This is a genomic window from Brevibacterium sp. HMSC07C04 (assembly GCF_001815905.1).
GTDB lineage: Bacteria > Actinomycetota > Actinomycetes > Actinomycetales > Brevibacteriaceae > Brevibacterium.
Genome location: NZ_KV823268.1, coordinates 1 through 56,733, shown reverse-complemented (window position 1 = coordinate 56,733; position 56,733 = coordinate 1). Strand labels below are relative to the sequence as shown.

Here is a 56,733-nt window from a genome sequence, read left to right as displayed (position 1 = left end):
AGTGTCGAACATCGGCTGGGGCTTCGGCTACCTGGGCGGTCTGGTCATGCTGCTCATTGCGCTGTTCGCCTTCATCCTTCCCGAAGTGGGGCTCTTCGGCGCCGTCAGCGAAGACGGTTGGCGGTTCCGACTGGTGGCAGGTGCTACCGCCGTGTGGTTTGCGGTGTGGGCTGTTCCGCTGATCTTCCTGGCCCCGCACGATGCATCGCGCGCCGAGGCCCCGATTGCCCGCGCCCGGTCGGGCAATCGGGTCGCACACTGGTTCACCAGCTGGAAGCAGGACTACGCGGACCTGTTCCGCAGGCTGAAAGACCTCTTCCAGAACGACCGCCAGACCTTTGTCTTCTTCATCGCCTCAGCTGTTTTCCGCGACGGGCTCACCACGATCTTCGCGGTGGCCGGGGTGCTCGCCGCATCCGCCTACGGCTTCACGGAAACCGATGTGATCTACCTGGGAATCGCCGCGAATGTCGTGGCCGCCATCGGATGCCTGGTGTCGGGCCCGCTCGACGATGCGGTCGGGCCCAGAGCCGTCATCATCACCGGGCTTTCCTGCCTGTGCATTGGTGCAGTGCCCATCCTGCTGTCTGACAACGCGACCGTGTTCTGGGCGTGCGCCCTTTTCCTGTGTCTGTTCGTCGGACCGGTCAATGCGTCGAGTCGTTCGTTCCTCACCCGCATCACTCCCCCGGAGCGGGCAGGCGAGAACTTCGGCCTGTACGCAACCACGGGCCGAGCCATCAGCTTTCTGGGACCGTGGCTGTTCAGCCTGTCAATCACCATCTTCGGCTTCGAGCGCGCCGGTGCCGCCGGCATCATCGTCGTTCTGCTTCTGGGACTCACGCTCATGCTCGCAGTACCGCGCACCGGCCCCGGCCACAGGCGAGCCGAACAGGCCGCCCAGTCCTGACCAGCTCGGCACCTCGGCAGCCCGCACACCAGCCAGCCCGGCACCTCGTACCGGACGTTTTGCCGACCCAACTGCACCTTTTACCCGGTACTGACAGACACAGATTTTTCTAAAGTGCGGGGCGGGCCATAGTATGGGCTCAAACCAACCAAACGAACGATCAAATCTGATCGGGGAAGAGGACCGATGGACAGCCTTTTCAGCAAAGAAGAGTTGGAATTCGCAGAAGAGATGCGGAACTTCTACCGCACTGAAATTCCCGAAGAAATTCGCTACCGCGTGGCAATCGGCCAGGAAGTCTCCAAAGACGACATGGTCACCACCCAGCGCATCCTCAACAAACACGGCCTGGCCGTGCCCAACTGGTCGCTTGAGTACGGCGGCCGCGACTGGACGCCCGTCCAGCGCCACATCTACCTGGACGAAATGCAGACGGCCTGCGTTCCGCACCCGCTGCCGTTCAACGCATCCATGGTCGGCCCCGTGATCGACACCTTCGGCTCGAAGGAAATCAAGGACCGCTTCCTTCCGGCGACCGCCAACCTCGACATCTGGTGGTCGCAGGGCTTCTCCGAGCCCAACGCCGGATCTGACCTCGCATCGCTGAAGACCTCAGCTGTGCGCGACGGCGACAAGTACATCGTCAACGGACAGAAGACCTGGACCACGCTCGGCCAGTACGGCGACTGGATCTTCTGCCTGGTGCGCACCGACCCCAACGTCAAGAAGCAGGCGGGCATTTCGTTCCTGCTGATCGACATGACCTCGCCGGGTCTGACCGTCCGCCCCATTCAGACGATCGACGGCGGCGTGGAAGTCAACGAAGTGTTCTTCGAAAACGTCGAAGTCCCCGCTGAGAACCTCGTCGGCGAAGAGAACAAGGGCTGGACCTACGCCAAGTTCCTCCTGGGCAACGAGCGCACCGGAATCGCCCGCGTCGGCGAATCCAAGGTCAACCTGGCTCGCGCCAAGGCCTACGCGGCAGCGACCAAGACACAGCGCGGCTCCCTGCTGGACGACCCGCAGTACTCCACCCGGATCGCCAAAATCGAAGCCGAACTCAAGGCACTCGAAATGATGCAGCTGCGCGTTCTGTCCACCCAGGTGGCAGGCTCCGACGCGCCCGACCCGCGGTCGTCGATCCTCAAACTGCGCGGTTCGGAACTCCAGCAGGACATCACCGAACTGCTCATGGACGTCGTCGGCCCCCAGGGCATGGACTTCGTCGACTCGGCACAGGTCAGCGATGGCTTCACCAACCTGTCCCAGGCAGCGGTCTCAGCCACGCCGCGCTACTTCAACACGCGCAAGGTGACGATCTACGGAGGCTCCTCCGAAGTCCAGCGCTCCATCATCTCCAAGGCCATCCTGGGTCTGTGACCTGCTGAAGAACGAGAGGTATAGAAAATGGATCTTGAACTCAATGACATCCAGCAGGAACTCAAATCGACCGTCGGGCGCCTGCTGAAAGACAAGTACAGCGCCGAAGCGCGCGAAGAGATTCTGCGCTCGGAGGCCGGCTGGAGCCAGCAGATGTGGGACCAGTTCGCACAGCTGGGGCTCATGTCCCTGCCGATTGAAGAAGAATACGGTGGCGCTGGCATGGGATTTGCCGAAGTCGCCGTCGTCATGGAGGCATTCGGCCGCGCACTCGTGCTCGAACCGTACCTGCCTACAGTCATCCTGGGCACGGGCCTCATCCAGGCTGCCGGCAGCGAAGAGCAGAAGTCTGAACTGCTGCCCGCGGTTGCCGCAGGCGAACTCAAACTGGCCTTTGCCGCTCAGGAACCGGCTGGCCGCTATGACTTCCTCAACCCGACCACCACGGCGCAGGCCTCCGGTGACGGCTACACCGTTTCGGGTGAAAAGGCACAGGTCATCGGCGGCGATGCAGCCGACACCTTCGTCGTCACAGCAAAGGTCGACGGTGAGCTCGGCCTGTTCCTCGTCAAGGCCGACGCCGACGGTGTGACCGTCGACCCGCGTACCCAAGCCGACGGTCTGCGCAGCGCATCCGTCCTGTTCGACGACGCACCAGCCCAGCGCCTGGAGGCCGGCGACGCGACGGCGGCCGTCGAACGCGTCCTCGACACCGCTCAGGCGGCCCTGGCCGCTGAAGCCGTCGGCGCAATGGAAGCCGCCCTGTTCATGACGGCCGAATACCTCAAAACCCGCGAACAGTTCGGCGTGCCGATCGGCGTCTTCCAGGCTCTGCAGCACCGCGCAGCAGACGCCTACGCAAAGCTCGAAGAAGCCAAGTCGATGGCGCTGTACTCCAAGCTCGCAATTGAGGCTGACACCGAAGGAGACTCGAAGACCCGCCACGCGGACGTGCTGGCCGCCAAAGTCATCATCGACCAGTCGGCAAAGCACATCTTCGAAGAGTCCATTCAGATGCACGGCGGCATCGGCATGACGATGGAATACCCCATCGGCCACTACGCCAAGCGCCTGACCGTCATCCCCCGCACCTTCGCAGCTCCCGACCAGGCCCTGGTCGAACTCGGCGAAGCCGGCGGTCTGCTCGAACCCTACGCAGCTGATCTCTGATACGTACGGCTGAGCCGAGCACCGGCTCACGCAACACAAAGAACGAGGTGCCGCTCACGAAATTGGTGAGCGGCACCTCGTGCTTTTGTCGTCTTCTGTCATCCGCGGGCGGGGGGCGTCTGAAACCAGCTGGGCGTGTGGCTCTCAGCTGACGGTCTGGCCGAATTCCCACCTGCGGATCCAGGCGTGCATGGCGATTGCCGCCGCGGCTGCCGCGTTCATGGAGCGAGTTGAGCCGTACTGCTGAATCGACAGTACGGCTTCGCACGCTTTGTGAGCGCTGTCCGTCAGCCCGATTGACTCCTGGCCGAACAGGAAAACGCAGTCGCGCGGAAGATCGCAGCTTTCCAGCGGCGTGGAATCCGGGAAGTTGTCAATGCCGATCAGCGGCAGGTTTCGCTCAGCACACCACGCGGCCAGATCATCTGCACTGGGGTGGTGCAGAACGTGCTGGTAGCGGTCGGTGACCATGGCGCCTCGGCGGTTCCAGCGCTTTTTGCCGACAATGTGCACAGCAGCGGCATTGAAGGCATTTGCGGTGCGCACAACCGAGCCGATGTTGAGGTCGTGCTGCCAGTTCTCAATGGCCACGTGGAAGCCGTGGCGGCGCTGGTCGAGGTCGGCGATGATCGCCTCCATCGTCCAGTACCGGTAGCCGTCGACCACATTGCGGCGGTCACCATCGCGCAGCAGTTCGGGATCGTAGCGCTCATCCCGGGGCCACTCGCCCTCCCACGGGCCAACCCCGTGGGAGGGCGCGGCAGCCCCCGCCGGTTCTGCAGACTCTGCTGGCATTGCAGAGTCTGCAGCGGGCGGGGTCGGCTCAGTCATCCTCGTTCACGGGCTCGCCGGCCTTCTTCTTGGGCTTCTTGGAGTCGGTCTTGTCACTCTCGCCCGTGGATGCCTTACCGCCAGCCTTTGCCGCATTGCTCTTGGCGACCTTGGCAGGCTTTTCTGCGCCCTCAGCTTCGTCAGCTTCCTCGGCCTCGTCTGTGTCTGCAGGCTTCGCAGCTTCCTCAGCCTTGGCGGCCTTGCCCTTCGGCTGGCGCTTGAGCTTTGCCTTTGCGACTGCGGGACGACCGGCGATGCCCGCGCCCGAAAGCACCGTCGAGGTGTAGCGCGACACTGCAAGCATGACGAGGACAAGCGCGAGCACAGCTGCCGAAGCGGCAGACACGAGGCCATACCACCACGGGGCGGCTGTGAGCAGGTACAGCGCACCCACGCCGGTCGGTTCGGCAAACGGCAGCCACGCGGCCACCTGGGGCGCAGCGTCGGCCATGAACGGCAGCATCGGCAGAAACGCCATGACGACAATGACAACACCTGCGGCGCCCGCTGCGATCCGGCGGCCGCGCTGTGTGGCACCCATTGCGATGATGGCGAAGAGCGCGATCACCGCAATCGAGTAGAACGCGTAGCTGAGCACAAACCAGCCGAGCGCAGGCAGCGCCGCGTAGACCTCACCAGCCAGGCCGATGATGGACATGCCCAGCAGGCCGACGACTGCCGTGATGGCCAGCAGAAGCAGAGCCAACTGCGTCAGACCCCAAATGCGGCCCCACAGTGCTGCACGCGGCGGAATTGCGGAGACGATGATTTCGCTGGTGCGGGTGCGGCGCTCTTCGCGCACTCCCCGGTAGACCAGCGAGCCCAAGCTCAGCCCGGCCAGGAGAGTCAGTGCAGCCATGGTCCAGGCCACGACTTCACCGGTCGCGGGGTCAATGGGCCCGCCGTCGACGTAGGTGATTTCAGGCGTGTTGACGAGTTTGTCGAGAACCGCCTTCGGAATGCGGTTCTTGGCGATCAGCTGGTCGTTGCCCTGACCCGTGGGGTCCTGCAGGAGGAAGGCGTCGACCTTGCCGCTCTTGACGGCATCCTGGCCCTCTTCAATGCTCGTGACGATCGTGACGGTCATGCCCAGCTGCTGTTCGACCTGCGGAAGCTGCTGTTCGACCTGGGCCTTCTGCTCTTCAGGCACCATCATGGCGACGGTTTCGCCGCTGCCGGCTGATACGCCAGTCCGCGAAAAGCCGATGATGAGCGCTGCCAGCACACCGATCACAAGCACGAGCGCAGTCGCAGCGAACAGCGGGCTGCGCAGCGCCTGAGAGGTTTCGCGGTTGGCCACAAGGTAAGTGGCCTGCCCGCCGGTGAGGTCGCGGAACTCTGACACGAGCCCCGTCTTGGTTTCGTCACCCGTGTCCTCGCGCAGCTCATCGGGCACCTCGGCGAGCTTCCCCATGGGCTCGTCACCGAGGCTGTGCGGGTCGAGGGCCTGCCCTCCCCCGCTTAGGTCCGTGTACGAGGTGGTGCTGATGTTGTCGTGATCCTCACTGCGATCCTTGTTTGCCATCAGACGTCCTCCTTGAAGATCTCCCGCAGGCTGGCGGGCTGAGCGGCGGTTGTGGCTGCGCGGCCCTTTCGCAGCTGTTCGGCTGTTCCGTGGGCGATGACACTGCCATGGCCGAGCACCAGGATGTCGTCGGCGTACTGCTCGATGAGATCCCAGTCCTCAGACGTGACGATGATGGGCACACCGGCATCCGCGTGGTCGGACAGCAGACCGAAGACGAGCTTGGCAGATGCCATGTCGAGGCCCTCACCGATTTCGTCGATGACGACGACATCGGGGTCAGCGGCAAGCATCGCGGCGATGTGCACGCGAGCCTGCTCTGTGCCCGACAGCTGGGACAGTGGAACATAGGCGCGGTCGGACAGTTCGAGCCGCGCCAGCAGGGTGACGGCGTTGCGCTCAGCCGCGCCGAGCGTCATACCGTGCAGGCGGGCCATGTAGACGATCTGCTCCATGACTTTCATAGAGGGGAAGCCGCCGCGTTCGGCAGGCAGGTAGCCGAAGTTCTGGCGGTCGCCGCCGACGAGCTCGTTGTCTTCGAGCTTCACGGTGCCGCTTTCGGGTTCGATAACGCCCATGATGGCGCGAGCGAACTCGGTCTTGCCAGCGCCCTTGGGGCCCACAACACCGAGGATTCGACCCGGAACGGCTTTGACGGATACGTCGTCGAGCCACAGTCTGCGCTGCGACTTCACAGTGATGGACGACAGTTCGAGCACAGGGTGTCCTTTCCTTTGCGGACTTTCGCCGCGTGACTTCAGTCCAGACCGAGGTCCGCGGTGGTCAATGCTGTCAGATAGCGCAGGCCTTCTGCTTCGACGCGTTCGCGCGCCCCGGTGTTGCGGTCCATGACCACGACGACGGCGACGACCTCCGCACCGGCTTCGCGCAGGGCTTCCACAGCGGTGAGGACCGATCCGCCGGTTGTCGAGGTGTCTTCAACGGCAACGACGCGACGGCCGCGCACGTCCGGGCCCTCGACACGCTTGCCCATTCCGTGTTCTTTTGCCTGCTTGCGCACCACGAAAGTATCCAGCGGGGTGCCGCGGCGAACCGAGGCGTGCATGGTGGCGGTTCCCACCGGGTCGGCGCCCATTGTCAGCCCGCCGACGGCGTCGACCTCGCTCAGCAGGCCTTCGGCTTCGAGGACGTCAAGGACGATGTCGCCCACGAGTGGTGCGGACCGGTGATCGAGAGTCACCAACCGCAGGTCCAGATAGTAGTCGGCCTGCTTTCCCGAAGACAGGGTGAAGCTGCCGCGTTTGACTGCAAGTGAGTCGATGAGCCTCAGCAGCTCCTCGCGCGTCTGCGCGGGATCGTGCGAACGTGTGTCGGTCATGGCCGCCATTGTATTCGCGAGCCGGCTGAACGCAGAACGCCGCTACTGGTCACCGGCAGCTTCATCGGCATGAAGAACGAACGGGATCATCTCCGCAGGTGCGCCGTTTGCCCGTCTGAAATGGACCTGGTAGTCAACAACAACATCGCGAGCTTTATCCCCGCTTCACCCGGACACCTTGGCACCGGGTCTCCACCTGACGAGCCTCCGCCCGCGCTTTAGCAACAAAAACTCCCGCCAGCAGTGGTTGCTAAGGCGTGGATCTGTGGCTATCGGGAGTTTTCTTGCGGCTAACGGGTGGATCTCGGCTAACGCGTGAATCTGTTGCTACCGGGGTTTTTTGGGCAATCGGCTCACCCACCAAACGATCGAAGGCCCGGCTGTCAGCTGCCGGGCCTTCGGAGCACTCCCCTCGAGTACCTGGACGCATCCCCATACGTCCGTGAGATCTACTCGATCCCCACCGAGTAGACGTGATTCAGCTTACATAGATAAAAATTCTTTTGTCTGCATATTTTCACTATGCGGACAGCATTTTCGCGAAATATCGCCTATTGTCAGTCCGCACTGCTTCTGCACGAGCGAACATGCGCCTTCAGAGCACAGCACCCGTGACCGTGTCAGCGGCAGCCGTTAGGCTGGCCTCGTGCGAATTGTGAATTGGAATGTCAACTCGATCCGAGCCCGCGCCGAGCGCATCGGGGCTTTTCTTGACCGCTCAGACGTCGACGTCCTGGCCATTCAAGAACTCAAGTGCCGCGACAGCCAGTTTCCCGAAGACATCTTCTCCTCCCGCGGCTATGACGTCACCTACCACGGGCTCAATCAGTGGAACGGCGTTGCAATCGCCAGCCGCGTCGGCTTGGACAATGTCGAAAGCGGGTTTCGGGGAATGCCCGAATTCAACGATGCACTCGAAGCGCGCGCACTGTCAGCCGACACCGGCGGGGTGCGCGTCTATTCGCTCTACGTGCCCAACGGCCGAGAACTCGATCACCCTCACTACCACTACAAACTCGAATGGCTGAACCGCCTGCGCGATGTCGCAGCACAGCGGCTCGCCGCAGACCCCGACGACCGCTTTGTCATGGTCGGAGACTTCAATGTCGCACCACTGGACGAAGACGTCTGGGACATGGAGGCCTTTGCCGGCCTGACGCACGTGTCCGAACCCGAACGCGAAGCATTCCGCAATCTCGCCGACGCGGGCCTGAAGGAAACCACGCGCCAGTTCACTCCTGGCCCCGGCGTCTACACCTACTGGGACTACCAGCGTCTGCGCTTCCCCAAACGGGAGGGCATGCGCATTGACTTCCAACTGGCCTCACCCGCTCTGGCCGCAACCGCTGTCGACGCCCACATCGACCGTGAAGAGCGCAAGGGCAAAGGAGCATCTGACCACGCGCCCGTTTGGGTCGACTACCGCATCTGACAGGGAGTTCTCAATGCCAGCTCAGCCGCCGACGAACCCGCCGCCGGGCCCCTACGGGCCCAGGCCGCAGCCGCCGCACTACGGCAACATCCCCCAACAGCCCGCCTCCTTTCCCGCACCCCCACCACCGCCGCTGCCACCGCCCAAGAAGAGCAACACGGGGCTGATCATCGGGCTCGTCGGCGGCGGACTGGTCCTGGTGTTTGCTTTCCTCGGCATGGTGGGCCTTGGCATCTTCGGCTTCGTCGCCCTGAAATCAGAGCCCACCGCCGAACCGTCCCCGGGTGACTCATCCCCCACCAGCCGGCCCGCGCCGTTGCCGTACAGCTCCGACAAGCCCAACAGCCCGCCTCCCCCAAACGCCGATGTGAAGAGCAACCTGGGGCAGCTCAGAGCAGGCGACTGCATTGTCGACCTTTCCAACGGGACGGCCCCGACCACCGTCCCCTGCAGTGATCCGCACGTCCACCAGATCTACTCGGTGGGCCGCACGCCCAGCCAGTCGGGCACCTACCCCGGCCTTGAAACCCTCAAGCGCGACGGGAGCACCTACTGCAAAACCGCGCGCTTTGAACTCGACTCCGACCGCGCCAACGCGGACGGCCTCAAAGTGGTCTACTTCACCCCCAATGCCACCGCCTGGCAAGACCCCGAAAACCGGCGCATCATCTGCGCGGTCCAGCGCCCGGACGGCTCAGATATGACCGAGGACTACAGCCAGACCGCATAATCGGCTGGTGAACCACACAGCACTCAGGGGCGCGGAGTATTCTCCGCGCCCCTGAGTGCTTAAGCGGTGACTGTCAGTCGGCGTGCTCGACCGGAACAATCGACAGCCCGCCGGATTCGGCAGCGTCGACGCGCACGGTGTCGCCATCGCGCACTTCGCCTGCCAGAATCTCCTTGGCCAGGCCATCGCCGATCGTGCGCTGCACCAGACGGCGCAGCGGGCGAGCGCCGAATGCCGGATCGTAGCCTTCCTGCGCCAGGTAGTCAGCAGCTTCGGGCGTGATCTCCAGGGCAATGCGGCGTTCACTCAGACGCTGCTGCATTGCGTTGATCTGCAGATCGACGATCCGCGCCAGGTCTTCCCTGCTGAGGGCATCGAACATGACAACGTCATCCAAACGGTTGAGGAATTCCGGCTTGAACGCGGTGCGCACCACGTCCATGACCGAATCCTCTTTTGTCTTGGCATCGAGCGTCTGGTCGACCATGAACTGGCTTCCCAGGTTCGACGTCAAAATGAGCACCGTGTTGCGGAAGTCAACGGTTCGACCCTGACCGTCGGTCAGCCGACCGTCATCAAGCACCTGCAGCAGAATGTCGAAGACATCCGGGTGTGCCTTCTCCACCTCGTCCAACAGGACCACGGAGTACGGCCTGCGGCGAACAGCCTCGGTCAGCTGACCGCCCGTTTCGTATCCGACGTAGCCCGGAGGGGCGCCGACAAGCCGGGCCACCGAGTGCTTTTCGCCGTATTCGGACATGTCAATGCGGATCATGGCGCGCTCGTCGTCAAACAGGAAGTCGGCTAGGGACTTGGCCAGTTCCGTTTTGCCCACACCGGTCGGCCCCAGGAACAGGAACGAACCCGTGGGACGGTTGGGATCAGAAACCCCGGCGCGCGCACGGCGGATAGCATCCGACACGGTTTCAACGGCCTTCTTCTGGCCGATGAGCCGCTTGCCGATGTGCTCTTCCGCGTGCAGCAGCTTCTCCCGTTCGCCTTCCAGCAGACGACCGGCGGGAATGCCCGTCCACGACGATACGACTTCGGCGATGTCGTCGGCCGTGACCTGTTCGCCCACCATCTGCTTGGCCTGGGATCCGGCAGCCGATTCGGCTTCTTCTGCCGCGGCGATCTCCTTTTCGACCTGCGGGATTTCGCCGTACAGCAGGCGCGATGCCGTTTCGAGGTCCGTGTCGCGCCGCGCAATCTCCGCCTGGCTGCGCAGATCATCCAGCTTCTGCCGCAGTTCGCCCAGGCGGTTCAGACCTGCACGCTGTGATTCCCAGGCCGCGGTCAGACCGGACAGGTTTTCCTGCTTGTCTGCAAGGTCTTCGCGCAAAGCCGCCAGCCGCTCCTTCGAAGCCTCGTCGGTTTCAGCTGACAGCGCCATCTCCTCCATTTTGAGGCGATCGACATCGCGCTGCAGCTGGTCGATTTCGACAGGTGCCGAATCGATTTCCATGCGCAGACGGCTGGCGGCCTCATCTACGAGGTCGATGGCCTTGTCCGGCAGCTGCCTGTCGGTGATGTAGCGGTTCGACAGCGACGCGGCGGCAACCAGGGCGGAGTCTGCGATCGTCACCTTGTGGTGAGCTTCGTAGCGCTCCTTCAGCCCGCGCAGAATGGCAATCGAGTCCTCCACGCTCGGCTCTCCCACGAACACCTGCTGGAACCTGCGCTCCAAGGCGGGGTCCTTTTCGATGTTCTCGCGGTACTCGTCAAGCGTTGTCGCACCCACCAGCCGCAGTTCGCCGCGGGCCAGCATGGGCTTGAGCATATTGCCCGCATCCATTGCGGAATCGCCCGTGGCACCCGCACCGACGAGCGTGTGGATTTCGTCGATGAAGGTGACGATCTGACCTTCGGAGTTCTTGATCTCCTCAAGAACGGCCTTCATGCGCTCTTCGAACTCACCGCGGTACTTTGCGCCTGCCACCATGGCCGACAGGTCGAGGCTGACCAGCTGCTTGCCGCGCAGGCTTTCGGGAACATCGCCTGCGACCATGCGCTGCGCGAGACCTTCGACAACGGCGGTTTTGCCCACACCGGCTTCGCCGATGAGCACCGGGTTGTTCTTTGTGCGACGCGACAGCACCTGAACGACCCTGCGGATTTCGGAGTCGCGGCCGATGACGGGGTCGAGTTTTCCGTCGCGGGCCTGCTGGGTCAAGTCGATGCCGTACTTCTCCAGCGCTTGGAAGGTGTCTTCCGGGTTTTCACTGGTGACCTTGCGACCGCCGCGGACTTCCGGCAGGGCGGCAAGCAGCGCGTCGCGGGTAATGCCTTCGGCACTGAGCAGCTTGCCGGCTTCACCGGAATCGGCCGCGACACCCAAAAGGAGGTGTTCGGTTGAGACGTACTGGTCACCGAGTGCCTGCATTTCCTTTTCGGCGCTGCTGATGACCGACAGCCCGGCCCTTGAGAGCTGCGGTTGGCTGACGGACGATCCGCTGGCAGACGGCAGTCCGGCAACGACAGCCTGAGCACGGCTGCGAATATCCTGGGGACGTCCGCCCAGGTGAGTGATGAGGGCTCCGGCAATGCTGTCTTCGCCCTCAAGCAGAGCGGCGAGAAGGTGCGCAGGCTCAACCTGCGAGTTTCCACGCTGCGCTGCGTCCTTGATCGCGGTGGACAGAGCCTCCTGCGATCGTGAGGTGAATTTGGTGTCCATGGGGACACCTCCCTTCCTGCAAAACTATGTTCATACAGGTAACTTCAACAAGGTTGAGTCTATTCCGCTCAACCTAAGATTTCTGTCCTTGATTCTTTTCGCGCCGCACGGTCTTTGGCAGACTGAACACATGTCTGAAGAACTGGTGACGCTCGAATACGACGGCCCGATTGCGCTCATTACCCTCAACAGTCCCGGAAACCGCAACGCCATGTCCCGGAAGATGATGAACGAACTCATCGACTCCTTCCGCACAGTCGGCAAGAACACGGAAGTTCGGGCCATCGTCCTCGCGTCGACCGGCAAGGTTTTCTCCGCAGGCCATGACCTGCGCGAAGTCCAGGGAAGCGATCACGCAACCCAGCAGAACATCTTCGACACCTGCACCCTGCTCATGCGGATCATCCAGTCCATTCCGCAGCCGGTCATTGCAGAAGTGCAGGGCCTGGCAACCGCGGCGGGCTGTCAGCTGGTGGCCACCTGCGACCTCGCTGTGGCTTCTGAAAGCGCATCCTTTGCCACCCCCGGTGTGACCATCGGCCTGTTCTGTTCAACTCCGATGGTCGCGCTGTCGCGCGCGGTCAAACGCAAAACGGCCATGCGGATGCTCCTGACCGGAGAGCCGATGAAGGCAGAAGAGGCCTTCCAGCGCGGCCTTGTTTCACACACCGCACCCGCCTACGCCCTGCGCGAGCGCACACTCGAAGTGGCCCGCACCGTCGCCCAGTCCTCGTCGACCACGGTGTCGATCGGCAAGCGCGCCTTCTACGAGCAGATTTCCCTGAGCACAACCGAGGCCTACTCCCGCATGGGCCGGGTCATGGCCGACAACGCCGTGCTCACCGACGCACAGGAGGGCATTACGGCTTTTCTTCAAAAGCGCTCCCCCGAGTGGACCCACGGTCATTCCGAAGCCGAGGGCCTCGTCAGCAAGGACATTGACCGCGCCTAGCCGACACCGTCCACACGACACTGCTCGGGCAACACCGGCCGCATACCGGCCAAAGCGGTGCGAGCGCGCTAATCTGAGCCTATGACTGTTCTTGTCACCGGCGCTTCCGGATGCATTGGGCGCGCCGTCATCTCCGCACTGCGGGCAGCCGGCCACACCCCGGTGAGCGCAGGGACGTCTGCCCCTCATGACGATTCGGTCGAACACATCGAATGGGACATCCGCACACCCGCGGACAGCCGTGTGACCGGCCGTGACATCAGCGCCGTCGTCCACGCCGCCGGTGTCAGCGGCGGAGGCCTTTCGCAGCAGGACGCCCACGGCGTCAACGTCACGGGAACCCGCAATGTGCTCGACGCGTTCCCCAAAGCCCGCTTCATCTTCCTGTCCTGTGCCGATGTCTATGATCCCCGCCGCGGGCTCCGGGACATCTACGAAGAGCACGGACCTGCGGACCTTGCGTGCTTTACCACCGAGTACGAACGCTCGAAGGTCGAAGCCGAAAAGGTTGTCACCCGCCTGCGCCCGGACGCGCTCATCCTGCGCCCGGCACCCGTCTACGGTCCGGGCGACCGACGCAATTTCCCTTTTCTTCAGTCACTTGCCACTAAGAAGGGCGTTATCGAACTGCCCGGCGGAGGCCGCCAGAAAACAGCATTGGCCAGTGCTGAGAATGTCGCCGCAGCGGTTATCGCCGGTCTGCGGCACCCGGAAGCCTACGGGCCGATCAACGTGTCAGACCCCGAACCCTATGTTCTGCGCGATGCGATCAACACGTTCATGGCCCGCACCGGCCTTGGGCCCTACAACTTTGACGACCGGGCCGCCGACCTCGCGCTGACAACGGCCTGGCTGCGCGAGAAGACCGGCCGCAGGCCAAAGGACGGGCTCGACCGCTTTGCGGTGCGCCGGATTGCCCAGTCCCGCACTCTCAATCTGGGCCGCCTGCGCAGACTTCTGCACGTCGAACCCGTTCAGGGGCTCGCCCGCAGGGACAGCTGAGACTGCCCGGCACCTGCCCCTCCCCATCCGCGGCCGCCGTTTCTTCGCACCGTTTCTCGGCACCGCCTCCGACCGTCACAGGCGGCATTGACGCAGGTCACACCGCACGTCGTATCATGAAGCGCAAATGCTCATCGGGCGCTGCGGCCAGGGAAGGTCGGGCGCTCTTTTTCCGGAAGGACATCGTGGCTGAACTCAAAAAGTCGCTCGGCCTTTTCCAGCTTTTGGCATTCGGCGTGGCCGGCGTCATCGGAACCAGCTGGATCTACACCAACTCCAAGCTCATGGACTCCTACGGCTCCGGCGGCATGGTCTTCGGCCTGCTGCTCGGTGTTCTCCTGGCTTCCTTTGTCGCCCTGGCCTACTCAGAGCTGACGGCAGCTTTTCCCCGCGCCGGCGGTGAAGTGGTCTTCTCCTACACCACGATGGGCCGCGGTCCGGCGTTCTTCACCGGCTGGATGCTGCTGGGCGCCTATGTGTCGTCCCTGGCGTTCTATGTCACGGCCTTCGGCTTCCTGCTGAGCAATTTCGTGCCCGCCATGAAGACGATGCCGCTGTACACCATCAACGGTGAAACCGTGTACCTGCCGGTGCTGGCCGTCGGCGTCATCCTCACTCTGCTGATGTTTGCGCTCAACTGGTTCGGCATTGAGATCGGCGGGCGCGTGCAGATGTTCATGTTCGCAGCAATTGTGCTGATCGGCGCGGCCCTCATCGTCGTGGGCTTCGCAAGCGGCTCACCGTCGAACTTCTTCCCGGCCTATGCCGAGGGTGCGGCTCCGGTGTCTGACACCCTGCGCTTCATCATCCCCGGTATGACCTTCCTGGCCGGTTTCGGCCTTGTCGCAGTCCTTGCCGAAGACGCGAAGATCTCGCCGAAGCGCGTAGGCCGCGCCGTGGTCCTCACCGTCATCACCGCCGGTCTGTTCTACACCGCGGTGCTCGCCGCAACCGCGTGGGTCATGCCGTGGCAGGACGTCGCGAAGATGGACCTGGGCACCGTGTCGGCGTTCACCGAGGCGGGCTTCCCCGTTCTGGGCTCGGGCGCCTACGCGATTGCGTTCCTCGGCCTGCTCACCAGCTTCCTCGGCCTGTTCGTGGCAAGTTCGCGCATCATCGTCGCCATGGCCCGCGGTCAGCTGCTCCCGCCGAGCCTGGCCGCCATCAACCCCAAGAGGCAGACTCCCGGCCGCGCTCTCATCGTCACGACTGCCGTCACCCTTGCCCTGGGCTGGCTCGGTCCGGGTGCCGTTGTGTGGTTTCTCGACACCGGCGGCGTGTACCTGGGCGTTGTGTGGTTCATGGTGGTGCTCGCCAAGTACCTGCTGCCGCGGCGCTACCCGCAGGCGGTTCGCCGTTCCAAACTGTCGTTCCTGCCCGCAATCGGCGGACTGGGCGCCATCGGCGTCATCGTGTGGGCGCTGGCTCCCGGAACCTCGTCATCGCTGGTGTGGCCGGCGGAGTACATCATTCTGGGCGCTTGGATGCTGCTGGGCGCCGTCATGTACGCATTTGCGGCCAGCCGCCGCACGATCGGCTACGACGAGGGTCTGCACGAAATCCTCGGCGATTCCTACGCCAATCTCCACGTTGACGAAGCCAAAGCTCAAACAGCAGAAAAGGAACAGTGAGAGTGCTTTCGCCCACTGCACGCGAAGCCATTGTCGACACCATTCGCCGTGAAACCGTCCGCGTGCCGGAAACGGCGTTCGGAATCATCTCGGAAGGCCAGCTGCACGAGGTCGACGGCCGGGACCGCATCTTCCGGGTCGCCTCGATCACGAAGTCGTTCACGGCAGCGGCCCTGACCGGTCTGGTCCGGGGGCTCATTCCGGGCAAGCCGGTGAGAATGGACGATGCTGTCCTCGACTGGGTGCCCGAACTGGCCGATGCCGGGTGGGCTGAGGGCGTTGTCATCGACGATCTGCTGCGGATGTCTTCGGGTCTGCCCACGGATGACCCGTGGGCAGACCGCCAGGAGTCGATGTCTGCCGAGGACTTCTCTGACCTTCTGGGCAAACCTGCAATTCGCGACTTCCCGGCCGGCACGGCATACCGCTACTCGAATCTGGGCTACGCGGTTGCGGGCCTCGTGATCGAACGTGCCGCGCAGAAGCCGTTCGCACAGCTGATCGACGATGTTTTCCTCACACCCCTGGGCATGACGTCATCTGGTTTTGATGTCCGAAGGCTCGATGCCGACCGCCTGGTCACGGGATACCGGCGCAACCGGGACGGTGAACTCGAACCGCAGGCCGTTTCGCTGCCCGGAGCGTTCTCTGCCATCGGCGGGCTGGCTTCGACCGTGGATGATCTTTCGGTGTGGGTGCGCGCCCACATCGACGCCGTCAGCCCCGAAGGCGATGATGCGGCGTTCCGGGCTCTTGCCGCCGCCACGGGCGACGGCACGCCACAGCGGGCACGGCTGTGGCGGCGAGTGCTGGCTGACCAGCAGCAGCCGGTGCGAACCATGGAGATCACGCACGGAACATCTGCAACCGGGCCGGAGGGAAGCGAGCAGTTCGCGGTCAGCGGCGGCTACGGTCTGGGCCTGCGGTGCTATTTCGACACCCGCTACGGCAGCTTCGCCGGACACTCCGGGGGCTATCCCGGCTTCGGACTGCACATGCGGTGGCACGCGGCCAGCCGCACAGGGGTCATTCTCTTCACCGCGCTGACCGGCTACCCCACGGAAGCCGTCACCGCCAAAGCACTCGAAGCCGGGCTTGAAGTCCAGCGCGGCGAAGATCCCGACAACCGCGCATGGCCGCGCTCAGAAGCGCCGACTGCGACCCCCACCGGGCCTGCTGCCGGACGAGTTGTCCCCGTTCGGTCCGTCGCTGAGTTCCTGCCCGACGAACGTGCTCTGGAACTGGCCCGCATTGCCGAAAACATGATCCGCACGGGTGACGACAGTGCGGCTGAGAGCGTCTTCTCCATGAACGTCGACCTCGACCAGCCGCGCCGAGAGCGCCTTGCAGCATGGGCCGCAGCCTGCGAACACACGGGAGACATCGAACAGGCGAGCATCGAGCCCCGGTTCACCGGCGCCTCGTCAGCTCAGTGGACCGTCACCGGAGCAGCCGGAAGCCGCACCGTGACCATGACGCTCAACCCCTACCAGCAGATCCAGGGGCTCAGCATCCGCCTGCACTGACCGCACTGACAATCGGCCCAAACCCGGTCCGGGCACGGCCCGCCCCGGTCCGTGCTCACAGAACAGGGGCCGCGAGAAGATCCTGTGATCCTCCCGCGGCCCCTTGTGCCGCTGTGTGCAGCGTGAGTCTTATTTGGTGTTCGGCAGAATGAGGCCGTCCCACTTTTCGTTGATGAAGTCCGCCATGTCCTGTGAGGTCAGGATCTTGTGCAGCTTCTCGATGCGCTCGTCGTCCTTGAGCTCAGGGCGGGTGGCCAGCACGTTGTAGTACTTCGAGCCCTCTTCTTCAGACGCGATGATGGTGTCCTTCGTCAGCTTTGCCGGGATGGCATAGGACGAGGTGACGAATGCGGCATCGTCGTCTTCAAGGGTGCGGGGAAGGCTCGCGTTGTCGACTTCCTGGAACTTGAAGTTCTTCTTGTTCTCAGTGACGCCGTCGGGCTTGGTCGCGCCGTCCTCAATCTTGATGACGCCGGCGTCCTGCAGCAGTTCGAGAGCACGGCCTTCGTTCGTCGGGTCATTCGGGATCGACACGACTGCGCCGTCGGGAAGTTCGTCAAGCGACTTGTGCTTCTTCGAGTGGAAAGCCGCAGCCGGCAGGTAGATTTCGCCGACCGATTCGAGATTGCCGCCGGCTTCCTTGTTGTAGGTGTCAAGGAAGTCCTGGTGCTGGAACAGGTTCGCGTCGATCGAACCGTCGGCCAGCGCCGGGTTGGGAGTGTTGTAGTCATTGAACTCGACGAACTCGACCTTAATGCCTTCCTTTTCGGCGAGGTTCTCCGCCACGTAGGTCAGCATTTTACCGGCCGGGACGGCAAGCGCTCCGACCTTCAGCGGGGTGTCAAGCGATGCGTCTTCCGCATTCTGTGCACCGCCGCCGCAGGCCGACAGGGTGAGGCTGAGAGCAGCGACTGCGGCGATGATGCCGCGACGAGCCGATACCTTCATGATTCTCCTTAGGTGGGTTTTTCTGTGTGTTTGTCTGCAGGCTGTCAGATCTGCCGGCTGAAAAAGCCGCGGTGGCGGGGTTTGGCGCGCCCGTAGCGCTTGGCGACGAAGCTCAGGGCCGTCTGGATGATCTGCACCAGCACAAACAGGATGATGATCACGGCGATCATGTGGATCGGCGAGTACATCTGGTGGCCGTAGGAAATCGCAACCTGTCCCAGACCGCCGCCTCCGACGGTGCCGACCATCGCCGAGAAGTTGATGATCGAGGTCAGTGTTGTTGCCGTGCCCAAGATGATTGACGGGGTTGCTTCGGGCATGATGACGCGGCGGATGGTCAGCCACCTGGACGCGCCGAGGGATTCGGCGGCCTCCAGCAGGCCGGGGTCGACTTCGCGCACTGCAATTTCAACCATGCGGGCGAAGAACGGAATGGCAACCAGCGTCAGCGGGACTGTCGCAGCTTCTGTGCCGATGAACGTGGGCCGGCCGGTGAGCACCTGCATGACGAAGCGCGTTGTGGGGATGAGCGCAATCATGAGCACGATGAACGGCACCGAGCGGCCGACGTTCACAACGAAGCCTAGCACCCAGTTGATGATCGCGCCGAGCCAGCGCTGGCCGAATGGCGCGGCGAGGAAGCCGTCCTTTTCCGTTGCGACGAGCACAATGCCCAACGGCAGACCCACCAGGAGGGTGAAGAGCATTGCCACCGAACCCATGAACAGGGTTTCCTGGGTGCCTTTCCACAGAACGCGGAAAAGCTCCGGCCAGAAGGCGGGGTTGTTGATGTCGGTCATGCGGTACCTCCCTGCTGGCCTGCACGCCAAGCTGTGAGTCCGCGCGCGTGGAAACTGTCGACGACCGCCTGGGCCTGCCGGGCGTCGCCGGGCACAGCCAGGCGGGTGCGGCCGACCTGCTTGCCGTCAACGGTTTCCAGCGCGGCGCCGAGAATTGAGACGTCGATGTCGAGTTCGCGGGCGAGTTTGACGACCGCACCGTCGGTGGCTTCGCTGCCGAAATAGGTGACGTCGACGATTTCGTGTCCGTCGATCGGCGCATAGGTTCCGACGGGGAACAGTTCGTCGGCAATCCGGCTGCCGGGAGAGGTGATGAGCTCCGGTAAGGTTCCCGTTTCCTGCACCGCACCGTCTTCCATAAGAGCCGCGGAATCGCAGATGCGCTTGACGACGTCCATCTGGTGGGTGATGAGCAGGACGGTCAGGTCGAGTTCGACGCTGAGCTTTTTGATCAGATCGAGAATCGATCGGGTGGTTTCGGGGTCCAGTGCGCTTGTGGCTTCGTCGCTGAGCAGCACTTTGGGCTCTGCCGCCAGTGCGCGGGCGATGCCGACGCGCTGCCGCTGTCCGCCTGAAAGCTGGCGCGGGTGGTGGTCGGCCCTGTGTGACAGGCCGACGAGTTCGAGGACCTCGCCGACGCGCTGACGGCGCTTGGCTCGCGGTTGGCCGACCGCTTCGAGGGCGAAGTCGACGTTGTCTGCCACGGTGCGGTTGCCCACGAGGTTGAAGTGCTGGAACACCATCCCGATGTCGTGGCGTGCCTCTGACAGGCGACGGCCGCGCAGGGAGCTGATGGGGTGCTCGCCGACTGTCACGGTCCCCGTGTCTGGGCGTTCGAGCGCGTTGACGCAGCGCAGAAGCGTGGACTTTCCGGCACCGGACTGGCCGACAACACCGAAAATGCTGCCCTGCTCAACATGAAGCGAAACATCGCGCAGCGCGTGGACTGCGGATTCTCCGCTGCCGTAGGTGCGGCTGACGCCGTCAATTGTGATCATGAAACCTCCGGCGACGATTGTGGACTACCGGATTCCGCGACATGAAATCATGTGACGGTTTGAGACAGCGCTGTGGCGTGGGTTACATTTTCGTTTCCGCTGATCAGCTAAGGTATGCGCGGATTTCCTCGACCCACGCTTCGGCCGCTTCGAAGCGCTCAGCCGTCATCCGCGGGTCTACCGGTTCGACCGATGTCTCCGCCGCCGGATAGGAGCCGAGGAACTGAACGCGCCGGGCCAGCCGGTGCACACCGGCGAGCGCCTGGGCGATCCGCGGTTCGGCCACGTGGCCGACAAGGTCGAGGCTGAACTGGTAGAGGCCCAGCCCGTCACCGGTCGGCCGCGATTCAATGCGGGCGAGGTTGACTCCGCGAGTGGAGAACTGTTCGAGCAGTTCGAGCAGCGATCCCGCCCGGTCGGATGCCAGTGCGGCGACGATCGTCGTCTTGTCCGCCCCTGTTGCCGGCGGCATCGCGGCGGGCTTGCGCACCAGCACAAAGCGGGTGACTGTGTCGTGGCGGTCGCCGATGTTCTCAGCGAGCACATTCAGCCCGTACCTTTGGGCGGCCAGCGCCGGACACACGGCGGCCTGGTAGTCGGCATCACCGTCTGCTGTCGCCCGGGCAGCCGCAGCGGTGCTTGAAGCCGGCACGTATGCGGCGCCGGGCAGGTGCTTGGCCGTCCATCCGCGAGTCTGCGCTTCCGCGTGGGGGTGGGTGCCGAATGCCGTGATGTCGTTCAGCTGCGTTCCGGGCCGGGCTGCGAGCACAAAGCGGACATCCATGAGGGTTTCCGCCACAATCTGCAGCTCCCCGTGTCGGGTGAGGGCGTCGAGTGTGGCGGGCACGCCGCCCTCAACCGAGTTCTCCATGGGCACAACGGCCCCGGAGAGCTCACCGGCGGCCACCGCCGCAAGCACTTCGTCCACGCTGTTTGCGGGAATGCGCTGCGCGTTCGCAAAACCGCGTTGGGCGATCAGGCGCAACAGCGCAGCCTCCGTGAAGGTTGCGGCCGGGCCCAGGAAGCCGAAGCGCAGGGTGTCTGTCATCGGATGGTCAGCTGACGCGACACAACTCCGGCGCGCGCACGGCGTTCGTCTGCGCTGAGCGGCTCGGTGTTCTTCAGCGCCTGGGCGAGCAGTTCGGCGAAGTCGCCCAGGACGGCGTCGACGTCATCGGCTGTGACATCGGCGCCGACTTCCCACACGGGGATGACAATGCCCTGCGTGCGGAAGGTGCCCAGGTAGCGGCCGATGCCGCCGAGGGTGTTCTTGCCGTCTGCGTGCAGGCGAGCCAGGGCGTCCATGACGGTGTCTTCGTCCTCGCCGATCGCCCAGCGCACATAGCGGCCGTCGCCCATTTCGGTCCAGTAGGCGCCTTCGGCTTCGACGAGTTTGTCGGTGGGGCTGATGAGGTTGTTGGCCTGTTCGATTGCCGCTTGGGTGTCTTCGTCGTCATCAAGCGAACCGTCTTGCGGAATCCAGTAGTCGAAGGTTTCGTGCACGCGCACCTTGAACGGAGCGTCAAGGTCGAGGATGTCCTGCAGGCGCGGCCCCGATCCGGGGCTGCTGGTGGCTCCGACAAAACCGCCGGGCTCCATGTCCTTGACTTCAAGCAGGGCTGCGGCGAGGTCGCGCGATGGGTCGGGGCTGGACACTGGAACCTGGAGTCCGCCGAGGATCACGCCGTCGTGGCGCTTGTGTGCCTGCCAGGCGGACGGCAGCAGCGAGGCGATGAGGATTTCGTCCCCTCCGAATTCCTCTTTGAGCTTCGCGGCAGCGGTTGCCGCCGGGACGAGCTCTTTGAGGCTGACGATGTCGACTTCGAACGGCAGGCCCTCGTAGGGGCGGGGCACAAAAGCTGCGGCCTGAGCTTTCGCAAGGCGCTTGGCGATGACGTCTTTTGATGACTTCCTGGACTTCTTTCCCATGCCGCACAGTCTACGTGTGCGCAGGCCCCGCTTATACCACTGGGCGCTCAGAGCCCAAGGGCAGGCCCTGCCTTATCGGACACGGACCGCACCGTACGCTCTAGGCATGCTGTACCCCGGACTGCAGGCAGATAAGGTCGCCGCGCGACACCGCCGCTACGCGGAAGCGCTCATGGCGGCCAGCTTCACCTTCGAGCTGCTCACACCCGAACTCAGCGACGACGTCGAAGCGCTCATCACGGGTCTTGCGCCAACACCAAAGCCCGATTCGAAGACGCTCGTGCCGTTCCATGTGGGCGACCAGGACGCCGGCCTCGTAGCGCTCAACGAAGACGGCGAGATCGTCGCAGCACTCGTTGTCACAGCGGTTGACTTCAGCTCCGACGGACAACAGGACCAGACCCCCACGGCGCTTTTCATCCGCGGCCTGGCAACCGACCCGGACTTCCGCGGCAAAGGCCTGGGCACCGTCCTGCTGGGCATGGCCCCGCAGATTCTCAAACAGGCCGGACTTCCGACCCGGTGCCGGCTCATTGCGCAGATTCCCCAGGAGCGCGCCACGTTCTTCCACCGCGCGGGCTTCCAGGTGTGGGAGCCGGGAACCGAAACCCCGCAGGCAGTGGACGAAATGATGGGCAGCCTCCTGCCGAAGACCGCCCACGAACCCTGCCTGACCTTCCGCGAAGTCGCCTGAGCAGAGCCGCCCAACCGGCGCCTCGTGATTTTCAGCAGACGCCCCACCCGCACAGCGGCAGGCGCGTTGGGCCGCCCACACGTTCAGAAACAGGTTGCAACCCTCCCCCAGGCTTGGGAGGGTGAAGTCATGGATATCGTCAAGGGCTTTCCGTACGGATCCCCGCCGCGCTTTCACTGAGCAGGCGGGCACAGCAGCACTCCGCCTGATCAGCCGACCACCATCACCAGATCAGACAAGGGAGTTCCCATGAATCACAATGTCATCCTCACCTGCGCCCTGACCGGAGCCGGCGACACCGCCGGCAAATCCGAACACGTTCCGGTCACCCCCGAAGAAATCGCCCAGTCCGGCATCGAAGCCGCCAGGGCCGGCGCATCTGTCATCCACATTCACGTACGCGACCCGCAGACCAAGCAGGGTTCGCGCGAAACCGAGTTCTACCGCGAAGTTCTGCGCCTGGTGCGCCAAGCCGACGATGTCGACCCCGTCATCAACATGACCGCCGGAATGGGCGGGGACGTGGTCCTCGACCCGCAGAACCCCACCCGGTTCGTTGACGGCACCGACCTGGTCAACCAGGCCACCCGGCTCACACACGTCGAAGAGCTCCGTCCGGAGATCGCAACGCTCGATTGCGGCACCCTGAACTTCGGCGAGGGCAGCCAGATCTACATCTCCACCCCGGACATGATGCGCGAAGGCGCTGCCCGCATCCGCGAACTCGGGGTGAAACCGGAACTGGAGATCTTCGACACCGGCAACCTGTGGTTTGCCAATGTCATGTACGAAGAGGGCCTGCTGGATGACCCCGCCATGTATCAGCTGTGCATGGGCATTCCCTACGGGGCGCCGGTGTCGCGCAAGCTGCTTGACGCGCAGGTGGATCTGCTGCCGAAGAACTCGGTGTTCACCAGCTTTGCCATCGGCCGCAATCAGCTGCCGTGGGTGGCCCAGTCGGTTCTGGCCGGCGGCCACGTCCGCGTGGGACTCGAAGACAACCTCTACCTGTCCCGCGGAGTCAAGGCCACCAATGCCCAGCTCACCGACCGGGCTGTGACGATCATCGAATCGCTCGGGGCTTCCGTGGCAAGCCCGAACGAGGCCCGCGAAATCCTCGGCCTCAAAAAGCACTGAGGGGGCTGATTCTCAGATGACAATCGCACTGCGCCGAATTGACGACATCACCCAGGTAACGTGCGTCGGCGCCGGAACGATCGGCGGCGGCTGGGCCGCGTACTTCCTGTCCCGCGGACTGAGCGTCAAAGTGTGGGACCCTTCCCCGGACGCCCCGGAAAAGCTTGAGCGGCTGATCGACAACGCCTGGCCTGCCCTTGAAGCCCTCGGCCTGCAGCCGGGTGCGAACAAGGCCAACTGGTCTGTCCACACGGACCTGGCCGAAGCGCTTGCCGGTTCCGGCTTCGTCCAGGAGTCCGCACCGGAAGTCCTCGACATGAAGCAGGACCTGCTGGCCGATATTGCCCGCCTGGCGGATGCAGATGCCGTGATCAGCTCGTCCACATCGGGCTATTCGATGACGGACATGGCACAGAAGGCACAGGACAAATCCCGTCTGGTTGTGGGCCACCCCTTCAACCCGCCGTATCTCATTCCGCTGGTCGAGGTGGTCGGCGGCGAGGAAACCGCACCGGAAGCTGTCGACTGGGCTGCCGAGTGGTTCGACGCGATCGGCAAGTCCGTCATCAAAATGGACCGCGAGGTTCCCGGCTTCATTGCCAACCGCCTGCAGGAGGCCCTGTGGCGCGAAGCTCTGCACATGGTCAACGAAGGCGAAGCCACCGTCGAGCAGATCGATCTGTCGATCACCGACGGACCGGGTCTGCGCTGGCCGCTGCAGGGGCCGATGCTTACCTTCCACCTGGCAGGCGGTGAGGGCGGCATGGCCCACATGCTCGACCACTTCGGCCCGTCGCTGCTGAGCCCGTGGACCCGATTGACAGCACCGGAGCTTACAGACCGTCTGCGAGACTTGGTGGTCGAAGGTTCGAACGAGGAAATCGACGCCCGCACGTTCAATGAACTCGTGCAGGCTCGCGACGCCTCGATCATCGCCGTGCGCCAGGCAATTCAGGACATCCGCGACACCTATCCGGGAGGGCGCGAACGAGGCGCCGCCGCGGCTGCCGCGGGTGCCGCACAGGCCCTGCTGGGCTCACCCAACGACAGCCAGGAGGACGAATGACGGCGATCGCCCCGTACCGCACGGAGATCAAGCAGGAGTGGATCGACTACAACGGGCACCTGTCCGAGGCCTACTACGTGCTCATCTGCGGTTTCGCCACGGATCAGCTCATGATCGACATCGGTCTTAACGAGGACTACCGGAAGAACACGGGATGTTCGCTCTACACGGTTGAGACCCACCTGCGATATCTGCAGGAGATCGGCCTGGGAGCGCAGGTCGAGGTCCGCCCGCGCATCATCGGCGCCGCCGGCAAGAAGCTGCACATCGCCTATGAAATGCTCGACGGCGAGGACCTTCTATTCACGGAAGAGGTCATGTGCCTGCACGTGGATCAGAAGGCCGGCCGTGCCGTCGACTTCCCCGCCGAAGTGCTTGAGCGCCTGCAGCCGCTGATCGAAGAAGCACCCGCATGGTCGGGACGTTCGATCTCCATGTGATGAACCCACGGGCCTAAGTTTGGCCTGATCTTCAGATTCGGCCTTTGGCCGACAGTTGCCGCCAGCAGCGCCCCCATCAGCTCAAACAGCTGATGGGGGCGTTTTTCTCGCGCATGCTTTTCAACATTCGCGTCGCCGTTGCACCACGATCGTGTTACCGTGATTCGCACCAAGGTAACCCAAACTTTTCGAAAGCAGGCGGATAATGGCGCACGACAACGGCACATCTCCGGCTGCTCGCTCGCGGGACGCTGCTTCGCGGTCGTACGCCGACCGCACGTTCAGCCGCCGGCAGCTCTTGGGCACCGGCGCCGCCCTGAGCTCAGCTGGCCTGCTGAGCGCCTGCGGAGTGAGCGCTACACCGGAATTCGACCTGTCGAAGCCCGTCAAGGGCGGCAGACTGCGGGTGGGACTGACCGGCGGGACATCAGCCGACACCGTGGATGCGCACGTCGCCGTCAACACCACCGACATCTGCCGCATGCACAACATGTATGAGGGCCTGCTCTCGCGCGGGCCTGACTACGAAGTCGAGTACCGGCTGGCAACCTCGGTCGAACCGAATGACGACGCCACGGTGTGGACCGCAAAGCTGCGCGAAGGCGTGAAGTTCTCCGACGGGCGGGAAATGACATCTGAAGACGTCATCGCCTCCTACGAGCGCATTCGCAACCCCGACGACCCCAAGACGAGCGCCGCTGTGTTGGCAACCCTGGACTTCATGAAGGCCAAGGGTCCCTACGAGGTCGAGTTCCACTTCAAAGAGCCCAACAGCATCTTCGACGACCCCATGTCGGGCTACACCACCACAATCGTGCCGAAGGACTACGACCCGGAGAACCCCGTGGGGACCGGCCCGTTCATGCTCAAGTCCTTTGAACCGGCGCTTTCAACCGTGCTGGAGCGAAATCCGCACTACTGGGACGGCACACCGCACCTGGATGAGATCGAGCTGCTGAACTTCAACGACACCGATGCCGTCATCAACGCGCTGCTGTCGAATCAGGTTGACTGCGTCGCGCAGATCCCCGTGTCACTGGCCAAGGTGATCGAAGCCGATGAGCGGATGAGGCTCCTCAATTCCAAAACGGGCATGTGGCTGCCTTTCACCATGCGCGTGGACAAGAAGCCCTTTGACGATGAGCGCGTCCGCCAGGCTTTCCGCCTGGTAGTTGACCGCGAGCAGATGATCAACCAGGTGCTCTCCGGCTTCGGCCAGGTGGGCAACGACATGTTCGGCGTCTACGACCCCGACTATCCCAAACAATTTCCGCAGCGCCGCCGCGATGTCGAAAAGGCCAAGCAGCTGTTGGCTGAGGCCGGCTATCCCGACGGGCTCACGGTTGAGCTCGTCACCGCCCCCATCCAGTCCGGGACCGTCGAAGCCGCTCAGGTCTTCGCTCAGCAGGCCCGCGACGCCGGCATCACCGTCAAGATTCGCCGCGTAGACACCACCACGTTCTTCGGCGACAACTACCTCAAATGGGATTTCGCTCAGTCATTCTGGTACACCCGCAACTTCGCCCCGCAGGCCGACCAGTGCCTCATGGACAATTCCCCGTTCAACGAAACGAACTGGGCCAGCGATAAGACAGACGACATCATCAAGAGAATCCAGGCTGAAACCGACCCGGAGAAGCGCAGGAAGATCGTGCAGGAAGGTCAGAAGCAGCAGTACGAAGAAGGCGGATACATCATCTGGGGCTTCGCCAATCAGGTCGACGCCTACCAGAAGTACGTCGGCGGACTCACCGAAAGCGCAACCGGCATCCCCCTGTCGAGCTTCCGGTTCCGCGATGTCTGGATTGCGAAAGCGTAGGCGGAAACCATGGCAAAGCTCATTTTCAAACGACTGCTCATCAGCGTTTTCGTACTGTTGGCCATTTCCATCATCATCTTCGCAGCCACCCTCCTGCTGCCCGGCGACCCCGCGCGGGCCATCCTCGGCCAGCAGGCGACACCGGAAAGGCTTGCAGCGCTGCGCGAGCAGATGGACCTCGACAAACCGGCCATCGTCCGGTACTTCCTGTGGCTGGGCGGCCTGTTCACCGGCGACTTCGGAACCTCGGCCGCCACGGGAGGACCAGTCTCACAGCTGCTGGCCCCGCGGATTGGCAATTCGATCATCCTCATGGTGCTCGCCGCCGTCGTCTCCGTGCCGGTCGGCCTGTTCCTCGGCATTGTGTCGGCCATCCACCGTGGCCAGCGCCGCGATTCGGCCATCACGTGGGTCACACTTGTACTTGCGGCCATGCCGGAGTTCGTCGTCGGCGTCGGCCTCATCACGATCTTCGCAACAACTGTCTTCCCGATCCTGCCCGCAGTCACAATGTCCCCGCCCGGCCCCCCGGTGTGGCACCTGCCGCTGCAGCTCATCCTGCCCACACTGACCCTGGCGCTCGTCGTCGCGCCCTATATTGCGCGCATGATGCGGGCGACAATGGCGGAAGTTCTCGACTCCGGCTACGTCGAAATGGCAAGGCTCAAAGGTGTGCCCGAACGCACTGTCATCCTGCGCCACGCCGTTCCACACGCCATTGGGCCGGTTGCCCAGGTCATCGCCATCCAGCTGGCCTGGCTGGCCGGCGGTGTCGTAGTCGTGGAGTTCCTCTTCCGCTACCCGGGCATCGGACAGGCTCTCATCGATGCGGTCACCTACCGCGACGTCCAAGTGGTCCAGGCAATCACGCTGCTGGTGGCAATTGTGTACATCGTGGTCAACCTGTTGGCTGACATCGTCGGCATCGTCACCAACCCGAAGCTGAGGAAGTGAACATGTCAGCTCCGCAGAACCTCACACCGACCGACGGCGCGCTCGAACACGCGGCGCTGGGCGAATCGAACGCCGACGGCGACATCAAAGAGTCCCACAGCCGTCCCCCGCACGTCCTCAAGCGCATCTGGGCCCAGCGAGAGGGCAAGATCGGCGTGATCATCAGCGCCGCCGTCATCGCCCTGGCACTCTTGGGCCCCCTGTTGGCAGCGCCCATCACGGGTGTCACACCCTATGAGTTCATCGGCCAGCCCTTCTCTGACCACGGCCTGTTCGGCACCGACAATCTCGGACGCTCCGTGGGCTCGCGCTTCCTGGCCGGCGGTCTGCTGCTGCTCATCTATTCGGTGCTGGCCACCGCACTCGGCCTGGCCGTCGGCGCTGTCTTCGGGATGCTCGCCGCCTACACCGGCGGCACTGTGGATTCGCTCATCATGCGCATCAACGATGTGTTCCTCGCCGTTCCGCAGCTGGTGTTCGCGCTGTTTGCCATCACAATTGCCGGACCGCGCGGATGGGTGCTCGTGCTCATCATCGGTTTGACCCACGCTCCCCGCATTGCCCGCGTTGCCCGCTCGGCGACCCTGAGCGTCATCAGCGAGGACTACATCCGGGCGGCCGAAATGTACGCGGTTCCGCGCTGGAAGATCATCGCCCGCGAAATCCTGCCGAACATCACCGGCCCCATGGCTGTCGAAGCTGGCCTGCGTCTGACGTATTCGATCGGCGCGATCGCCTCGCTGTCCTTCCTGGGGCTGGGCATGCAGCCCCCGCAGGCCGACTGGGGCCTGATGATCAACGAAAACCGAATCGCCCTGACAGTCCAGCCGTGGGGCGTTCTGCTGTCGGTGATCGCCATTGCGGTTCTGACGATCGGCACCAACCTGCTGGCGGACGCAATTGCGCGTGCCACCGCCTCGACGAATGTGGAGCAGTGATGACGACACACCCCAATGTCCTCGAAATGCGCGGACTGCGCGTCGAAGCCGTCGGCGGCAGCGAAATCCTCCACGGCATCGACCTGACGGTCCGCCGAGGTGAAATGCTCGGGCTCGTGGGAGAGTCCGGCTCGGGCAAGACCACAGCAGGCCTTGCCGCCATGGGCCACTTCCGCGCCGGGCTCGTGCAGACCGGCGGAACTTCGACGATCTACCCCAACCCACCGCGCGAGGGCCGGGAGAAGATCGTCGTGGAAGAGCTCACCGATGACGAAACCCGGTTTCTGCGCGGCGAGCGGATCGCCTACATTCCGCAGGACCCCGCGCTCTCACTCAATCCCGCCATCCGCGTGGGCGAACAGATCCGGGAAGTCCTCGACATCCACGGCTACGGCGATTCTGAGAAAGATCGGGCCGACCGTGTTGCCGAAGTCCTCGAAGACGTTGGGCTGCCATCGGACAGGGATTACCAGAAGCGCTGGCCGCACCAGCTGTCCGGCGGTCAGCAGCAGCGCATCGGCATTGCAATGGCGTTCGCCATGTTCCCCGATGTCCTCATCCTCGACGAACCGACCACCGGGCTGGATGTGTCCACACAGGCGCACGTGCTCGACACCATCCAGCAGATGACCAAGCGGCACGGGGTTGCCGGAATCTACATCACCCACGACCTCGCCGTGGTCGCCGACGTGACAGACCGCGTGGCCGTCATGCTGCGCGGCGACATCGTCGAAGAGGGACCCGTCTCACAGGTGCTGCGCGACCCCCAGCATCCGTACACTCAGCGGCTGCTGGCTTCGGTGCCGGACCTGGCGGGCCGAAAGACCATCGGCGGAACCGAGGCGAGCACCGCCAGCGGCGGCATCCCCACCACCGCGGAGACCCCGTCCACGCCCGCCCCGGTGCTCGAAGTCCGGGATCTGAAGCTCGCATACGGTTCGAACACCGTGCTGCGCGGCATCGACATGCGACTCGAACCGGGCCGCTGCACCATGCTCCTGGGCGAATCGGGCTCCGGCAAAACCACGCTGTCGCGTTCAATTGCGGGTCTTATCGACCACTACACGGGCTCGGTGAGCCTGGACGGTGAGGTCCTGCCGAACAGCACGCGCAAACGATCGGTCAAACAGCTCCAGGGTCTGCAGTACGTGTTCCAGTCCCCGTACTCGTCTCTCAATCCGCGGCGCACAATCGGCGAGTCTCTGACGGTTCCGCTGGAGATGAACCGCGACCTCTCACCGGCGCAGCGCCGCGGCTACGTGGAAGAAGCCCTTGATGCAGTGCGTTTAGGCCGGTCGTTCTACGATCGCCGTCCCGGCGACCTCTCCGGCGGCGAGCGCCAGCGCGCGGCAATTGCCCGCGCCCTCGTCAACGCGCCGAACGTGCTGGTGTGCGACGAAGTGACAAGCGCCCTCGATGTGTCGGTGCAGGCTTCGATCATCGGCCTGCTGCGCAGACTGAAGGTCGAACGGGGCCTGGCGATGCTGTTCGTGACCCACAACATCACGCTCGCCCGTCACATCGCCGATGACATTGCTGTGCTCAACAAGGGTGAGATCGTCGACTTCGGTCCTGTCGACGAGGTGTTCCGCTCACCTTCGCACGCCTACACAAAAGCCCTCCTGGAGGATGTCCCCACTCTCTGAGGGCAGCGACCGAAGCAACGGCAGGGGGCGGCGTGCACTTGGCACACCGCCCCTCGCCGTTCAGTCAGGACTTCGCGTCTTCTTTTCCGCTGGTGCCGCCGGGCCGGTGCGGCAGGATGACCTCTTCGTACACGGCTTCGCCGAAGGGCACATAGTCCGTGTCAGGGTCGTACCACTGGTCCATAGTGCCGAAGTCTCCGCCGTCGGCGTAGCCGAGCTCCTCCGCTTTTTTCTGCCACTTTTCGAGCACTTCGGCAAAGCGCTTCTCGGTTCCCTCTTCAAGCAGACCCTGTTCTTCCACGCTGCCGGCAAGCTCCCGGTTGAATCCTCTGAGCTTGTCCTGCAGGGGCTTTTCCAGCGGTTCGATTGTTCCGCCCAGGGCGCGGATCTTCTTGACGGCTTCGTGATTGCCGCCGATGGAGCGGCCCATCTGGCCTTGGAACGATCCGCCGTAGCTGTCGAAGATGATCTGCTTATACGCCAGCGGCAAGGTGGCGAACCGCTGCCCGGCAATGACAGCGCCCACCGCCCGGGGAGCCGAGGTGTCGGTCAGGTATCCGGTGTAGCGCGCCACATCGAACAGTCCGGCTTCCACAGACGGCACCATCTGTCCCAGCGTGCAGTCGATTGTCTTGCGCTGCAGGGCTTCGTAGGTTTCCGTGTAGTCAAGGGACACCGGGGTGCCGCCGAGCGCTTGGACGTAGCCGACCTGCGAGCGCGCACCCACGCGGATCTGCCGGCCGCCGTAGTCGTCGATTCCGAAGCCGTCCGTATTGCACTGGCTTGAATAGCTTCCCGAGGCAGAAACCGGGTTTAGCGGGTACACGCCTTTCTTTTCGTACTGTTCCAGAACCTTGCCCGAAGCCCAGCCGATCTCGGTTGAGGCTGCGTTGGCGACCATCTCGCCGACAAACGGCGACGGGTCGGCTTCGGACAGCAGGTCTCCAACCGCGCTGGCTGCTGGGAATTCCTGCGGCAGATAGGCCGGCAGCGTGTAGGCCAGGTCCAGGCGACCGTCGGAGAGGGCATCGAACACTTCGCCGTAGCCTGCGATCGCCTGTCCGTAGATGATCTTGATGGTGATCTTGCCGCCGGAGCGATCGCTTACCTCTTTTACCCACCGCGGGGCCGAGGCGATCTCTTTGTTCTTCGGCGAAGCTTCCGATGGCTGGTAGGTCAGCGTGACCGGCGGGAGGTCTGCAATGGTTTCGAGCACCTCGTCCCTGGAGGCCCCGTAGGCGTAGCCTGTGCCCGAACCCTGCCCCGACAGTGCGCCGCCGGCAACCGAACCGGCGCACCCGGTCAGGACCACCGCTCCAGCGGTGCAGACCGCGGCGAGCGTCCTCATCGTGCGGGAGCGTGTCATCATCGTCCTCCTGCGGTTTCGAGCAGAGCGGGCAACCATTCGGCGACCTGCGGAAACGCGATCATAAAGATCAAAAAGAGCAGCGGGATCGGCAGGAACCACACGAGCGAGCGGAAAACATCGCCCAGGGTTATGTCGGTGCCCAGGTTGACATCCGGCTTCTTGGCGATCGTGTGGACGATGTAGGAGAGGATTCCCACCGGCGGTGTGATCATGCCGATCTCACCGAGCAGCACCACGAAAACCCCGAACCACAGCGCGCTCACGCCCATCGCTTCGACCGCCGGTAGCAGGATCGGCACTGTCAGCAGCATCATCGCCAAGGTGTCGAAGAACATGCCCATCACCAGGTAGACCGCGATGAGCAGCACGAGGAAGCCCACGCGTGAGAGCCCCAGGCCGGTGACGAAACCGGTGAGAATCTCAGCCAGGCCGGTGATGGCCAGCAGGCGGGTGAGCATTTCGGCCCCGATCATGATGAAGAAGATCGCGGCAGAAGCGCTCACCGTGGCAAGCGCGGCCCGGGCAACACAGGCAAAGGGCCTGTTCCCGCGCTGCTCGATAAGGGTCAGGATGAGTGCGGTCAGAGCCGCTGCGGCACCGGCTTCCGTCGGGGTGAAGGCCCCGGAGAACATCCCGCCGAACAGCACTACGAGGATGACGGGGAAACCCCACACCTCCCCCAGTGAGCTCAGCCGCTGCGCCCACGTGGCAGAAGGAGCCGGGCCGCTGCCCCGACCGACGAGCTTCGGCGACACAATGCCGAGCACCAGGATGAACGTTGCGACGAACACTGCGACCAGCAGGCCCGGCACAGCACCTGCCACCAGCTGCGGGCCGACCGGCACCGAGGCGATTCCGGCGTAGACCACCAGGAGGATGGACGGCGGAATGAGGTTGCCGGGAAGACCGGCGACAATGACCGAGCCGAGTGCCACCCGCTTGTCGTAGCCTGCGCGCAGCATTTCCGGAATCGCAGCCCGGCCCAGGGCGTAGGTCATGCCGATTGTCGAACCTGACACTGACGACAGACCGGCACCGGCTGCCGTTGTGCCGATTGCAAGGCCGCCGGGCAGCCACGAGAACCACCGGTCGGTGGCCCGGTAGATCTTCTGTGTCAGCCCCGACTGGGATAGGAGCATGCCCATGAAGATGAACAGCGGCAGCACCGAATAGGTCCATTTTGCGGTGGCCGTGTAGGGGGTCGTGGCGAGGATGTTGACGGTTGCGGGGATCCCGGAAAGACCGTAGACGCCGATGATCGACGGGATGGCCAGCGCTGCTGCCACGGGGACACCCAGGAACATGAGCACGAGCATCATCGCGATGCACCACGCGCCGGCAATCGGCGCGGTCGGCGACAGGAAGAAGGCAGCAACTGTCCCAGCCAGCAGCGCTGTGCCGACGAGCATGACACCCATGCTGCGCGGCTGGAAGCGCGTGTTGCGCGGAAGGAACGAGGTGCCGGGCCCCGCGCTGATCCGCGGACGGCCGGCCTTTTCCGGCAGGGGTGTTGTCATTGTCATGGCCGGACCTCCGTGCTGCTCGCGCCGTCTTCAATCTGCTCGGCGGCTTCGGTGTGCTCAGCCTCTGCGATTTCCCTGTCGGCTTCCGACACGTAGATCTGCTCGGGATCGTCCGACAGGACTGTGCGGAAGCAGCTGAGCGCTTCGAGAACACAGATGAGCGTCATCAGCCCGAATACGGCAGGCAGGAGGAAGAACACCGGCCACGTGATGATCGTCGTCACCCCGGCGGTCGCGCCGAGCTCCATCTGCTCAAGCGCGCGCTGCAGGCCAAACCACGCAAATCCGGCGCACACCGCCGCGGTGGCCGAGTTCGCAAGCAGCATGCACCAGCCTGCGGCGCGCGGACTCATACGGTCCAGCAGGAGCGCCACCACAATGTGTTCGCGCTGCAGCTGGGCTACGGGTATGCCCAGAAGCGCGATAGCCGGCAGATACCAGAAACCCGCTATCTCATTTGTGCCGTAGATGGGAGTGGAGAAGAAGAAACGCAGGAGTGCGTTGATGACCACGTGCAGCATCATGGTGATGATGACGAGTGCCGTGATGACGCTCAGCACTCTGCTCAGCAGCTTCGACAGCTGTTCCATGCGCAGACCCCTTCATTGCGGCCGACGGAAACTGGGAACATCCTTTCAGACAAACAGGCCGGGCGGAACATCTTCGACGAGGTTTTTATCTGCGACGAAAAGTCACATGAACTCAGAGTCTGCAGATCAGACCGGGTGCGCAGCTGACAGTTGCACGCAGTTTCAAACGATCGTTCAACCCGGTGTCGCGCAGCGTTTCCCGGCCCTCTATTGTGGGGAGCAGCACAGCACACCTTCCAAGGGGATTCATTGACCGACATCGTGATCTGCTCACCCGTCCGCTCTGCGGTCGGGGCCTTCGGCGGACAGTTCAAGGACATCCCCGTCGAAGACCTCGCATCCGAGGTCATCACCGGACTGATGAGCGCTTCCGGGCTGCCCGGCGAAGCCGTTGACAGTGTCATCCTCGGCCACTGCTACCCCACAATGGAAGCCCCTGCACTGGGCCGCGTGGCAGCCCTCAACGCGGGGCTGCCCCTGACCGCCGGGGGCTCGCAGGTTGACCGTCGCTGCGGGTCCGGCCTGTACTCAGTGCTCCTGGCCGCAGGCGAAATCGCCACCGGCGCATCCGCGGTGGTCATCGCAGGCGGCGCCGAATCCATGAGCCGCGCACCCTTCTACGCCGAAGACATCCGCTTCGGCGTGAAGACACCCGGCATCAGCTTCAAAGACGGGCTCTCACGCGGTCGCACCACGGCAGGCGGCAAAAACCATCCCGTCCCCGGCGGCATGATCGAAACCGCCGAAAACCTCCGCGCCGACTACGGCGTCAGCCGAGCAGAACAAGACGCCCTGGCCGTCGAATCCCACCGCCGGGCAGCAGCCGCCGTCGAAGGCGGGCGCTTTGCCGACGAGACTGTGCCGATCACCATCCCCGCAGGCCGCAAGAGCCCAGAACACCAGGTGACACAAGACGAACACATCCGGCCCGGCACCTCGGAAGAAAAGCTCGCGAAGCTCCGGCCCATCATGGCCGGGCAGGACACCGGCGCGACCGTGACAGCCGGCAACGCCTCCGGCCAGAACGACGGCGCCGCCGCCTGCATCGTGACAACCCGGGAAAAGGCAGACGAGCTTGGCCTGACGCCGATGCTGCGCCTGGTGTCGTGGGCACAGGCCGGTGTTGACCCCACCCGGATGGGAATCGGCCCCGTCCCAGCAACAGCAGCGGCGCTGCGCCGGGCCGACCTCAGACTTGCCGATATGGACCTCATAGAGCTCAACGAGGCCTTCGCCGCCCAGGCGCTCGCGGTCACCCGCGAATGGGGCTTCGGGGAGTTCCCCGCAGAAGGCGAAACACCCGAATCCAGCGACTTCGCACGCATGAACGTCAACGGTTCCGGAATTTCGCTCGGCCACCCGGTCGGTGCGACAGGAGCGCGCATTCTAGCAACCCTGGCGCACGAAATGCACCGTCGCGACGCTCGATACGGGCTCGAAACCATGTGCATCGGCGGCGGGCAGGGCTTGGCCGCTGTGTTTGAGCGGATCTGAGGGAGCACCCGGGAAGCATGTGGAACACACCACAGGATCCCGTCACAGCTCATTTAGACAAAACGGTAAGAAAAACCTTGTTTTTTGGTTGATACGATCAAGAAACAGCACCTTCGAACAACCGAAGATCGCGGGAAACCGCGAATCCTCAGGAAGGATGACAACCCCATGCGGATTGTTACTTTTGTGAAGTACGTTCCGGACGCCGCCGGCGATCCCGAATTCCTCGATGACAACACCGTCGACCGCGAAAGCGACGGCCTGCTGTCGGAGATCGACGAATACCCCGTCGAACTCGCTCTGACACTTGCCGAAGACGCAGACGACGCCGAAGTCATCGCCCTGACCGTCGGCCCGGACGACGCCGTCGACGCCGTCCGCAAGGCCCTGCAGATGGGCGCCGACTCCGGTGTTCACATTGTCGACGACGCCATTGCGGGCTCGGACGCACTGGCCACCGCGAAGGTCCTCGCCGCCGCAGTCAAGAAGGTCGAAGAAGAAGAGGGCCCGGTCGACCTGATCCTCACCGGCTTCGCATCGACCGACGGCAACACCTCGGTTGTCCCGACCCAGGTTGCCGAACTGCTCGGCCTGCCCGCCGCAACAGTTGTTTCGGCAGCTGAACTCGACGGCCAGACGCTCAAGACCCGCCGTGACGGCGACACCTCGTCGCGCACCGTCGAAGTGCAGCTGCCGGCTCTCGTTTCGGTCACCGACCAGACGAACGACCCGCGCTACCCGTCCTTCAAGGGCATCATGGCCGCTAAGAAGAAGCCCCTGGAAGAGTACGAGCTCTCCGAACTCGGCCTCGACGAAGGCGAAGTCGGCGCAGCCGGTTCGTACACCGAGGTTGTCGAAATCGCCGCCGCCCCGCCGCGCCAGGCCGGCGAAGTCGTCACCGACGAAGGCGAAGGCGGAAACCAGCTCGTCGAGTGGCTCGCCTCGAAGAAACTCGTCTGATCCCTGCCCATATCGAATCTCTAAGGAAGATTTATGTCTGAAGTACTCGTACTCGTTGACCACGTGGGCGGAACCGTTCAGAAGTCCACGTTCGAACTCCTCACGGCTGCCGCCCAGCTGGGCGAACCCGTCGCCGTTTTCGTCGGCTCGGACGCTGACGCCCAGACCGCTGCCGCTGACCTCGCCAAGTACGGCGCCGCCAAGGTCCTCGTCGCATCTGACGCTTCGCTGACCGAGTTCCTCGTTGCCCCGCAGGGCGAGCTCGTCGCCTCGCTGGTCGAATCGCGTCAGCCGGCTGCCGTTCTCGCTTCGGCTTCTGCCGACAACACGGAAGCCCTGGCCCGCTCGGCCGCGAAGACCGGTTCGGGTGTCATGACCAACGTTTCGGACCTCGACGGCGAAGGCCAGGGCACCCAGTCGGTGTTCGCAGGTGCCTACACCGTCAAGTCGAAGGTCATCAAGGGTGTTCCGCACATCCTGCTCAAGCCCAACTCGATCGAAGCTGCCGAAGCATCCGGCGCCGGTGCTGTGGAAGCTGTTGACTTCACCGCATCAGACGCAGCCAAGACCGCCAAGATCACCGCTGTGGAAGAAAAGGCCTCCTCGGGTCGTCCCAGCCTGACCGAAGCTGCTGCCGTTGTTTCGGGTGGTCGCGGCACCGGTGGCGACTTCGGCCCGGTTGAACAGTTCGCCGACGCCATCGGCGCTGCCGTGGGTGCTTCGCGCGCTGCTGTTGACGCCGGCTGGTACCCGCACTCCTCGCAGGTCGGTCAGACCGGCAAGGTCGTCTCCCCGCAGCTGTATGTCGCAGCCGGCATCTCCGGTGCTATTCAGCACCGTGCGGGCATGCAGACCTCGAAGAACATCGTCGCGATCAACAAGGACGACGAAGCTCCCATCTTCGAACTGTCTGACTACGGCGTTGTCGGTGACCTCTTCACCGTTCTGCCGCAGGCCACGGAAGCAGTCAACGCACGCAAGTGATGTGACTGCCGCTCTGCCGACGGGCGCCTCGTCTTCTCTGACGAGGCGCCCGTCGCCGTTGCTGCCCGCTTGTGTGACGCGCGGGTAGAGTGGGGCGTGTGCCTGACCGTACTGATCTGTTTCCCCGCCGCACAAAGGCGAAGCTGACCCGCACCTCGTGGGCCTATGCCTGGGCGCGGACAATTCAGCGCTTCGGCGACGACCGGCGCATGGATTCGGCTGCCACGCTCAGCTATTACTTTCTTCTGTCTGTCATCCCGGCCCTCGGTGCCGGGATTTCCATGTTGACGGTGTTTGGCCAGGGCCCGGCAACGGTCGAGGCGATCCTCCAGGTGTTTCAGCAGGCGACGGGCTGGTCGCGCCTGCAGAGCCTGTACGAACCTCTCATGTCCATGGCGCGGTCTTCTGCGAACCTTCCCGTGTTCATAGGCGGCATCGTTCTGTCTTTGTGGTCTGCCGGCCGCTATGTGCGCACTTTCGGCCTGATGGTCAACGATGTCTTCGAAGTCAGCGAGGGACGCGCCTGGTGGGCGCTGCGGTTTCAGTCGTTCCTCGTGACCCTGCTTCTGATTCCGCTGATCATTGCGATCTTCGGTCTGCTGACGGGCCGGACGGACTGGCTGGAGTTCTTCAATGTTCCCGATTCGGGTCTCTTCGCCTGGAAAGTCGCACGGTTCCCGCTGATTGTTCTGTTCATGTTCTTCACGATTGCGGTGCTGGGCGCTTGGACGTCTAACGTCAAACGACCACAGCGCAATCCGCTCACAGTCGGCGCGGGTGTGGCTCTTGCCGCGTGGCTGCTGCTGACCGCCGCCGTGTACTTCTTTGTCATCACGGTCGGCTTGGCGTCCGCCTACGGCGCTTTGTCGATTCCCTTTGTGCTACTCACCTGGCTGTGGCTGACGAACCTGGCGCTGGTCTTCGGCATCCAGTTCGACTGTGAAATGCTGCGGGCGCGGCGTTTGCAGTCTGGCATTCCGGCCGAAGCCGACATCCTCCTGCCGCCGAAGGCCACCGGCCGGATCATAGGTGTGGAGCGGCGTGAATTCATGCTGTCGTACCTGGGAGCGCAGCTTCGCCGCTCGGAGGGCCACACTGTCGGAAAAGTCGAATACGCGTCATTCCTCACTGACCCAACCCTGCGTCGACTCAAGAAGCTGCGCCTGCGATTCGGCTCTGGGCGAAGTCGAGATTAGCGTCCGGGCGAGGGCTGATTTCTGCTTTAGACTGAAAGTGGTCGCCCACTACAACAGGAGTGAAAAATGAAGAAGCGCTACGTACTTCTGGCCGGACTGGCTGTTGGATTCGTTCTCGGTTCCCGCAGCGGCCGCCAGACCTACGACAAGCTGAAGTCCGAAGCCGAAAAGGTGTGGAACAGCCCCGATGTCCAGGCCGGCGTTCAGCAGGTCACTGAAACGGTCCGCGAACAGGGCCCGGAAGTAGCCGAGAAGATTCAGGAATCGGTGCGCGAAGGCGTTGAGAAGGTCCGCAAGAGCTGATCTTCTCTCTCAGCGGGTGTGGAGCGCGGTCACTGGCCGCCTCCCACCCGCTTTTCTGTGCTGGGACGGACAGCCGCAGGGCTCAGTGCCGCTGAAAAGAATCAGTGGGCACGGCCGCACTCCCGAACGCCGTCTGGCGTTGCCGTGCGGCTTTTCTCCCGTACGGTGTTGTTCAGAGCTCGATGCGTCGAGCGGCCTGCACGACGCGGTTGACGGCTCCTAGGGTGGCGATCATCGCCGGATCGAGGCTCTGTCCCGTTCCGGGATCAGCTGCGTCGACCATGGCGACCACAAGCTGGCCTCCGACTCCTGACTTAGCCAGGCTGAGGGCTTCTGCGGTCATTCCACCGCGGATCTTGAACTGCCCAACACCCACGGCGGTGCGTGCCTGCGCTTCGGCCTGGAAGGCATTGCGGTCCACCAGACCCACTTCGATCTGCTCTTTGAGCAGGGTGGGATCGCGCTGCCATACGTCTGGGTCGATTACGCCGACCGTGGGGAGTTCACTGAGAACATCGAAGATCTGCCCATCAGACCCTCCGGCGTCATACCACTCTTCAAGTTTCTGCAGAGCTTCCAGTCCGGGCCCGTTTGCGAATGGGCCCCCGCGCACCGACGGGTCGAAGAAGTCGTCGGGCGCTGCCTCAGAGAAGAGCGGGTGGCTGCCGGACCGGGTGGGAATTGGGCCGCTGCCAATGAAAAGTTTCATATTGGGACGATAGCCTCGCCCAGGAGCAATGGAGAGACCCAGAACACTCTTTTCAAGCAGTTCGCACCCAGGGTCCTACGATTTCAGTACCAGGGCCCCTACCAGCCAAAGCGCCCGCCCAGTCCGACATTCCACCCACGGACTCAGTCAGCCTTAGGCCTGGGTCCGGCCCGCGTCTCAGCCCTCCGGGATCATGATGGTAACGGCCTCTGCGATGCAGGCGGGACGCTCCTCACCTTCGATTTCGATTGTGTGGGTCATGACCACCTGAATGCCGGAGCTCTTGACGTTCACCTCGGTCAGTTCGACAGTGTCGCGCAGTCGCGAGCCCACGCGGACCGGACTGGGAAAGCGCACTTTGTTGCACCCGTAGTTGATCTTCGCCTTCATGCCGGTGACGCTGACGGCTTCCGAGGACAGCAGCGGAATGAGCGACAGCGTCAGGAAGCCGTGGGCGATGGGGGCCCCGAAGGGTCCCGCCTCTGCGCGGTCAACGTCAACGTGGATCCACTGGTGGTCGCCGGTCGCATCGGCGAAGGCGTTGATGCGCTGCTGATCGACTGTGATCCAGCCGCTTGACCCGAGAACTCTGCCGACGTTGTCTTGAAGGCCTTTCAGGCCGTGGATTTCGAGCATCGCTCCTCCTTTGTCTCTGTGCGGCACCCCTGTGTGCCGCACGTTTCCATACTAGGACCGACCGTGCCGGGCGCACCGGCGAATTATGATGGCGTCGACAAGGAGGTCACCATGGCGAACACATCTCTGACAAGCGCCGGGCCGCCGGCATCCATTCGGCCTGCCGTCAGCGTGCTCGCACTGCGCGGCAGTCGCGCCGGCGGAATTGAGGTGTTTGTTCAGCACCGCCGCAAGAGCATGGACTTCGCTGCCGGGGTCGTCGCCTATCCGGGCGGCCGGGTTGATCCGGTCGACTTCGCACGAGGCGCCGCCGACTCCCGCTGCCCGGTTGCGCAGGAGCATGCTCGGCTGTGGGGCAGGGCGGTGGATTTGAGTTTTGGGCCCGGCTCCGCAGGACATCAGCCCGGGCAGGACGCAGCACTTCCGGCGGCGGTTCTGCTGGCCGCCGCACTGCGGGAACTGGAAGAGGAAACGGGTGCGTCAGCCGCACCGGAGGCCTGTGTGCCGTGGGATGTGTGGACCACTCCCCCGGGCTATCCGCGCCGTTTTGACACGTTTTTCTACGCACTCGACGCATCTGATCTTCAGCTGCAGAACACGACGACGGAGGCTTCTGTCGGCCGGTGGTCTTCCACCGGGAATCTGCTGGAGCAGTTCTATGCCGGGGACATTCGCCTGTGGCGGCCCACGTATACGCTGCTGCGCTCAGTTCACGAACTCGGTGACCCTTCCGAGATCAGCGCTGGGCGGCGCATAGTGCCGGACCGTCCGGACAGCAGCGCACCCGATGACGCACACCATAGGAAGTATGGGCTCTAAGGGGTGTCGCTGGGCTGTCGTCTACAGCAGAATGATGCCGCGCACCACGGCGGCGAGCGCTCCGAGGCTTACGAGCACCACGGCCATGCGCCGCGCCCCGGCTGCGGAAACCCGCTGGGCTGCCGCGCTGCCGACGGCAACGCCCCCGATGACGGCGGCGATGAGCACGGCGAAGAACCACCACGGGGGAAGGTTCCCGACAGCGCCGACTCCGGCAATGAGCTTGGTGACCACGGACATGATGGCAAGCATCATGAAGGTCGGCTGCATGGTTGCGGCGAAGCTGCGCTGGGGCCAGCGGGACACGCGGGCGTAGATGACCATGGCGGGGGCAGAAACCCCGGCTGCCGTGTTGAGGAAGCTGGCCGTGATCCCGGTTGCCGCGGTCAGCGCGCTCGATGACACCTGCGGCAGGCGGGGTGCGCTGAAAGTGGTCATGAGCGCAATGAGCACAATGCTGCCGATGAAGATCGTGAGGATCGCCGGGTCGGCGTCGCGGACCAGCAGCGCGGCAGGCCACGATCCGAGCACGGCGAAGCCCACCAGGAACCCGAAGCGCTTCCAGTCGACTTCGCTGAGAACTGCCAGTCCGATCAGCAGCCCGGAGATGATCGTCGCGGTGTTGGTGACGAACACGCCCAGCTGCGGGCCTACCAGCAGGGTGAAGACGGGGGCAGCGACCAGGCCTACGCCGATTCCGGAGATCCGCTGCAGAACGGCTCCGCAGAAGACGGCGATGAGGCCGATGACGATCGCTGCCCCTGTCATCAGCTGCGCGAGATCCTGGCGACCATGTCCGGGTTGAGGTCGCGCAGCGACTGTGCGCCCATGAGCTGCATCGACACGATGATCTCCTGGCGCAGCAGGTCGAGGACCTTGTTGACTCCGGCTTCGCCCGCGGCCATGAGGCCGTACAGGTAGGCCCTGCCGATAAGTGTGAAGTCTGCCCCGAGCGCTAGGGCGGTCACGATGTCCGAACCGCGCATAATTCCTGAATCGAGGATGATGTCGACGTCGTCGCCGGCGGCTTCGCGCACCCGCGGCAGCGCGTCCAGGCTGATGGGGGCCTTGTCCAGCTGTCTGCCGCCGTGATTGGACACGACGAGCCCGTCGGCTCCGGCATCGAGTAACCGGCGGGCGTCGTCTTGCGTCAGGACGCCTTTGACGAACAGCTTGCCCGGCCACTGATCGCGGATCCAGCGCAGATCGTCCATCGACAGCGTGGGGTCGAACATCGAGTTGATGAGGCTGGGCAGGTCGCTGGTCTTGCCCGAAAGGGTGGCAAAGGACAGCGGGTCGGACGTGAGGAAGTTGAACCACCACTCCGGCCGGTAGGAAGCATCGAGAACGGTTCCGGCAGTGAGCTTCGGCGGGACGGTCATGCCGTTGCGCACATCGCGCAGACGCTGCCCGGCCACGGTTGTGTCGACGGTGACGAGCAGCGTGTCGAAGCCATTGGCGGCAGCGCGCTTGAGCAGATCCTGCGACACGGAACGGTCAGCGAACAGGTACAGCTGGAACCACTTGGCTGCTGCCGGTGAGGCCGCGGCGACGTCTTCGATTGAGCGCGTGCCCATGGTGGAGAGCGAAAAGGGAACGCCAAAGCGCTCCGCGGCGCGCACACCGGCGATTTCGCCCTCGGTGTGCATCATGCGGGTAAAGCCCGTAGGCGCAATTCCGACGGGCAGGCCGAAGGTGCGCCCGGCGACGTCCGCACTGAGGTCGACATCGGCTGAGCCTGCGAGGATCGCGGGGGTCAGTTCGATGTCGTCGAAGGCCCGGCGGTTGCCGTCGTAGGTCAGTTCGGCCTGCGCGGCTCCGTCGACGTAGTCGAAGGCTGCCGTGGGCGTGCGGCGCTTGGCGATCTTTCGCAGATCGTAGATGTCGCCCACACGGGACAGGCGGGCACGGCGTCGATTGAGTTCAACGTCGAACTGCAGGAGCGGAGCAAGGTCGGACCACCGGGGAATGCGTCTTATAACAGCCATAGTCGAATAGTACCCACGGCCCGGCTCAGCCCTCGGGTGTGATCAGACCAGCGTCGAGTTTTCGTTGTCGCCCATCCGACCGGAGAGCAGAATTGCCACCGCGGAGATCAGCCCGCACAGCATGAGGTAGCCGACTGCCAGCCAAATGCTGCCTCCGGCTGCGCTGATGAGAATGGCCACGATCATCGGCGAAAAGCCCGCAACCAGCGCGCCGTTGAGTTCGCGGACGAAGGACATGCCGGACAGGCGCACGTGCGCGGGGAACAGGTTGGACAGAAGCGCTCCCTGACCGCCGGAGGTGCCTGTGATGATGAGCGCGTAGCCCAGAGCGATTGCCAGGGCGGACGGCCCGAATTCACCGGTCTTCAGCAGAAGGAAGATGGGTCCGCTGAGCACCACCATAACGAGGCTGGCTGCCGCCATGACCTTCGATGCGCCGATCCTGTCGGCGAGCATGCCGCCGAACGGTGTTGTCACAACGGCAACGGCTGAACCGATGACAACTGCCAGCAGGGCCTGGGGACGGTCGAGACCTCCGTCGATGCTGAGCATGAAGCCGATCGAAAAGGTGGCCAGTGTGTACTGCATCGCGTTGTGGCCGACGAGGGCCAGGAAGCCGACAACGACCTGCTTGGGGAACTTCGCCAGAACGTACTTCAACGGCGCGGTGGTGTCGCGCTTCTTCTGTTCTGCCAGTTCTTGTGCGGCAACGTACTCCGGGGTCTCCTCCAGGCGGCGGCGAATGTAGAACGCCACGAGGAACAGCACGGCGGAAACGAGGAACGGCACGCGCCATCCCCAGCCGAACAGCTGTTCTTCGCTCAGCCCGCTGACGATGAAGAACGCGGCCGTGGCCAGGGAGATTCCGGCTGGCGGGGCGGCAAGCACGATTCCGGTGAAGAGTCCGCGCCTGCGCAGCGGCACGTATTCGGCCACGAGGGTCACTGCACCTGACAGTTCGGCACCAGCGCCGAAGCCCTGCACGAAGCGCAGGAGGATCAGCAGGATCGGGGCGAGCATCCCCACCTGTGCCGCGGTGGGCAGAAGGCCCATGCCGACTGTCGCACCGGCCATGAGCACGATCGTGAGGATCATGGCGGCTTTGCGCCCGCGCGTATCCCCCAGGTGCCCGATCACGATTCCGCCCAGCGGGCGGGCGAGGAAGCCCACGCCGAACGTGGCGAGGGCTGCGAAGGTTTCGGCGCTGCTGGCGTCTGACGGGAAGAACAGAGGCCCGATGATCATTCCGGCGACCGCGCCGTAGAGCGCGTAGTCGTACCACTCGATGACGGTGCCGAGTACGGATGCTGTCACTGCCCTGCGGGCGCCGGGGGTCATCTGCTCCGGGGCCGAGGTGGAAATCGTCTGGGTCATGATCCTCTGTTCTGCTGTGTGCTGGCCTGGTCACCGGAAACCGGCGCCCTGCCGGCGTGATTATGTCACAGCTCACGTTTAGAATCGTCACCATGGCACAGATCGTTCTCTTTCACTCAGCGCTTGGCCTGAACGACGGAATGCGCCGTATGGCCGGTGTCTTCACAGAAGCCGGCCACACGGTGCACACGCTGGACTTCTACGACGGCAGGGTGTTCGACAATGTTCCCGACGGCATCGCCTATCGCGACGAAGTCGGCTTTCCCGCACTTGCCCAGCGGGCCTCCGCTGCGGTGGAAGAACTGGGACTTGAGGGACCCGTATATTTCGGCGGGTTCTCCCTCGGTGCCGCCATGGCGCAGTCTTTCGGCAAACGCCACCGGCAGGCGGCGGGTGCTTTTCTGTGCCACGCCGGCGGTGTGCCGAAGCCCACCTCGTGGAATGGCGGCTGCTGGCTGCAAATGCACTATACGCAGGGCGACGAATGGGTCGATGCGCAACAGGCTGAGATTCTCATCGATTCGGCTCGGGCGGCAGGCGCGCAGGCTTCCGCGCACGTCTATCCCGGAAGCGCGCACCTTTTCGGCGATCCCACCGCACCGGAGTACAGCCCGGAACTGGCACAGAAGATGTGGGGCACCATCCTGGCGGCCATCAGCTGACAGTCCAGCCGCCGGGAGCAACCCCAGACAAGACAGCGGCGCCGACCCATTAGGATTGACTGGGCATTATTCATTCATCCAACGGGGCCGCGCGTATTCACCGTCCGGCTCTGGGAACCAGGAACTGGACGCTGTTGAACGGAAACACGACACTTCGGCACGAGAACACATCCCTTCTGAGTGTCTCGGAAGTGACTGCACCCATCGAAGTGACGTCCGCCTTCTACGACGAACAGCTGAAGTCCACACTTGACCGCCTGGGACTGCCCGAAGGTCTCCTGCAGCGGGTCGCGGGTGTGAATTCGCGCCGCAACTGGGCAGAAGACTCCGGCGGCTTCGTCGAAGGCGGCGTTGCGGCCGGCAAGAAAGCACTCGCCGCAGCCGGCATCGAAGCCGGGCAGATCGGGCTGATGATCAACGCGTCGGTCACCCGCGCCAACCTCGAACCATCGGTGGCGGTGTCGATTCACGACGGCATCGGCCTGCCGTCGTCAGCCATGAACTTCGACATCGCCAATGCCTGTTTGGGCTTTGTCAACGCGATGGCGGTCGCTGCGACCATGATCGAATCCGGCGCCATCGAGTACGCGCTCGTCGTGGCCTCCGAAGACGCGTCGAAAGTCCAGCGGGCCACCCTCAAGCGCTTGCAGCGCGAAGGCATCACCCGCGCCGAATACCTCAACGAATTCGCCTCCCTGACCCTGGGCTCCGGTGCCTCGGCCGCCGTTCTGGGACGCGCGGACAAGCACCCGGAAGGCCATCGGATCCTCGGCAGTGTGACGCGTGCGGCCACGTGGAACCACGAGCTGTGCGTGGGCGATCACGACGGCATGTTCACCGACACCGCGGGCCTGCTGTCCAACGGCATGCAGCTGGTCACCTCGGCGTGGGAAGAAGCCCACGAAAACGGGTGGGACTGGACCGACATGGACCGCTACATCATGCACCAGGTGTCCGATGTGCACGTCAACGCCATCACGAAGGCCGCGAAGATCCCCATGGATCGGGTGCCGAAGACCTACCCGGTGCTGGGCAATGTGGGCCCCGCTTCGCTGCCGATCACGCTCGCCCGCGAAGTCGATTCGCTCAAAGCCGGTGACCGGGTTCTGGCAATGGGTGTGGGCTCGGGTCTCAACACCTCCATGACGGAGATCGTCTGGTAAAAACCGGCACACTACGAGGAGAGAAGCTCATTGTCGTCTGAAAACAGCCCTCTTCCAGCCGCTGCCGCGCAGCTGCCGCCGAATCTTCCCGAATGGGATCCCCGATGGTCCCGCCTGGTCACGGTCGGCGAACACACCTTCCACGTTCTCGACACCGCTTCGGCTTTGCATGACATCGGAATGGAACCGGCCGGCACCATCGTCGCCGTGCACGGCAATCCCACGTGGTCGTATATGTGGCGCAGACTCGCGCAGGCATCACTCGAAGCTGCCGAGGCAGGCGGCACCGCGTGGCGAGTCATCGCCCCCGACCAGCTGGACATGGGCTATTCCGAGCGCATCGAGCACCCAGTGCCCACACCGCACGGCACCGGCTATTTCCGCCTTGCCGATCGCATAGGCCAGCTTGACGCGCTCATTTCAGAGCTCGTCGACGACAGTCTTCCGCTGGTCACACTCGGACACGACTGGGGCGGTGTCATTTCGCTTGGCTGGGCAGCCCGCAACACTGAGCGGATCAGTGCCGCCATGAGCCTTAACACCGCAGTGCACCAGCCGGAGGACGCTTCCATCCCAGCGCCTCTGCAAGCGGCGCTGGCAGGCCCGCTGCTGGCCGGTTCGACCGTGTACACCGATGCGTTCATCCGCACCACGCTGCGCTTGTCAAAGAACATTTCGGACCCGCTGCGCCGCGCCTACCGCAGACCCTACGCATCCCCGCAGCGCCGCGGCGGAGTGGGCGGCTTCGTCGCCGACATTCCGGTGAACGAAAACCACCCCTCCTACGCTGAGCTGCAGCGGGTTGCCGCCGACATCGCCCGCATGCCCAATCCCGCGCTGCTCATGTGGGGACCGAAGGACCCGGTCTTCCTGGAGCGGTACCTGCGCGATCTGCGCGAGCGCCTGCCCCACGCGGACATCCACCGCTTTGAGAAGACCTCACACCTGTTCGTCGAAGACGTCCCGTACTGGGAGACCATCTTCCAGTGGCTTGACGCCAACGTGACTGAGCAGACTCAGGCAGCTTCCACCTCGGCAGAAGAAAGCAGTCCGGCCCAAGCAGACGGGCCTGAACCGGACTTCGTGTTCTCAGCGCTCGATGCCAAACACCGCGAGCGCTCGATCGCGAGTGGCGACATGTCGGCACACCCCGCCCAGGCGGTTTCCTGGGCCCAGCTGGCCGGAGTCGTCGACAACATTGCGGCAGGTTTGAAGGCCATGGGCCTGCGCAAAGGCGATCGGGTCAGCCTGCTGATCGAACCGGGCAACAATCTCACGGCGGCCGCCTACGCGGTGCTCAAGGTCGGCGGTGTTGTCGTTGTGGCAGACGCGGGGCTTGGGCCAGCCGGTATGACTCGGGCGGTCAAAGCTGCCGACCCGCAGTGGATCATCGGCGAGACCCCAGGGCTGACATTGGCCCGAGCCGGCGGATGGCCGGGACGCAGAATCTCCGTCCTGCCGCTGCCGCGGCTGCGCGCGCGGGCGCTGAAGGTCGAAACGTCGATCACGGCTCTGTCGCGGACGGCTGTGCGCGACCGCGATTCGATTGCCGTACCGGAACTCGATGACGATGCCGCGATTCTCTTCACCTCCGGTTCCACCGGCCCGGCCAAGGGCGTGCGGTACACTCACCGCGGCCTCGGTGAGCTCATGCGCGTCCTCAGCGCCGAGTTCGATGTGCGCCCAGGTACGGGACTGGTTGCCGGTTTCGCGCCCTTTGCACTGCTTGGACCGGGACTGGGCGCGGTGAGCGTCACGCCGAACATGTCGGTGACGAAGCCCGCCACCCTGACCGCTTCTGCTCTTGCTGACGCCATCGTCGAGGCCGGCTGCACCATGGTGTTCGCATCACCTGCCGCCTACACGAACGTGGTCAAGACCGCGCACGCCCTGAGTGCTGAGCAGCGCGAGGCGTGCGCCGGCATTGAACTGGCGCTGTCTGCCGGTGCTCCCGTGCCGACGGTGCTCATGGAGCAGATTGCGGAAGTCTTCCCGAACGCGCGGATCAATTCGCCCTACGGCATGACGGAGAGTCTGCTGCTGACCAACATCGACTTCCCGGGTGCTGTCGAAGCCGAGGCGGATGCGGCTGACCCGGATTCGCCGGTGGTCGGCGGGGTCTGTGTGGGCAAGCCGATCGGCGCGGTCGACTTCATGCTCGCCCCGCTCGATGCCGAGGGCAAGCCCAGCGAACACAAGATTCCCCTGGATGACGGAATCGGCGTGCTCAGCGAGTTCGTCGTCTCCGCCGCCCATCTGAAGGACGGCTACGACCGGCTGTGGAAGACTGACGCCGATTCCCGCCGCGACGAACACGGCGGCGCCAAACCGTGGCATCGCACGGGCGACATCGGCCGTTTTGACGCCAAGGGGCGTCTGTGGCTCGAAGGGCGCGTGCAGCACGTCATCGCCGGGCCCACGGGCCCCATTGGCCCCGGGGCCGTTGAGTCCATTGCAGAACGCACCGACGGGGTGACCCGCTGTGCGGCTGTGGGCGTCGGCCCGGTGGGCAGGCAGGCGCTCGTCGTGGTGCTTGAGCCGGGCGGTCCGCAGAACCTGCGGCCGGGACTGGCCCCGCAGCCGATGATCGATGCCATCCGCGCGGCGGTTCTCGACCGTATGGGCCTCGATGTTGCGGCAGTTCTCGTCGCACCCGAATTCCCCACTGATATTCGCCACAATTCCAAAGTCGGCCGCACGGAGCTGGGAGCGTGGGCATCCCGCGTGCTTTCCGGCGCGCCGGTGGGAAGGAGCGTCTGATGAAGGTTCTCATCACCGGTGCGTCCGGTCTTCTGGGAAGTTCCACCGCCCGGGCTCTCCTTGCGCAGGGCCACGAGGTGACCACGCTGCAGCGCCGCCCCTCCGGGGTTGCAGGCGCGCGTGACGTTCAGGGCTCGGTCACGGACTTGGAAGCTGTTGACCGGGCGGTTTCCGGGCAGGATGCGCTCATCCACATGGCGGCGAAGGTGTCCATGGTCGGTGCTCCCGAAGACTTCGAAAAAGTCAATATTGACGGCACCGCGAACATTGTTGCAAGGGCCCAGCAGGCTGGAATCGGCCGCATGGTGCACATTTCGTCGCCGTCGGTTGCCCACGCTGGCGATTCTCTTGTCGGCGACGGCGCTGGACCGGCGGACCCCGTTGCCGCCCGCGGAGACTACGCGCGCACAAAAGCCGCCGGCGAGCGCTTGGCGCTGGCGGCATCGCACGATGATTTTCGAGTGCTCGCTCTTCGCCCTCACCTCATGTGGGGCCCGGGCGAACCGCAGCTGACCGAAAGGATCATCGACCGGGCTGCACAGGGAAGGCTGCCTCTGCTGGGTTCGGGTCTGGCGATGGTCGACACCCTCTACATCGACAACGCGGTGGACGCGATTGTCGCTGCGCTGTCAGCGGTCCAGCACACGCACGGGCTGGCTCTCGTGGTGACGAACGGGCAGCCGCGCCCCATTGGCGAGCTCATGCGCAGGATTGCGGTTGCCGGCGGTTCTGCCGAACCGACCCTGCGTGTGCCCGTGGGTGCTGCGAAGATCGCCGGAAAGGTCATTGAGAAAGTCTGGACGGCCGGTGATTTCGAAGACGAGCCGCCGCTCACGGAGTTCCTCGCTGAGCAGCTTTCCACGGCGCACTGGTTTGATCAGCGGACCACGCACAGCGTTTTGAACTGGACGCCCGCGGTCTCAATTGAAGAGGGCCTGCGTAGGATTGCCGCCCACTACGGGGGAACCGCGTAGAGAACTCTGCTGCGAGGGGCTCGGCACTGTGCCGGGCCCCTTTTGCCTGCCCAATAGCTGTGCAGAGCCCGCAACCCTTCAACCATCCGGCATTTCGGACGATTTCTGCGAACGATTTTGGACTTTTAACTACATTCGTGTCTTTTTGCAGGTCACAACGCTACTTACATAGATGTAACACTTCGGATTTCCCGGCGTGTGAAACTTGACAGATTATTCGCTACAGTTTTGGGAGCTCGAATCTTCCACTTCCCGAAACGAGGATCATGCGAATCATCTACACTGCCGCGACCGCACTGGGCTGCGCGGCGGCAAGCTCCCTCCTGCTCGCAGGGCCGGCCAGCGCTCTCAGCGGCAACGTCGTTGACCACAACACCCCGCACGCCGGCAGCGGCTCACAGACCAGCAGCGCACAGGACGGCGGCGACTACACCTCGGTCGGCGGCCCAGCCACCCAGCGGGTGACTCCCGAAGAGGCCGACAGAGCGCGCAAGGCCCAGCAGCCGCGCAGCGCACAATCCGCACCGAAGGCCCAGGCCAAGAAAACGGTGAAGCCCGGCCCGCAGCCCAGGGGAATCGACCGCGACCAGACGGCCAACGCCCGCATCATCATCGGTGTCGGCAAGGGTGCGGGCATGAGCGACGACGCGATCATCATTGCGCTCATGACCGCCAAGCAGGAATCGGACCTGTACAACATCCGATACGGCGACAAGGACTCCGTCGGCCTGTTTCAGCAGCGGCCCAAATACAACTGGGGTTCGAAGTCCCAGATCATGGACCGAACCTACTCCGCCAAAGCGTTCTACGGGGTCAACCCGAAGGTGAAGAACGCCGGGCTCAAACAGATTCCCGGCTGGCAGAAGATGAGCAAAAACAATGCCGCACAGGCAGTGCAGCGCTCGGGGCACCCGCATCGCTACGCCCAGTGGGAGGGTCTGGCCACCGCTCTGCTCAATGCCAATCGGGACGCACCGGCCATCCGCTGACGCGCCTGCACACTGGGCTCCACCCGACTCTTGGGGAAGCAGTTCGGCAAGTGGAGTCCAAGCGCCTAAAGTAAGGGCGTGGCACGCAGAAAGACAGTACGCAGGCGACCATCGAGTCGCAGAGTTCGGCGCCGCAAAGGGGAAGGGCGCCGAAACTTCCGCAGCACTGTCATGGGCGTGACCGCCGCACTTTTGGCCCTGGGCCTGTTCACAGCGGGAACCGCAGTAACAGGGGTGCTCTCTGACCCCGATCAGCGGCAGGCAGCCAAAGAGAAGGTGTCAGAGAAGCTGGCCCCCACCTCGGCAGCGGCCCTGGATTCGGGACAGATGGAGATTGCGCGCGAAATCATCGACATCGGACGCGAACACTCCGTGTCAGATGCTGGGATCGAAATCGCGCTCATGACCGCTATGCAGGAATCCTCCCTGCGCAATCTGCCCTACGGGGACCGAGACTCGCTCGGAGTGTTCCAACAGCGCCCCTCACAGGGGTGGGGAACCGACGGTCAGGTGCTCAATGTCCACTACGCCACAACCGCGTTCTACGGAGTCAACCCGAAGGTCAAGAACGCCGGGCTCAAACAGATATCCGGCTGGCAGAAGATGAGCAAGAACGACGCCGCACAGGCTGTGCAGCGCTCGGCCCACCCGGACGCGTACGGCAAGTGGGAGCCGCTGGCCGCCGACATCCTCGCCACAGCGCCGAACAGCCGCTGAGAGGGTTCGGCCGGCCTGGAATACACTGGTGGGCATGGCACGTGATGCATACCCGCACCTGAAATTCGATGACGACGGCGAACTTCGCATTCCCGAAGACCTGACAGACGCTCAGGCCATCGAACTCACGGCCGACATCTTCAAGGTTCTCGCCACCCCGTCGCGCCTGCGGATTCTGCTTGCACTGTCGCACTCGCCGCTGACGGTGTCCGAGCTCGTGCTGCTGACGAACCTGTCTCAGCCTTTGGTGTCCCAGCACCTGCGCACGCTGCGCAATCAGCGGCTGGTCAGCGTTCAGCGCTCCGGCCGCGAAGCCCACTACGAAGTGACCGACCACCACGTAGCACACATCATTCAGGACGCGCTGGCCCACTCGGCCGAACTCTGCGACTGAACGAACGCCCCTGGCCGATGTCATCGGCTGGTTCCCCTGGCCGCCCCTCCTGGCCAATGCCCCCTGCCGCACGCCACTCGAAGCCGAACGGTATTGTGGCCCACATCACCACAGACAATGTGGGGCACACAACAGACAGGGGGGGCATCATGACCGCCGAAAACACAGAAAACGCCTATGAAACAGCAGCGCGGCGCGCCGCAGAGGACCGCGAAGCCTTTTGGCTCGAAGCCGCTGAGGGGATCGACTGGGACTCCAAGCCCTCGCGCGCTCTCGACGATTCGCGCGCTCCCCTGTACCGCTGGTTTCCCGACGGCGAACTCAACGTCTGCTACAACGCGCTTGACCGTCACGTCGAAGCCGGCCGCGGTGAGGACACCGCGCTCATCTACGACTCCCCCGTCACGGACACCAAACAGAAGATCAGCTACAGGGAACTGACGGACACAACTGCCCGCTTCGCCAAGGTGCTGCAGGACAAGGGTGTGGAAAAGGGCGACCGCGTCATCATCTACATGCCGATGATCCCGCAGGCGGTCGTGGCAATGCTCGCCTGCGCCCGCATCGGCGCGGTTCACTCGGTTGTGTTCGGCGGTTTTTCCGCCCGCGAACTCGCAGTCCGCATCAACGACCTCAAGCCCAAGGCTATTGTGTCGGCCTCCGGCGGCATCGAACCGTCGCGGAAGGTCGAATACAAGCCCATGGTCGATGCGGCTCTTGACGAAGTCGAGCACGTTCCTGCTCTGAGCATCGTCTATGAACGCGACCTGATCCCAGCCGACATCAAGGGCGAGAACGCTACCACCGCCTCGGGAGCTCAGTACAGTGAGTACTCCTTCGATGAGCTGATGGAGCAGACCCCAAGCGGTGCGGCGCCGGTGAGCACCAGGGCGACGGATGAACTGTACGTGCTGTACACATCTGGAACCACGGGCAAACCGAAGGGCATTGTCCGCGATGCCGGCGGCTACGCGGTGGCACTCACGTGGTCGATGAAGAACCTCTACGACCTGCACCCCGGTCATACAATCTTCTGCGCCTCAGATGTCGGCTGGGTAGTGGGACACTCCTACATCGTCTACGCGCCGCTGCTGGCGGGTGTGACCACCATCGTGTTCGAAGGAAAGCCCGTCGGCGTACCCGATGCAGGTACCTTCTTCAGGGTGGTCGACGAATACGACGTCCGCCTGTTCTACGGTGCGCCGACAGCCATGCGGGTCATCCGCAAGGAAGACCCCGAAGGTGAACTCATGGCCAAGTACCCCATGCAGCACCTGCGGGCGTGGATCCAGGCCGGGGAGCGCCTCGACCCGGAAACCTACAAGTGGACAACCGAAAAACTTGCACGGGCCACGGGCCGGGACATTCCGGTGTTCGACAACTGGTGGCAGACGGAAACCGGGTGGCCGATCGCGGCAAATCCCATCGGCCTGCACGAATACCCCATCAAACCCGGTTCGCCAGCTATGCCGGTGCCCGGCTATGACGTGCGGGTGGTCGATGCCGCAGGCAACCAGATGGAGCCGGGCGAAGAGGGCCTTATCATCGTCAGCCTGCCGCTTCCGCCCGGAACGCTCGCAACCGTGTGGGGTGACGACGAACGCTATGTCGACTCCTACCTGTCGTCTATTGAGGGCGCCTACCTCACCGGTGACGGCGGCTGTGTTGACGAAGACGGCTACGTCTACGTGATGGGCCGCACTGACGATGTCATCAACGTTGCCGGCCACCGCCTTTCCGCCGGTGCACTCGAAGCTGCCGTTGCGTCCCACCCGGCGGTTGCCGAGTGTGCTGTGATCGGCCTTTCCGACCCGGTCAAGGGTCAGATACCCCGTGCCCTTGTGGTGCTCAAAGCAGGGCACGAAGACGTTGACCGCGCTCAGCTGGAAAAGGAACTCGTCGCTCAGGTCCGTGTCGAGGTCGGGCCGGTGGCGGCACTGAAATCGGCCACCGTTGTCGAAGCTCTGCCCAAAACCCGCTCCGGCAAGATCCTGCGCAAAACAATGCGCGAAATCGCCGAAGGCAAAGCAGACGCAGCTGTTCCGTCGACAATTGAAGACGTGGCCGTCCTCGATGCCATCCGCCCCTCACTGCGCCAGGAGTGAGCGTTGAGCCGGTTCTGGTGACCCCAGAATCGGCACGGAAAGGGACGAGGTGGAGCTCCACCTCGTCCCTTTTCTCACCTGGTCGTGTATCAGGCCTTGTGGCGGGCCTGGAACCGTTTGATGCGCTCGAGGGCTTCAACGACGGCCTCATGGCCTGCCGCAAGTGAGATGCGCACGGCGTAGTCGCCGTGGACGCTGTCGAAGTCGCTGCCCGGCGAGACGGCCACGCCCTCTTCTTCCAGCAGCGCGGCACACCAGTCAACAGCGTCAGCGAATTCGCCGAGGGCCGGGGTGATCGTTGCGTACATGTAAAACGCCCCGTCAGCAGGGGCAAGGCCGGTCCAGCCAAGATCGTCGACGGCATCGAGAACGGCCTGACGGGCGGCGGCAAAGCCCTCAACGGCTTTTGCACCCTCTTCATAGGCGCTTTCTGAGAATGCCTCGATTGCCGCAAACTGGGACGGCACGGGGGCGCACAGCGTGAGGTTGCCGGCGAGTGCCTTGATGGGCTCGACGAGTTCTTCCGGGACGATCATCCAGCCCAGTCGCCAGCCGGTCATGCCCCAGTACTTGGAGAACGAGCTGATGACAATGGCTTCATCAGAGCATTCGACCGCGGTTGTGCCGACGGAATCGCCGAACGTGATGCCGTGGTAAATCTCATCAGAGATCAGCCGCACGCCTTCGCGATCGCACCAGTCAGCAAGCTCAGCCATGTGTTCGGCGTCGATCATGGTGCCGGTCGGGTTGGCTGGTGAGGCAACCATGACACCCGACAGGGGAGCCTTTTCGTGTTCCTCTTCCAGCATCTCAACGGTCGGTTGGAAGCGGACTTCCTCGCCGCAGTCGAGCTCAACCACGTCGATGCCGAGCGCTTTGAGGATGTTCTTGTAGGCGGCGTAGCCGGGGCGGGCGAGTGCGACCCTATCGCCCACGTCGAAGCAGGTGAGGAACGACAGTTGGAACGCGCCGGAAGAGCCCGCTGTGACAATGAATCGGCTCGGATCGATGTCAACGTCATACCAGCGTTTGTAATGACCTGCCAGCGCTTCGCGCAGAGGCGCGATGCCCTCCACCGGAGAGTACCCCAAGTCAGTGCCATCAAGAACAGCTTCGGCAGCGCGCTGGCGCACAGCAGTCGGCGCGCCCTGGCCGGGCTCGCCCACGCACAGCGAGATGACATCACGGCCTTCGGCACGCAGCTGGGCAACGCGGCCGAGAATGTCGAGAACCCTGAACCGCTGAACTTTCGATACACGAGCTGAAACAGCTTCGTAAGCTTCAGCAGTTGGGGCGTCCTCCCCCAGCGGGTCAGCGGCGATCGCCATATGTGACAGGGCAGATTTTGATGACTTCATCGGCTTCATCCCTCTATAGTGCCAGGCGTTTCAAGCAGCTCGTCGAGCACCCGTGGGACCGTGTCCTGCAGATCGCCGCGAACCACCTCGTCGGCATAGGGATCAAATGGCGTCGGCTCAGCATTGAGGATCAGACCGTGAGCACCGGCCTCGATCGCCATGGGGAACATATGTGCAACAGGAGTGACAGAAAGCGAGGTCCCAATCGCGATGATCCAGTCGCAGTTCTCTGCAGCATCGAAGGCCGCTTCAATGACGTCAGTCTGCAGCACTTCCTCAAACAGGATGGTGGTTGCACGAGTGATGCCACCGCACTGCGGGCATGCAGGGTCTGGCTCACCGTCTTTGACCCGGCGAATCATGTCTTCCATGGGCCCGGAAGCTTCACACTCTTCGCACTTCCAGGCGCGCGCACTGCCGTGAACTTCGAGTACCTTGGCCGGAGTGGAACCAGCGAGCGTGTGCAGGCCGTCGGTGTTCTGCGTAACGACTGCTTTGACGTCGGCCTGCTCTTCAGCTTTCGCGATGCGGTAGTGAGCTTCGGTTGGCGATGCCGCCCAGATGCCGGATTCAAGGCGCATCTGCCAGGCGCGTTCACGCACTTCGGGGCTTTTCAGATACCACGACAGGGTGGACATGCGCTCTGCGAGGGGATCGCGCGTCCACACACCCTGCGGGCCTCGAAAGTCAGGTATACCGGCAGCGGTGCTCAGACCAGCTCCAGTCAGAAAGGCTATGCGCATTTCCTGTCTCCTCGCTTCACAGCTCCCAGCCTACTGCGGCGAATAAAACACGGCTGAGAGAGCAGACAAAAACGCCCCAGGCACGCTGTGGTGCTCGGGGCGCAAAAGGAAGAGCGAACTACAGCGTTCAAGAAGAAGTCTTTGTGAATGGGTGAAGGCCCTGGCAGGGGTTCTGGGAGCAGTGGTGCTCGACCAGGTCCTGTCAGGGCCTTCATTTGTGGTGTGGTTGCGGCGGTGTCTTACTCTCCCACACGTGTGTGCAGTACCATCAGCGCTGTCAGGCTTAGCTTCCGGGTTCGGAATGGGGACCGGGCGTTTCCCTGACGCTTTTACCACCGCAAAATCTTTGGGGGTATTGATTACTCAAGGTTTGTGGCCAACCAGTGTGTCTCACGTGTTGTCACCCTTCTGGGGTGGCGTGTGGGTGGTTGGTGTGGACGCGAACAACAATC

Annotated in this window: 51 protein-coding genes and 1 rRNA gene (1 of these 52 only partly in view); 31 read left to right on the top strand and 21 right to left on the bottom strand. The window is 63.7% G+C overall.

What is annotated here, in order from left to right:
* From HMPREF3162_RS07695 to HMPREF3162_RS07685, 3 genes are all read left to right on the top strand, one after another.
* Positions 1–910, top strand: the 3' portion of a protein-coding gene (locus HMPREF3162_RS07695; protein WP_256282692.1) for an MFS transporter. It extends 530 nt beyond the left edge of the window; only the last 910 of its 1,440 coding nucleotides appear in the window; the start codon falls outside the window, past its left edge; its stop codon occupies positions 908–910.
* Between the two features lie 186 nt (positions 911–1,096).
* Positions 1,097–2,290 carry an acyl-CoA dehydrogenase family protein gene (locus HMPREF3162_RS07690; RefSeq protein ID WP_070777514.1) on the top strand — a complete coding sequence of 398 codons (1,194 nt, stop codon included), beginning with the start codon at positions 1,097–1,099 and terminating at the stop codon, positions 2,288–2,290.
* A 27-nt stretch (positions 2,291–2,317) separates the two neighbouring features.
* On the top strand, positions 2,318–3,460 hold the full coding sequence (locus HMPREF3162_RS07685) for an acyl-CoA dehydrogenase family protein (RefSeq protein WP_070777513.1): 1,143 nt from the start codon (positions 2,318–2,320) through the stop codon (positions 3,458–3,460).
* A 144-nt stretch (positions 3,461–3,604) separates the two neighbouring features.
* On the opposite strand, the gene HMPREF3162_RS07680 is transcribed toward HMPREF3162_RS07685, so the two are convergent.
* The 4 genes from HMPREF3162_RS07680 to pyrE are packed head-to-tail and all read right to left on the bottom strand — an operon-like array spanning position 3,605 to position 7,164.
* Positions 3,605–4,291 carry a TrmH family RNA methyltransferase gene (locus tag HMPREF3162_RS07680; RefSeq protein WP_371089268.1) on the bottom strand — a complete coding sequence of 229 codons (687 nt, stop codon included), beginning with the start codon at positions 4,289–4,291 and terminating at the stop codon, positions 3,605–3,607.
* Positions 4,284–5,816 carry an ABC transporter permease family protein gene (locus HMPREF3162_RS07675; protein ID WP_070777512.1) on the bottom strand — a complete coding sequence of 511 codons (1,533 nt, stop codon included), beginning with the start codon at positions 5,814–5,816 and terminating at the stop codon, positions 4,284–4,286. Before HMPREF3162_RS07675 ends, HMPREF3162_RS07680 begins: the two co-directional genes overlap by 8 nt.
* Entirely contained in the window at positions 5,816–6,535 is a 720-nt protein-coding gene (locus tag HMPREF3162_RS07670; RefSeq protein WP_070575169.1) for an ABC transporter ATP-binding protein, read from the bottom strand. Before HMPREF3162_RS07670 ends, HMPREF3162_RS07675 begins: the two co-directional genes overlap by 1 nt.
* A 38-nt stretch (positions 6,536–6,573) precedes the next feature.
* The gene (pyrE, locus tag HMPREF3162_RS07665; RefSeq protein WP_083304189.1) at positions 6,574–7,164 is read right to left on the bottom strand and encodes an orotate phosphoribosyltransferase; all 591 of its coding nucleotides are present in this window, start codon (positions 7,162–7,164) and stop codon (positions 6,574–6,576) included.
* Between the two features lie 637 nt (positions 7,165–7,801).
* Between pyrE and HMPREF3162_RS07660 the strand changes: the two genes are divergently transcribed.
* Positions 7,802–8,587: an exodeoxyribonuclease III gene (locus HMPREF3162_RS07660; RefSeq protein WP_070575174.1), complete on the top strand. Its 786-nt coding sequence runs from the start codon at positions 7,802–7,804 to the stop codon at positions 8,585–8,587.
* A 13-nt stretch (positions 8,588–8,600) separates the two neighbouring features.
* On the top strand, positions 8,601–9,317 hold the full coding sequence (locus HMPREF3162_RS07655; RefSeq protein WP_070575177.1) for a hypothetical protein: 717 nt from the start codon (positions 8,601–8,603) through the stop codon (positions 9,315–9,317).
* Positions 9,318–9,390: 73 nt separating this feature from the next.
* Here HMPREF3162_RS07655 and clpB read toward each other — a convergent pair whose 3' ends face one another.
* Entirely contained in the window at positions 9,391–11,991 is a 2,601-nt protein-coding gene (gene clpB, locus HMPREF3162_RS07650) for an ATP-dependent chaperone ClpB (RefSeq protein ID WP_070575179.1), read from the bottom strand.
* A gap of 130 nt (positions 11,992–12,121) precedes the next feature.
* On the opposite strand from clpB, the gene HMPREF3162_RS07645 reads away from it, so the two are divergent.
* The 4 genes from HMPREF3162_RS07645 (at position 12,122) to HMPREF3162_RS07630 (ending at position 17,102) form a co-directional block, all read left to right on the top strand.
* A complete protein-coding gene (locus tag HMPREF3162_RS07645; RefSeq protein ID WP_070575183.1) occupies positions 12,122–12,943 on the top strand; it encodes an enoyl-CoA hydratase in 822 nt (273 codons plus the stop codon).
* 81 nt (positions 12,944–13,024) lie between these two features.
* The gene (locus tag HMPREF3162_RS07640; protein ID WP_070575186.1) at positions 13,025–13,945 is read left to right on the top strand and encodes an NAD-dependent epimerase/dehydratase family protein; all 921 of its coding nucleotides are present in this window, start codon (positions 13,025–13,027) and stop codon (positions 13,943–13,945) included.
* 185 nt (positions 13,946–14,130) lie between these two features.
* A complete protein-coding gene (locus HMPREF3162_RS07635) occupies positions 14,131–15,576 on the top strand; it encodes an APC family permease (protein WP_070777545.1) in 1,446 nt (481 codons plus the stop codon).
* Between the two features lie 2 nt (positions 15,577–15,578).
* Positions 15,579–17,102 (top strand): serine hydrolase domain-containing protein, encoded by a 1,524-nt coding sequence (locus HMPREF3162_RS07630; protein ID WP_070777511.1) that lies wholly within the window; start codon positions 15,579–15,581, stop codon positions 17,100–17,102.
* A gap of 129 nt (positions 17,103–17,231) precedes the next feature.
* Here the strand turns inward: HMPREF3162_RS07630 and HMPREF3162_RS07625 are convergent, their stop codons facing one another.
* From HMPREF3162_RS07625 to HMPREF3162_RS07605, 5 genes are all read right to left on the bottom strand, one after another.
* On the bottom strand, positions 17,232–18,050 hold the full coding sequence (locus tag HMPREF3162_RS07625) for a MetQ/NlpA family ABC transporter substrate-binding protein (RefSeq protein WP_070777510.1): 819 nt from the start codon (positions 18,048–18,050) through the stop codon (positions 17,232–17,234).
* Positions 18,051–18,094: 44 nt separating this feature from the next.
* The gene (locus HMPREF3162_RS07620) at positions 18,095–18,850 is read right to left on the bottom strand and encodes a methionine ABC transporter permease (protein ID WP_070575197.1); all 756 of its coding nucleotides are present in this window, start codon (positions 18,848–18,850) and stop codon (positions 18,095–18,097) included.
* Positions 18,847–19,848 (bottom strand): methionine ABC transporter ATP-binding protein, encoded by a 1,002-nt coding sequence (locus tag HMPREF3162_RS07615; RefSeq protein WP_070575200.1) that lies wholly within the window; start codon positions 19,846–19,848, stop codon positions 18,847–18,849. The genes HMPREF3162_RS07620 and HMPREF3162_RS07615 overlap by 4 nt, the downstream gene beginning before the upstream one ends.
* 103 nt (positions 19,849–19,951) lie before the next feature.
* Positions 19,952–20,896, bottom strand: coding sequence for a prephenate dehydratase (pheA, locus tag HMPREF3162_RS07610; RefSeq protein ID WP_070575203.1), 945 nt, complete (start codon positions 20,894–20,896; stop codon positions 19,952–19,954).
* Positions 20,893–21,777 (bottom strand): DUF5926 family protein, encoded by an 885-nt coding sequence (locus HMPREF3162_RS07605; RefSeq protein WP_070777509.1) that lies wholly within the window; start codon positions 21,775–21,777, stop codon positions 20,893–20,895. Before HMPREF3162_RS07605 ends, pheA begins: the two co-directional genes overlap by 4 nt.
* Positions 21,778–21,883: 106 nt before the next feature.
* On the opposite strand from HMPREF3162_RS07605, the gene HMPREF3162_RS07600 reads away from it, so the two are divergent.
* The 8 genes from HMPREF3162_RS07600 to HMPREF3162_RS07565 all read left to right on the top strand — a co-directional run bounded on the left by HMPREF3162_RS07600 (position 21,884) and on the right by HMPREF3162_RS07565 (position 30,471).
* Entirely contained in the window at positions 21,884–22,471 is a 588-nt protein-coding gene (locus tag HMPREF3162_RS07600; RefSeq protein WP_070777508.1) for a GNAT family N-acetyltransferase, read from the top strand.
* Between the two features lie 249 nt (positions 22,472–22,720).
* Positions 22,721–23,608: a beta-keto acid cleavage family enzyme gene (locus HMPREF3162_RS07595; protein ID WP_070777507.1), complete on the top strand. Its 888-nt coding sequence runs from the start codon at positions 22,721–22,723 to the stop codon at positions 23,606–23,608.
* Between the two features lie 16 nt (positions 23,609–23,624).
* Positions 23,625–24,674, top strand: coding sequence for a 3-hydroxyacyl-CoA dehydrogenase NAD-binding domain-containing protein (locus HMPREF3162_RS07590; protein ID WP_083318947.1), 1,050 nt, complete (start codon positions 23,625–23,627; stop codon positions 24,672–24,674).
* Positions 24,671–25,114 (top strand): thioesterase family protein, encoded by a 444-nt coding sequence (locus HMPREF3162_RS07585; RefSeq protein WP_070777506.1) that lies wholly within the window; start codon positions 24,671–24,673, stop codon positions 25,112–25,114. The genes HMPREF3162_RS07590 and HMPREF3162_RS07585 overlap by 4 nt, the downstream gene beginning before the upstream one ends.
* Before the next feature lie 205 nt (positions 25,115–25,319).
* On the top strand, positions 25,320–26,933 hold the full coding sequence (locus HMPREF3162_RS07580; protein WP_083318946.1) for an ABC transporter substrate-binding protein: 1,614 nt from the start codon (positions 25,320–25,322) through the stop codon (positions 26,931–26,933).
* Positions 26,934–26,942: 9 nt separating this feature from the next.
* Positions 26,943–27,887: an ABC transporter permease gene (locus HMPREF3162_RS07575; protein WP_070777505.1), complete on the top strand. Its 945-nt coding sequence runs from the start codon at positions 26,943–26,945 to the stop codon at positions 27,885–27,887.
* A gap of 2 nt (positions 27,888–27,889) precedes the next feature.
* Positions 27,890–28,825: an ABC transporter permease gene (locus tag HMPREF3162_RS07570; RefSeq protein WP_256282691.1), complete on the top strand. Its 936-nt coding sequence runs from the start codon at positions 27,890–27,892 to the stop codon at positions 28,823–28,825.
* Complete coding sequence (locus HMPREF3162_RS07565; protein WP_070777504.1) at positions 28,825–30,471, top strand: ABC transporter ATP-binding protein; 1,647 nt, start codon at positions 28,825–28,827, stop codon at positions 30,469–30,471. Before HMPREF3162_RS07570 ends, HMPREF3162_RS07565 begins: the two co-directional genes overlap by 1 nt.
* 64 nt (positions 30,472–30,535) lie before the next feature.
* On the opposite strand, the gene HMPREF3162_RS07560 is transcribed toward HMPREF3162_RS07565, so the two are convergent.
* From HMPREF3162_RS07560 to HMPREF3162_RS07550, 3 genes are read right to left on the bottom strand one after another with little or no spacing between them, the layout of a single operon-like run.
* Positions 30,536–31,840, bottom strand: coding sequence for a type 2 periplasmic-binding domain-containing protein (locus HMPREF3162_RS07560; protein ID WP_256278293.1), 1,305 nt, complete (start codon positions 31,838–31,840; stop codon positions 30,536–30,538).
* Positions 31,837–33,363, bottom strand: coding sequence for a TRAP transporter large permease (locus HMPREF3162_RS07555; protein WP_070777503.1), 1,527 nt, complete (start codon positions 33,361–33,363; stop codon positions 31,837–31,839). Before HMPREF3162_RS07555 ends, HMPREF3162_RS07560 begins: the two co-directional genes overlap by 4 nt.
* Positions 33,360–33,953: a TRAP transporter small permease gene (locus HMPREF3162_RS07550; protein ID WP_070777502.1), complete on the bottom strand. Its 594-nt coding sequence runs from the start codon at positions 33,951–33,953 to the stop codon at positions 33,360–33,362. Before HMPREF3162_RS07550 ends, HMPREF3162_RS07555 begins: the two co-directional genes overlap by 4 nt.
* Positions 33,954–34,202: 249 nt before the next feature.
* On the opposite strand from HMPREF3162_RS07550, the gene HMPREF3162_RS07545 reads away from it, so the two are divergent.
* From HMPREF3162_RS07545 to HMPREF3162_RS07525, 5 genes are all read left to right on the top strand, one after another.
* A complete protein-coding gene (locus HMPREF3162_RS07545; RefSeq protein ID WP_070777501.1) occupies positions 34,203–35,447 on the top strand; it encodes an acetyl-CoA C-acetyltransferase in 1,245 nt (414 codons plus the stop codon).
* A gap of 168 nt (positions 35,448–35,615) precedes the next feature.
* A complete protein-coding gene (locus HMPREF3162_RS07540) occupies positions 35,616–36,407 on the top strand; it encodes an electron transfer flavoprotein subunit beta/FixA family protein (RefSeq protein WP_070575387.1) in 792 nt (263 codons plus the stop codon).
* A gap of 33 nt (positions 36,408–36,440) precedes the next feature.
* Entirely contained in the window at positions 36,441–37,391 is a 951-nt protein-coding gene (locus HMPREF3162_RS07535; protein ID WP_070777500.1) for an electron transfer flavoprotein subunit alpha/FixB family protein, read from the top strand.
* 98 nt (positions 37,392–37,489) lie between these two features.
* The gene (locus HMPREF3162_RS07530) at positions 37,490–38,587 is read left to right on the top strand and encodes a YihY/virulence factor BrkB family protein (protein WP_070777499.1); all 1,098 of its coding nucleotides are present in this window, start codon (positions 37,490–37,492) and stop codon (positions 38,585–38,587) included.
* Positions 38,588–38,653: 66 nt separating this feature from the next.
* Positions 38,654–38,890, top strand: coding sequence for a YtxH domain-containing protein (locus HMPREF3162_RS07525; protein ID WP_070777498.1), 237 nt, complete (start codon positions 38,654–38,656; stop codon positions 38,888–38,890).
* A gap of 172 nt (positions 38,891–39,062) precedes the next feature.
* Here HMPREF3162_RS07525 and HMPREF3162_RS07520 read toward each other — a convergent pair whose 3' ends face one another.
* Together HMPREF3162_RS07520 and HMPREF3162_RS07515 are read right to left on the bottom strand one after the other, a co-directional pair.
* On the bottom strand, positions 39,063–39,599 hold the full coding sequence (locus HMPREF3162_RS07520) for a hypothetical protein (protein WP_070575246.1): 537 nt from the start codon (positions 39,597–39,599) through the stop codon (positions 39,063–39,065).
* Between the two features lie 177 nt (positions 39,600–39,776).
* A complete protein-coding gene (locus tag HMPREF3162_RS07515) occupies positions 39,777–40,235 on the bottom strand; it encodes a MaoC family dehydratase (protein ID WP_070575248.1) in 459 nt (152 codons plus the stop codon).
* 111 nt (positions 40,236–40,346) lie between these two features.
* Between HMPREF3162_RS07515 and HMPREF3162_RS07510 the strand changes: the two genes are divergently transcribed.
* Positions 40,347–41,054 carry an NUDIX hydrolase gene (locus HMPREF3162_RS07510; protein WP_070575390.1) on the top strand — a complete coding sequence of 236 codons (708 nt, stop codon included), beginning with the start codon at positions 40,347–40,349 and terminating at the stop codon, positions 41,052–41,054.
* Between the two features lie 21 nt (positions 41,055–41,075).
* On the opposite strand, the gene HMPREF3162_RS07505 is transcribed toward HMPREF3162_RS07510, so the two are convergent.
* The 3 genes from HMPREF3162_RS07505 to HMPREF3162_RS07495 are packed head-to-tail and all read right to left on the bottom strand — an operon-like array spanning position 41,076 to position 44,416.
* Positions 41,076–41,822: a sulfite exporter TauE/SafE family protein gene (locus tag HMPREF3162_RS07505; RefSeq protein WP_070777497.1), complete on the bottom strand. Its 747-nt coding sequence runs from the start codon at positions 41,820–41,822 to the stop codon at positions 41,076–41,078.
* On the bottom strand, positions 41,822–43,042 hold the full coding sequence (locus HMPREF3162_RS07500; protein ID WP_070777496.1) for an alpha-hydroxy acid oxidase: 1,221 nt from the start codon (positions 43,040–43,042) through the stop codon (positions 41,822–41,824). Before HMPREF3162_RS07500 ends, HMPREF3162_RS07505 begins: the two co-directional genes overlap by 1 nt.
* Before the next feature lie 42 nt (positions 43,043–43,084).
* Positions 43,085–44,416 carry an MFS transporter gene (locus HMPREF3162_RS07495; RefSeq protein ID WP_070777495.1) on the bottom strand — a complete coding sequence of 444 codons (1,332 nt, stop codon included), beginning with the start codon at positions 44,414–44,416 and terminating at the stop codon, positions 43,085–43,087.
* A 92-nt stretch (positions 44,417–44,508) separates the two neighbouring features.
* Here HMPREF3162_RS07495 and HMPREF3162_RS07490 point away from each other — a divergent pair, with 92 nt between their 5' ends.
* From HMPREF3162_RS07490 to HMPREF3162_RS07455, 8 genes are all read left to right on the top strand, one after another.
* Positions 44,509–45,078: a dienelactone hydrolase family protein gene (locus HMPREF3162_RS07490; RefSeq protein WP_070777494.1), complete on the top strand. Its 570-nt coding sequence runs from the start codon at positions 44,509–44,511 to the stop codon at positions 45,076–45,078.
* A 134-nt stretch (positions 45,079–45,212) separates the two neighbouring features.
* The gene (locus tag HMPREF3162_RS07485; RefSeq protein WP_176747346.1) at positions 45,213–46,241 is read left to right on the top strand and encodes a 3-oxoacyl-ACP synthase III; all 1,029 of its coding nucleotides are present in this window, start codon (positions 45,213–45,215) and stop codon (positions 46,239–46,241) included.
* A 30-nt stretch (positions 46,242–46,271) separates the two neighbouring features.
* On the top strand, positions 46,272–49,001 hold the full coding sequence (locus HMPREF3162_RS07480) for an alpha/beta fold hydrolase (protein ID WP_070777492.1): 2,730 nt from the start codon (positions 46,272–46,274) through the stop codon (positions 48,999–49,001).
* Complete coding sequence (locus HMPREF3162_RS07475; protein WP_070777491.1) at positions 49,001–49,975, top strand: NAD-dependent epimerase/dehydratase family protein; 975 nt, start codon at positions 49,001–49,003, stop codon at positions 49,973–49,975. Before HMPREF3162_RS07480 ends, HMPREF3162_RS07475 begins: the two co-directional genes overlap by 1 nt.
* A 266-nt stretch (positions 49,976–50,241) precedes the next feature.
* Complete coding sequence (locus tag HMPREF3162_RS07470) at positions 50,242–50,964, top strand: hypothetical protein (RefSeq protein ID WP_083304195.1); 723 nt, start codon at positions 50,242–50,244, stop codon at positions 50,962–50,964.
* 177 nt (positions 50,965–51,141) lie between these two features.
* Complete coding sequence (locus HMPREF3162_RS07465) at positions 51,142–51,681, top strand: peptidoglycan-binding protein (protein WP_070575396.1); 540 nt, start codon at positions 51,142–51,144, stop codon at positions 51,679–51,681.
* 28 nt (positions 51,682–51,709) lie between these two features.
* Complete coding sequence (locus tag HMPREF3162_RS07460; protein ID WP_218079087.1) at positions 51,710–52,075, top strand: ArsR/SmtB family transcription factor; 366 nt, start codon at positions 51,710–51,712, stop codon at positions 52,073–52,075.
* A 149-nt stretch (positions 52,076–52,224) separates the two neighbouring features.
* Entirely contained in the window at positions 52,225–54,180 is a 1,956-nt protein-coding gene (locus HMPREF3162_RS07455; protein WP_070777543.1) for an acetate--CoA ligase, read from the top strand.
* 89 nt (positions 54,181–54,269) lie between these two features.
* On the opposite strand, the gene HMPREF3162_RS07450 is transcribed toward HMPREF3162_RS07455, so the two are convergent.
* From HMPREF3162_RS07450 to rrf, 3 genes are all read right to left on the bottom strand, one after another.
* Complete coding sequence (locus HMPREF3162_RS07450; protein WP_256282690.1) at positions 54,270–55,538, bottom strand: pyridoxal phosphate-dependent aminotransferase; 1,269 nt, start codon at positions 55,536–55,538, stop codon at positions 54,270–54,272.
* A 5-nt stretch (positions 55,539–55,543) separates the two neighbouring features.
* A complete protein-coding gene (locus HMPREF3162_RS07445) occupies positions 55,544–56,281 on the bottom strand; it encodes an SIR2 family NAD-dependent protein deacylase (protein ID WP_070777487.1) in 738 nt (245 codons plus the stop codon).
* A gap of 226 nt (positions 56,282–56,507) precedes the next feature.
* Positions 56,508–56,621, bottom strand: a 5S ribosomal RNA gene (gene rrf / locus HMPREF3162_RS07440).
* Between the last annotated feature and the right edge of the window lie 112 nt (positions 56,622–56,733).

Excerpts from the sequence above, each read along its gene's own strand:
- HMPREF3162_RS07690 (WP_070777514.1), top strand. The coding sequence starts at position 1,097 with ATGGACAGCCTTTTCAGCAAAGAAGAGTTGGAATTCGCAGAAGAGATG.
- HMPREF3162_RS07685 (WP_070777513.1), top strand. The coding sequence starts at position 2,318 with ATGGATCTTGAACTCAATGACATCCAGCAGGAACTCAAATCGACCGTC.
- HMPREF3162_RS07680 (WP_371089268.1), bottom strand. The coding sequence starts at position 4,291 with ATGACTGAGCCGACCCCGCCCGCTGCAGACTCTGCAATGCCAGCAGAG.
- HMPREF3162_RS07675 (WP_070777512.1), bottom strand. The coding sequence starts at position 5,816 with ATGGCAAACAAGGATCGCAGTGAGGATCACGACAACATCAGCACCACC.
- pyrE (WP_083304189.1), bottom strand. The coding sequence starts at position 7,164 with ATGGCGGCCATGACCGACACACGTTCGCACGATCCCGCGCAGACGCGC.
- HMPREF3162_RS07655 (WP_070575177.1), top strand. The coding sequence starts at position 8,601 with ATGCCAGCTCAGCCGCCGACGAACCCGCCGCCGGGCCCCTACGGGCCC.
- clpB (WP_070575179.1), bottom strand. The coding sequence starts at position 11,991 with ATGGACACCAAATTCACCTCACGATCGCAGGAGGCTCTGTCCACCGCG.
- HMPREF3162_RS07645 (WP_070575183.1), top strand. The coding sequence starts at position 12,122 with ATGTCTGAAGAACTGGTGACGCTCGAATACGACGGCCCGATTGCGCTC.
- HMPREF3162_RS07640 (WP_070575186.1), top strand. The coding sequence starts at position 13,025 with ATGACTGTTCTTGTCACCGGCGCTTCCGGATGCATTGGGCGCGCCGTC.
- HMPREF3162_RS07625 (WP_070777510.1), bottom strand. The coding sequence starts at position 18,050 with ATGAAGGTATCGGCTCGTCGCGGCATCATCGCCGCAGTCGCTGCTCTC.
- HMPREF3162_RS07620 (WP_070575197.1), bottom strand. The coding sequence starts at position 18,850 with ATGACCGACATCAACAACCCCGCCTTCTGGCCGGAGCTTTTCCGCGTT.
- HMPREF3162_RS07615 (WP_070575200.1), bottom strand. The coding sequence starts at position 19,848 with ATGATCACAATTGACGGCGTCAGCCGCACCTACGGCAGCGGAGAATCC.
- pheA (WP_070575203.1), bottom strand. The coding sequence starts at position 20,896 with ATGACAGACACCCTGCGCTTCGGCTTCCTGGGCCCGGCCGCAACCTTC.
- HMPREF3162_RS07605 (WP_070777509.1), bottom strand. The coding sequence starts at position 21,777 with ATGGGAAAGAAGTCCAGGAAGTCATCAAAAGACGTCATCGCCAAGCGC.
- HMPREF3162_RS07600 (WP_070777508.1), top strand. The coding sequence starts at position 21,884 with ATGCTGTACCCCGGACTGCAGGCAGATAAGGTCGCCGCGCGACACCGC.
- HMPREF3162_RS07595 (WP_070777507.1), top strand. The coding sequence starts at position 22,721 with ATGAATCACAATGTCATCCTCACCTGCGCCCTGACCGGAGCCGGCGAC.
- HMPREF3162_RS07590 (WP_083318947.1), top strand. The coding sequence starts at position 23,625 with ATGACAATCGCACTGCGCCGAATTGACGACATCACCCAGGTAACGTGC.
- HMPREF3162_RS07585 (WP_070777506.1), top strand. The coding sequence starts at position 24,671 with ATGACGGCGATCGCCCCGTACCGCACGGAGATCAAGCAGGAGTGGATC.
- HMPREF3162_RS07580 (WP_083318946.1), top strand. The coding sequence starts at position 25,320 with ATGGCGCACGACAACGGCACATCTCCGGCTGCTCGCTCGCGGGACGCT.
- HMPREF3162_RS07575 (WP_070777505.1), top strand. The coding sequence starts at position 26,943 with ATGGCAAAGCTCATTTTCAAACGACTGCTCATCAGCGTTTTCGTACTG.
- HMPREF3162_RS07570 (WP_256282691.1), top strand. The coding sequence starts at position 27,890 with ATGTCAGCTCCGCAGAACCTCACACCGACCGACGGCGCGCTCGAACAC.
- HMPREF3162_RS07565 (WP_070777504.1), top strand. The coding sequence starts at position 28,825 with ATGACGACACACCCCAATGTCCTCGAAATGCGCGGACTGCGCGTCGAA.
- HMPREF3162_RS07560 (WP_256278293.1), bottom strand. The coding sequence starts at position 31,840 with ATGATGACACGCTCCCGCACGATGAGGACGCTCGCCGCGGTCTGCACC.
- HMPREF3162_RS07555 (WP_070777503.1), bottom strand. The coding sequence starts at position 33,363 with ATGACAATGACAACACCCCTGCCGGAAAAGGCCGGCCGTCCGCGGATC.
- HMPREF3162_RS07550 (WP_070777502.1), bottom strand. The coding sequence starts at position 33,953 with ATGGAACAGCTGTCGAAGCTGCTGAGCAGAGTGCTGAGCGTCATCACG.
- HMPREF3162_RS07540 (WP_070575387.1), top strand. The coding sequence starts at position 35,616 with ATGCGGATTGTTACTTTTGTGAAGTACGTTCCGGACGCCGCCGGCGAT.
- HMPREF3162_RS07535 (WP_070777500.1), top strand. The coding sequence starts at position 36,441 with ATGTCTGAAGTACTCGTACTCGTTGACCACGTGGGCGGAACCGTTCAG.
- HMPREF3162_RS07525 (WP_070777498.1), top strand. The coding sequence starts at position 38,654 with ATGAAGAAGCGCTACGTACTTCTGGCCGGACTGGCTGTTGGATTCGTT.
- HMPREF3162_RS07520 (WP_070575246.1), bottom strand. The coding sequence starts at position 39,599 with ATGAAACTTTTCATTGGCAGCGGCCCAATTCCCACCCGGTCCGGCAGC.
- HMPREF3162_RS07515 (WP_070575248.1), bottom strand. The coding sequence starts at position 40,235 with ATGCTCGAAATCCACGGCCTGAAAGGCCTTCAAGACAACGTCGGCAGA.
- HMPREF3162_RS07510 (WP_070575390.1), top strand. The coding sequence starts at position 40,347 with ATGGCGAACACATCTCTGACAAGCGCCGGGCCGCCGGCATCCATTCGG.
- HMPREF3162_RS07505 (WP_070777497.1), bottom strand. The coding sequence starts at position 41,822 with ATGACAGGGGCAGCGATCGTCATCGGCCTCATCGCCGTCTTCTGCGGA.
- HMPREF3162_RS07500 (WP_070777496.1), bottom strand. The coding sequence starts at position 43,042 with ATGGCTGTTATAAGACGCATTCCCCGGTGGTCCGACCTTGCTCCGCTC.
- HMPREF3162_RS07495 (WP_070777495.1), bottom strand. The coding sequence starts at position 44,416 with ATGACCCAGACGATTTCCACCTCGGCCCCGGAGCAGATGACCCCCGGC.
- HMPREF3162_RS07490 (WP_070777494.1), top strand. The coding sequence starts at position 44,509 with ATGGCACAGATCGTTCTCTTTCACTCAGCGCTTGGCCTGAACGACGGA.
- HMPREF3162_RS07475 (WP_070777491.1), top strand. The coding sequence starts at position 49,001 with ATGAAGGTTCTCATCACCGGTGCGTCCGGTCTTCTGGGAAGTTCCACC.
- HMPREF3162_RS07470 (WP_083304195.1), top strand. The coding sequence starts at position 50,242 with ATGCGAATCATCTACACTGCCGCGACCGCACTGGGCTGCGCGGCGGCA.
- HMPREF3162_RS07455 (WP_070777543.1), top strand. The coding sequence starts at position 52,225 with ATGACCGCCGAAAACACAGAAAACGCCTATGAAACAGCAGCGCGGCGC.
- HMPREF3162_RS07450 (WP_256282690.1), bottom strand. The coding sequence starts at position 55,538 with ATGAAGTCATCAAAATCTGCCCTGTCACATATGGCGATCGCCGCTGAC.
- HMPREF3162_RS07445 (WP_070777487.1), bottom strand. The coding sequence starts at position 56,281 with ATGCGCATAGCCTTTCTGACTGGAGCTGGTCTGAGCACCGCTGCCGGT.